Source organism: Comamonas sp. B-9, from assembly GCF_000410635.1.
Lineage (GTDB): Bacteria > Pseudomonadota > Gammaproteobacteria > Burkholderiales > Burkholderiaceae_C > Comamonas.
On the sequence record NZ_KE148532.1, the window covers coordinates 31,026 to 79,301 of the forward strand.

Annotated in this window: 49 protein-coding genes and 3 tRNA genes; 22 read left to right on the plus strand and 30 right to left on the minus strand. The window is 64.1% G+C overall.

The window, feature by feature from the left end; translation table 11 throughout:
* Window positions 1-290, minus strand: a 290-nt coding sequence (locus tag H928_RS33075; protein WP_239644898.1) for a DNA polymerase III subunit chi, incomplete at its 3' end; no start/stop codon positions are given.
* Between the two features lie 14 nt (window positions 291-304).
* Window positions 305-1,879, minus strand: coding sequence for a leucyl aminopeptidase (locus H928_RS0106870; protein ID WP_021025825.1), 1,575 nt, complete (start codon window positions 1,877-1,879; stop codon window positions 305-307).
* 23 nt (window positions 1,880-1,902) lie between these two features.
* Between H928_RS0106870 and lptF the strand changes: the two genes are divergently transcribed.
* A complete protein-coding gene (gene lptF / locus H928_RS0106875) occupies window positions 1,903-3,003 on the plus strand; it encodes an LPS export ABC transporter permease LptF (RefSeq protein ID WP_021025826.1) in 1,101 nt (366 codons plus the stop codon).
* On the plus strand, window positions 3,000-4,094 hold the full coding sequence (gene lptG, locus H928_RS0106880; protein ID WP_021025827.1) for an LPS export ABC transporter permease LptG: 1,095 nt from the start codon (window positions 3,000-3,002) through the stop codon (window positions 4,092-4,094). The genes lptF and lptG overlap by 4 nt, the downstream gene beginning before the upstream one ends.
* Window positions 4,095-4,205: 111 nt before the next feature.
* Here the strand turns inward: lptG and H928_RS26560 are convergent, their stop codons facing one another.
* Window positions 4,206-5,324, minus strand: a complete 1,119-nt coding sequence (locus H928_RS26560; protein ID WP_021025828.1) for an HPP family protein — start codon at window positions 5,322-5,324, stop codon at window positions 4,206-4,208.
* Window positions 5,325-5,632: 308 nt separating this feature from the next.
* Here H928_RS26560 and asd point away from each other — a divergent pair, with 308 nt between their 5' ends.
* Window positions 5,633-6,481, plus strand: a complete 849-nt coding sequence (asd, locus tag H928_RS0106890) for an archaetidylserine decarboxylase (RefSeq protein WP_027010641.1) — start codon at window positions 5,633-5,635, stop codon at window positions 6,479-6,481.
* Window positions 6,482-6,533: 52 nt separating this feature from the next.
* Here the strand turns inward: asd and H928_RS0106895 are convergent, their stop codons facing one another.
* Window positions 6,534-7,466 carry a pseudouridine synthase gene (locus tag H928_RS0106895; RefSeq protein ID WP_239644899.1) on the minus strand — a complete coding sequence of 311 codons (933 nt, stop codon included), beginning with the start codon at window positions 7,464-7,466 and terminating at the stop codon, window positions 6,534-6,536.
* A gap of 102 nt (window positions 7,467-7,568) precedes the next feature.
* On the opposite strand from H928_RS0106895, the gene H928_RS0106900 reads away from it, so the two are divergent.
* A complete protein-coding gene (locus tag H928_RS0106900) occupies window positions 7,569-8,837 on the plus strand; it encodes a cytosine permease (RefSeq protein WP_021025831.1) in 1,269 nt (422 codons plus the stop codon).
* Window positions 8,838-8,856: 19 nt separating this feature from the next.
* Here the strand turns inward: H928_RS0106900 and H928_RS26565 are convergent, their stop codons facing one another.
* Both H928_RS26565 and H928_RS0106910 read right to left on the minus strand, forming a co-directional pair.
* On the minus strand, window positions 8,857-10,206 hold the full coding sequence (locus tag H928_RS26565) for a 3-deoxy-D-manno-octulosonic acid transferase (RefSeq protein ID WP_021025832.1): 1,350 nt from the start codon (window positions 10,204-10,206) through the stop codon (window positions 8,857-8,859).
* A gap of 15 nt (window positions 10,207-10,221) precedes the next feature.
* Window positions 10,222-11,610: a phosphomannomutase/phosphoglucomutase gene (locus H928_RS0106910; protein ID WP_021025833.1), complete on the minus strand. Its 1,389-nt coding sequence runs from the start codon at window positions 11,608-11,610 to the stop codon at window positions 10,222-10,224.
* A gap of 298 nt (window positions 11,611-11,908) precedes the next feature.
* Here H928_RS0106910 and H928_RS0106915 point away from each other — a divergent pair, with 298 nt between their 5' ends.
* On the plus strand, window positions 11,909-12,859 hold the full coding sequence (locus H928_RS0106915; protein WP_021025834.1) for a DMT family transporter: 951 nt from the start codon (window positions 11,909-11,911) through the stop codon (window positions 12,857-12,859).
* Window positions 12,860-12,861: 2 nt separating this feature from the next.
* Here the strand turns inward: H928_RS0106915 and H928_RS32195 are convergent, their stop codons facing one another.
* Complete coding sequence (locus H928_RS32195; protein ID WP_158400492.1) at window positions 12,862-13,359, minus strand: Fur family transcriptional regulator; 498 nt, start codon at window positions 13,357-13,359, stop codon at window positions 12,862-12,864.
* Between the two features lie 76 nt (window positions 13,360-13,435).
* Window positions 13,436-13,987: a peptide-methionine (S)-S-oxide reductase MsrA gene (msrA, locus tag H928_RS0106925; protein WP_027010645.1), complete on the minus strand. Its 552-nt coding sequence runs from the start codon at window positions 13,985-13,987 to the stop codon at window positions 13,436-13,438.
* Between the two features lie 232 nt (window positions 13,988-14,219).
* On the opposite strand from msrA, the gene H928_RS0106930 reads away from it, so the two are divergent.
* The 6 genes from H928_RS0106930 to H928_RS26570 all read left to right on the plus strand — a co-directional run bounded on the left by H928_RS0106930 (window position 14,220) and on the right by H928_RS26570 (window position 21,909).
* Window positions 14,220-14,867, plus strand: a complete 648-nt coding sequence (locus tag H928_RS0106930) for a TetR/AcrR family transcriptional regulator (RefSeq protein WP_021025837.1) — start codon at window positions 14,220-14,222, stop codon at window positions 14,865-14,867.
* Window positions 14,864-16,078 (plus strand): efflux RND transporter periplasmic adaptor subunit, encoded by a 1,215-nt coding sequence (locus H928_RS0106935; RefSeq protein WP_021025838.1) that lies wholly within the window; start codon window positions 14,864-14,866, stop codon window positions 16,076-16,078. The genes H928_RS0106930 and H928_RS0106935 overlap by 4 nt, the downstream gene beginning before the upstream one ends.
* 3 nt (window positions 16,079-16,081) lie before the next feature.
* Window positions 16,082-19,246, plus strand: coding sequence for an efflux RND transporter permease subunit (locus H928_RS0106940; protein WP_021025839.1), 3,165 nt, complete (start codon window positions 16,082-16,084; stop codon window positions 19,244-19,246).
* 60 nt (window positions 19,247-19,306) lie between these two features.
* Complete coding sequence (locus H928_RS0106945; protein WP_021025840.1) at window positions 19,307-20,020, plus strand: protein-L-isoaspartate O-methyltransferase; 714 nt, start codon at window positions 19,307-19,309, stop codon at window positions 20,018-20,020.
* A gap of 53 nt (window positions 20,021-20,073) precedes the next feature.
* Window positions 20,074-20,409, plus strand: coding sequence for a rhodanese-like domain-containing protein (locus H928_RS0106950; protein WP_021025841.1), 336 nt, complete (start codon window positions 20,074-20,076; stop codon window positions 20,407-20,409).
* 81 nt (window positions 20,410-20,490) lie between these two features.
* Window positions 20,491-21,909 carry a TolC family outer membrane protein gene (locus H928_RS26570; protein WP_021025842.1) on the plus strand — a complete coding sequence of 473 codons (1,419 nt, stop codon included), beginning with the start codon at window positions 20,491-20,493 and terminating at the stop codon, window positions 21,907-21,909.
* Window positions 21,910-21,948: 39 nt separating this feature from the next.
* Here the strand turns inward: H928_RS26570 and H928_RS26575 are convergent, their stop codons facing one another.
* The 13 genes from H928_RS26575 to uvrB all read right to left on the minus strand — a co-directional run bounded on the left by H928_RS26575 (window position 21,949) and on the right by uvrB (window position 32,430).
* Entirely contained in the window at window positions 21,949-22,929 is a 981-nt protein-coding gene (locus H928_RS26575) for a hypothetical protein (RefSeq protein ID WP_052329807.1), read from the minus strand.
* A 372-nt stretch (window positions 22,930-23,301) separates the two neighbouring features.
* Window positions 23,302-23,376, minus strand: a tRNA-Val gene (locus H928_RS0106965).
* A 37-nt stretch (window positions 23,377-23,413) separates the two neighbouring features.
* A tRNA-Val gene (locus tag H928_RS0106970) sits at window positions 23,414-23,488 on the minus strand.
* A gap of 39 nt (window positions 23,489-23,527) precedes the next feature.
* Window positions 23,528-23,602, minus strand: a tRNA-Val gene (locus H928_RS0106975).
* 58 nt (window positions 23,603-23,660) lie between these two features.
* Window positions 23,661-24,377, minus strand: coding sequence for a DNA polymerase III subunit epsilon (gene dnaQ, locus H928_RS0106980; protein ID WP_021025844.1), 717 nt, complete (start codon window positions 24,375-24,377; stop codon window positions 23,661-23,663).
* Between the two features lie 71 nt (window positions 24,378-24,448).
* The gene (gene fdx / locus H928_RS0106985) at window positions 24,449-24,787 is read right to left on the minus strand and encodes an ISC system 2Fe-2S type ferredoxin (RefSeq protein WP_021025845.1); all 339 of its coding nucleotides are present in this window, start codon (window positions 24,785-24,787) and stop codon (window positions 24,449-24,451) included.
* Window positions 24,788-24,816: 29 nt separating this feature from the next.
* On the minus strand, window positions 24,817-26,682 hold the full coding sequence (hscA, locus tag H928_RS0106990; protein WP_021025846.1) for a Fe-S protein assembly chaperone HscA: 1,866 nt from the start codon (window positions 26,680-26,682) through the stop codon (window positions 24,817-24,819).
* A gap of 126 nt (window positions 26,683-26,808) precedes the next feature.
* Window positions 26,809-27,327 carry a Fe-S protein assembly co-chaperone HscB gene (gene hscB / locus H928_RS0106995; protein WP_027010646.1) on the minus strand — a complete coding sequence of 173 codons (519 nt, stop codon included), beginning with the start codon at window positions 27,325-27,327 and terminating at the stop codon, window positions 26,809-26,811.
* Window positions 27,328-27,442: 115 nt separating this feature from the next.
* The gene (gene iscA / locus H928_RS0107000) at window positions 27,443-27,766 is read right to left on the minus strand and encodes an iron-sulfur cluster assembly protein IscA (RefSeq protein WP_021025848.1); all 324 of its coding nucleotides are present in this window, start codon (window positions 27,764-27,766) and stop codon (window positions 27,443-27,445) included.
* 6 nt (window positions 27,767-27,772) lie between these two features.
* The gene (iscU, locus tag H928_RS0107005) at window positions 27,773-28,171 is read right to left on the minus strand and encodes a Fe-S cluster assembly scaffold IscU (protein WP_021025849.1); all 399 of its coding nucleotides are present in this window, start codon (window positions 28,169-28,171) and stop codon (window positions 27,773-27,775) included.
* 36 nt (window positions 28,172-28,207) lie between these two features.
* Window positions 28,208-29,428, minus strand: a complete 1,221-nt coding sequence (locus H928_RS0107010; RefSeq protein WP_021025850.1) for an IscS subfamily cysteine desulfurase — start codon at window positions 29,426-29,428, stop codon at window positions 28,208-28,210.
* Window positions 29,429-29,580: 152 nt separating this feature from the next.
* The gene (iscR, locus tag H928_RS0107015; protein WP_021025851.1) at window positions 29,581-30,117 is read right to left on the minus strand and encodes a Fe-S cluster assembly transcriptional regulator IscR; all 537 of its coding nucleotides are present in this window, start codon (window positions 30,115-30,117) and stop codon (window positions 29,581-29,583) included.
* Between the two features lie 219 nt (window positions 30,118-30,336).
* Entirely contained in the window at window positions 30,337-32,430 is a 2,094-nt protein-coding gene (gene uvrB, locus H928_RS0107020; RefSeq protein ID WP_021025852.1) for an excinuclease ABC subunit UvrB, read from the minus strand.
* Window positions 32,431-32,574: 144 nt separating this feature from the next.
* Between uvrB and H928_RS0107025 the strand changes: the two genes are divergently transcribed.
* The 4 genes from H928_RS0107025 to H928_RS0107040 all read left to right on the plus strand — a co-directional run bounded on the left by H928_RS0107025 (window position 32,575) and on the right by H928_RS0107040 (window position 35,632).
* A complete protein-coding gene (locus H928_RS0107025) occupies window positions 32,575-33,774 on the plus strand; it encodes an amino acid aminotransferase (protein WP_021025853.1) in 1,200 nt (399 codons plus the stop codon).
* Window positions 33,775-34,038: 264 nt separating this feature from the next.
* Window positions 34,039-34,284, plus strand: coding sequence for a GlsB/YeaQ/YmgE family stress response membrane protein (locus tag H928_RS0107030; protein WP_021025854.1), 246 nt, complete (start codon window positions 34,039-34,041; stop codon window positions 34,282-34,284).
* Between the two features lie 79 nt (window positions 34,285-34,363).
* Complete coding sequence (locus H928_RS26580; protein WP_021025855.1) at window positions 34,364-34,915, plus strand: hypothetical protein; 552 nt, start codon at window positions 34,364-34,366, stop codon at window positions 34,913-34,915.
* A gap of 114 nt (window positions 34,916-35,029) precedes the next feature.
* On the plus strand, window positions 35,030-35,632 hold the full coding sequence (locus tag H928_RS0107040) for an isochorismatase family protein (protein ID WP_021025856.1): 603 nt from the start codon (window positions 35,030-35,032) through the stop codon (window positions 35,630-35,632).
* A 221-nt stretch (window positions 35,633-35,853) separates the two neighbouring features.
* Here the strand turns inward: H928_RS0107040 and H928_RS26585 are convergent, their stop codons facing one another.
* Window positions 35,854-36,492 (minus strand): C40 family peptidase, encoded by a 639-nt coding sequence (locus tag H928_RS26585; RefSeq protein ID WP_021025857.1) that lies wholly within the window; start codon window positions 36,490-36,492, stop codon window positions 35,854-35,856.
* 499 nt (window positions 36,493-36,991) lie between these two features.
* On the opposite strand from H928_RS26585, the gene H928_RS33960 reads away from it, so the two are divergent.
* The 4 genes from H928_RS33960 to H928_RS0107065 are packed head-to-tail and all read left to right on the plus strand — an operon-like array spanning window position 36,992 to window position 39,027.
* Window positions 36,992-37,435, plus strand: coding sequence for a GFA family protein (locus tag H928_RS33960; protein ID WP_021025858.1), 444 nt, complete (start codon window positions 36,992-36,994; stop codon window positions 37,433-37,435).
* Window positions 37,436-37,464: 29 nt separating this feature from the next.
* The gene (locus H928_RS0107055) at window positions 37,465-37,854 is read left to right on the plus strand and encodes a hypothetical protein (protein WP_148293079.1); all 390 of its coding nucleotides are present in this window, start codon (window positions 37,465-37,467) and stop codon (window positions 37,852-37,854) included.
* A complete protein-coding gene (locus H928_RS0107060) occupies window positions 37,848-38,354 on the plus strand; it encodes a DUF523 domain-containing protein (RefSeq protein ID WP_021025860.1) in 507 nt (168 codons plus the stop codon). Before H928_RS0107055 ends, H928_RS0107060 begins: the two co-directional genes overlap by 7 nt.
* Window positions 38,344-39,027 (plus strand): DUF1294 domain-containing protein, encoded by a 684-nt coding sequence (locus H928_RS0107065; protein ID WP_021025861.1) that lies wholly within the window; start codon window positions 38,344-38,346, stop codon window positions 39,025-39,027. Before H928_RS0107060 ends, H928_RS0107065 begins: the two co-directional genes overlap by 11 nt.
* 10 nt (window positions 39,028-39,037) lie before the next feature.
* Here H928_RS0107065 and mnmH read toward each other — a convergent pair whose 3' ends face one another.
* The 6 genes from mnmH to H928_RS0107095 form a co-directional block, all read right to left on the minus strand.
* A complete protein-coding gene (gene mnmH / locus H928_RS0107070; RefSeq protein ID WP_021025862.1) occupies window positions 39,038-40,090 on the minus strand; it encodes a tRNA 2-selenouridine(34) synthase MnmH in 1,053 nt (350 codons plus the stop codon).
* A gap of 272 nt (window positions 40,091-40,362) precedes the next feature.
* Window positions 40,363-40,893, minus strand: a complete 531-nt coding sequence (locus H928_RS0107075; protein WP_027010647.1) for a GNAT family N-acetyltransferase — start codon at window positions 40,891-40,893, stop codon at window positions 40,363-40,365.
* Window positions 40,886-41,500, minus strand: a complete 615-nt coding sequence (locus tag H928_RS26595) for a helix-turn-helix domain-containing protein (RefSeq protein ID WP_021025864.1) — start codon at window positions 41,498-41,500, stop codon at window positions 40,886-40,888. Before H928_RS26595 ends, H928_RS0107075 begins: the two co-directional genes overlap by 8 nt.
* Before the next feature lie 108 nt (window positions 41,501-41,608).
* The gene (locus H928_RS0107085) at window positions 41,609-42,355 is read right to left on the minus strand and encodes an aldolase (RefSeq protein ID WP_043339142.1); all 747 of its coding nucleotides are present in this window, start codon (window positions 42,353-42,355) and stop codon (window positions 41,609-41,611) included.
* A gap of 164 nt (window positions 42,356-42,519) precedes the next feature.
* A complete protein-coding gene (locus tag H928_RS0107090) occupies window positions 42,520-43,158 on the minus strand; it encodes a 3-oxoacid CoA-transferase subunit B (protein ID WP_021025866.1) in 639 nt (212 codons plus the stop codon).
* 10 nt (window positions 43,159-43,168) lie between these two features.
* Window positions 43,169-43,870, minus strand: coding sequence for a CoA transferase subunit A (locus tag H928_RS0107095; protein ID WP_021025867.1), 702 nt, complete (start codon window positions 43,868-43,870; stop codon window positions 43,169-43,171).
* A gap of 91 nt (window positions 43,871-43,961) precedes the next feature.
* Between H928_RS0107095 and H928_RS26600 the strand changes: the two genes are divergently transcribed.
* Complete coding sequence (locus tag H928_RS26600) at window positions 43,962-44,552, plus strand: PAS and helix-turn-helix domain-containing protein (protein WP_021025868.1); 591 nt, start codon at window positions 43,962-43,964, stop codon at window positions 44,550-44,552.
* 43 nt (window positions 44,553-44,595) lie between these two features.
* Here H928_RS26600 and H928_RS0107105 read toward each other — a convergent pair whose 3' ends face one another.
* A complete protein-coding gene (locus tag H928_RS0107105) occupies window positions 44,596-45,876 on the minus strand; it encodes an NAD(P)/FAD-dependent oxidoreductase (RefSeq protein ID WP_021025869.1) in 1,281 nt (426 codons plus the stop codon).
* Window positions 45,877-45,993: 117 nt separating this feature from the next.
* On the opposite strand from H928_RS0107105, the gene H928_RS26605 reads away from it, so the two are divergent.
* Window positions 45,994-46,683: a DUF4336 domain-containing protein gene (locus H928_RS26605; protein ID WP_021025870.1), complete on the plus strand. Its 690-nt coding sequence runs from the start codon at window positions 45,994-45,996 to the stop codon at window positions 46,681-46,683.
* Window positions 46,684-46,695: 12 nt separating this feature from the next.
* On the opposite strand, the gene H928_RS0107115 is transcribed toward H928_RS26605, so the two are convergent.
* Window positions 46,696-47,121: an Lrp/AsnC family transcriptional regulator gene (locus tag H928_RS0107115; protein WP_027010648.1), complete on the minus strand. Its 426-nt coding sequence runs from the start codon at window positions 47,119-47,121 to the stop codon at window positions 46,696-46,698.
* A 163-nt stretch (window positions 47,122-47,284) separates the two neighbouring features.
* Here H928_RS0107115 and H928_RS0107120 point away from each other — a divergent pair.
* The coding region (locus tag H928_RS0107120) for an ornithine cyclodeaminase (protein WP_021025872.1) at window positions 47,285-48,276 on the plus strand (992 nt) is incomplete at its 3' end.

A 48,276-nucleotide genomic window follows, 5' to 3' on the forward strand; every position in this document is an offset into this window, starting at 1 on the left:
CCCAGGTTCAGCAGCACGCGGGCATGCGGCAGGGTGCCGGCCAGCTCGCTCAGCAGCACCGTGGGCGAGCGCTGCAGTACCTCTGGCGCTGCGTCCCCCCGGCAGTGGGCCAGAAACTGACTGGCACCGCCAAAGGACCACAGCGCCTCGTCGAGTTGGGCCACCATGGCCGGCTCGCCGAGCACCACCAGCGGAATATCCATGCGCTGGAGCTTGCGCGCCAGCTTGCAGGCATAGGCCAGCTTGCTGGGCGCGTTGAAGTGAAATGCTACCGTCGTGGAGGTCGTCATAAGGCAGGCTGTGCTTACTGGGCGTCCGCCTTGTCAGCGCCGTCCACATTGACTGCCGCCTTGCCGGGCTTGGCCGCTGCGGCAGGCTTGTCGGCCTTGCTGGCCTTGGCCGGCTTGACCGTATTGGCCTGCTCGGCAGGTGCTGCGCCTTGGGCGCTGCCAAGCAGGTACTGCAGCAGCAAGCCCACGGGGCGGCCGGTGGCGCCCTTCTTGGCGCCGCTGCGCCAGGCGGTGCCGGCGATATCCAGGTGCGCCCAGGCCATGCTGCCGACAAAGCGCTGCAGGAACTTGGCGGCCGTGATGGCGCCGGCCGGCCGGCCGCCGACATTGGCCACATCGGCAAAGTTGGTCTTCAGGCCTTCGGCGTATTCGTCATCGAGCGGCATGCGCCAGCAAGTGTCTTGCGCCTGCTCGCCAGCGGCTTGCAAGGCCTGGGCCAGCGCGTCGTTGTTCGAGAACAGGCCGCTGCGCTGCGCGCCCAGCGCAATCACGCAAGCACCGGTCAAGGTGGCGATATCGACCACGGCGCTGGGCGTGAAGCGCTCGGCATAGGTCAGCGCATCGCAGAGCACCAGGCGGCCTTCGGCGTCGGTGTTCAGGATCTCGATGGTCTGGCCGCTCATGCTGGTGACCACATCACCGGGCTTGACCGCGCCGCCATCGGGCATGTTTTCGCAGGCGGGGATCAGGCCGACCACATTGATCTCGGGCTTGAGCTCAGCCAGCGCACGGAAGGTGCCCAGCACACTGGCAGCGCCCCCCATGTCGTACTTCATCTCGTCCATGTCGCCCGCAGGCTTGATGGAGATGCCACCGGTATCAAAGGTGATGCCCTTGCCCACCAGCACCACCGGCTGGCTGTCCTTGTCGGCGCCGTGGTAGTGCAGCTCGATAAAGCGCAGCGGCTCCTTGGAGCCCTGGGCCACGGCGATGAAGGCGCCCATGCCCAGCTTGGCCACGTCTTCGGGCTTGTGGATCTTGCACTTGATGCGCTTGTGTTCTTCGGCCAGCGATTCGGCCGCATCGGCCAGCAGCTTGGGCGTGGCGTAGTTCGCAGGGCGGTTGGCCCATTCACGGGCAAAGTCCACGCCCTGGGCGGTGGCCTTGGCCACCTCAAAAGCGCGCTCCAGCTCTGGTGCATTGGGCGCGCCCAGCACCACGGACTTGAGCGCCACGGCCTTGGCCGATGGCTTGGTGGTGCGGTAGAGGTAGGCGCTGTCGGCCAGGCATTGCAGCAGCGCATGCAGGGAGGCGCCCGCCAGCGGCTGGGCGCTCACAACGGCTGCGCGCTCGATGCCCTCGCGCGTCAGCGGGCCCGAGACGGCCGCCAGCGCCTGGCGCACCGCCTGGGGCGAGCCATCGCCAATGCCCAGCAGCAACAAATGCCGGGCTTCGATGGCGGGCACCGCATACATGGCCAGCAACTTGCCGGTTTTTGCCTCAAAATCACCATTTTTCTGCGCGTGCGCAATCAGGGTGGACAATGCATCACTGGTTTTGGGCTGCTTGTCAGCCACCAAGACGACCAGCAGGTCGCCAGACTGCAATGCGGCCGAAGCCAAATCCAGAGTTTTGAGTTCAAAGTTCATAATCGGTGCTTTCCTTCTCGCCAATGTTATTCGATTCCTCGATCCGTAAAGAGCTATCCCGCAGCTTTGGTGCCACCTTGGTGGTGCTGGTGACTGTGGTGATGACGATGATGCTCATCAAAGTGCTGGGCCAGGCCTCGCGTGGCAGCGTCAACCCTTCCGATGTGTTGCTGGTGATGGGCTACACCGTGCTGGGCCAGCTGCCCACCATCCTGAGCCTCTGCCTTTTCATTGCGGTAGTGGCGACTTTGTCGCGCATGTACCGCGACAGTGAAATGGCCGTGTGGTTCAGCAGTGGTCAAAGTCTGCTGAGCTTTCTGCGCCCGCTGATGCGCTTTTCCTGGCCCATCATGGTCGTCATTGCCGTGCTGGCCTTGCTGGTATGGCCCTGGGCCAACCAGCAGATTGTGCAGCTTCGCGCGCAATATGAACAGCGCGGTGACGTCGACCGCATCGCACCGGGGGAATTCCAGGAGTCGTCCGACGGCTCGCGCGTGTTCTTCATCGACCGCGACCGCAACTCGGACCTGGAGGCGAGCAATGTCTTTATCGTGACCAACGAAGAGAAGAAAGACACCGTGACCAGCGCCAAGAGCGCCCACCTCGAAGTGCAGGAAAACGCCCGCGTTGCCGTGCTCAATGACGGCCAGCGCATCGAAAAAACCAAGGACAACCCCGGCCTGAAGGTCAGCGACTTCAAGGAATACGGCACCCGCATCGGCAGCGCCGCCACGATTGACCCCAACGACATGGGCGCGGTGAAGAACATCCCCACGCGCCAGCTGATGGCCAGTGCAGAGCCCCGCCTGCTGGGCGAGCTGGGTTACCGCCTGGGCCTGGCGATTGCCGCGATCAATTTTGTCGTGCTGGGCCTGGCCATGGCCAGCGTCAACCCGCGCGCAGGCCGCAGCAGCAGCCTGGTGTTCGCCCTGTTTGCCTTTATCGTCTATTACAACCTCATGACCTTTGCCCAGAACTGGGTGTCTTCGGGCAAAGCCTCGCTGCCGCTCTCCTTTGTTCTCATCCACGGCTTGACGGCGCTGCTTGCCTGGACCCTGCTGCTCAGCCGCAACCAGCAGTTCTCGCTGCTGCAATGGGTACGCCGCCAGGGGAGCCGCGCATGAAGACCTTTCGCAAAATGATCTACCGGGACATTGCCGTGACCGTCGGCTTTGTCACCCTTGCCTTTCTGGCGCTGTTCTTTTTCTTTGACCTGGTCGACGAGTTCCGCTGGATCGGCACCGGCACCTATGAGCTCAAGGATGCGCTGTTGAGCGTGGCGCTCAACATCCCCAACCATATCTATGAGCTGCTGCCCATCACCGTGCTGATCGGCACGATCTTTGTGATGGCGCGCATGGCGCAGACTTCCGAGTTCACTATTTTGCGCACCAGTGGCCTGGGCCCCTGGCAGGCGCTGGGCAGCCTGCTGAGCATTGGCCTGGCCTTTGTGGTGCTGACTTTTGCGATTGGCGACTATGTGGCGCCTGCCGGTGAGCAGGCCAGCCAGCTGGTGCGCGCGCAGCGCTTTGGCCAGCTGAGCACCGGCCGCACCGGCGCCTGGCTGCGCGAGAAGCGCGAGGACGGCATGGCCGCGATCAATGTGCGCGCCATCTCGCCCGAAGGCGATCTGCAGCGCGTGCGGGTCTACAACTTCGACGACCAGGGCCGCATCCAGATGCAGCTCACCGCCGCTGGCGGCAAATTTGGCAATGGCGTCTGGCACCTGCACCATATCCAGGAGCAGCGCTACTACCTGGGCGACCAGCGACAGGCGCGTGTCGAGGTCAAGAACCTGGAGACCCTGGACTGGCCGACTGCGGTGACCAGCAGCATGGTCGCTGCCGCCGTGCTCAAACCCGACCAGATGAGCACCTACGACCTATTCCTCTACGTGAGCCATTTGCAGGCCAATGGCCAAAGCGCACAGCGCTACGAGATCGAGCTGTGGCGCAAGGTGTTCTACCCCATCAGCTGCCTGGTGATGGTCGTGCTCGCTCTGCCCTTTGCCTACCTGCATTTCCGCTCGGGCGGCATCACCGGCTATGTGTTTGGCGGCGTGATGGCCGGTATCAGCTTCTTCCTGCTCAACAACGTGTTTGGCTTTGCCGGCAACCTGCAGAACTGGCACCCGATGCTGACCGCTGCGGCGCCGGGGCTGATCTACTCGCTGCTGTCGCTGGGCGCCTTCAGCTGGCTGGTGCTGCGAAGGTAGCGGGGCCACGCGCCCCGCTCCACACCCAGGACGGCTCTACGCATCCTGAAGCACAAAGCCCTGCTGTCGCAGGGCTTTGTTTTGGGCCATGCCCATCACCCAACGTTCGCCTCAGGTGTCTGCGTGCGGCAGCGACAGCGCCGCTGCCATCTCGCGCACCAGGTCAGTCTGGGAGATGATGCCCACCAGCTTGCCTTGCCGGTTGACAACGGGTACATGGTGCAGCTTGGCGCGCGAGAAGATCGCGATCAGGTCGACCAGGCGGTCATAGCTGCCCACCTTGGAGACCTCGGCCGTCATCAGCTCGCCCACCCGCTGGCCGGCGTCCTTCTTGCGCAGCACCCAGTGCTTGAGCTTGCTGCTGAGGGCAGCCGGGGTGGCGGTCAGCGCATGGTTGAGCAGATCGGTGGCGGTGATGATGCCCACCACCCGCTGCGCCTCATCGACCACCGGCAAGGCCTTGACCCCATGCTGCTGCATCAGGGCCCAGGCATCCTTGACGCTGCTCTGTGGCCGCGTCGCATGCACCGGATGGGACATCACATCCTCGCAGCGCACATTGCCCAAGGTACGCTTGAAGGCGGCCTGGCTTGCGCCTTGCAGCAGCGCTTCCAGATCGGCGCGGCTGACATCGAGCACGCCGTTGAAGCGCTCCAGCGCCTCATCGAGATCGCTGCCCTCGATGCGTGCGCTCGATTCGCGCGAGGCTTGCGCGGCCTGTGCCTTCTGGCTGTGCTGGGGTGCGGGGTAGCGCTTGCCGGTCATGCGGTTGTAGGCCGTGGCCAACAGCACCAGAACGACCAGGTTCAGCGCCACGGGGTTGAGCAGCACCGACACATCGTGCCAGCCCTGAATCGCCATCCACATGGCCAGCGCAGCGCCCGGTGGGTGCAGGCAGCGCAGCACCACCATCACCATGATGGCCAGGCCCACCGCGACGGCCGCTGCCAGCAGCGGATCGGGAAACACCAGCACGGCCACCCAGCCCGCCAGCGCCGACAGCATCGAGCCGCCGATCACCGGCCAGGGCTGGGCCATGGGGCTCGACGGCGTGCCGATCAGCAGCAAGGCACTGGCGCCCATCGCGGCAAACAGCCAGGGGCTGTGGTCATGCTGGCCCCAGGTCTGGCTGGCCATGCCCGTGAGCCACAGCACCACCATCGCGCCCACGACCATGCGCGCCAGCTCCAGCCCGTTGACATGCGCGGCCGACGGCAGAAAGTTGCGCAACCACAGCTGCAGCCGGGCGCGGCGGCTGACTGTGCCTGGCGCAGATGCTGGTTGGGACGGAGGACGTGCTGGAGACATGGCGAGACAGAAGGCGATATGAAAGCTGGAGGTCCGCCATCATAATCAGGCGCCGGACTACAAGCACAGCCGCCGCTGTCGCACCTGCTGGCAGCATCGGCATCCAAGCCCAGGCATTTGGCGACAAATTGTCAGCATATGGCCGACAAAAGCTGCATTTCACAACGCAATTTGTCATGGGTACGACACAGTGTCGATAGAATCGGCGGTTTACTGTAACGGCCCTGACCATGCGCGATCGAATTGCTGTTTTGCCCCAATACCTGCTGCCCAAGAAATGGATGACCGCGCTGGCCGGCACATTGGCATCGGCAGAGCTGGGCGGCGCAACCACCCGCTTTATCCGCTGGTTTGTTGGCAAGTACCAGGTCAACATGGATGAAGCGGCGCAGCCCGATATTGCGCAGTACAAGAGCTTCAACGACTTCTTCACCCGCGAGTTGCGCGCCGGCGTGCGCCCCATGGCCCAGGCCGACCTGGTCTGCCCCGTCGATGGCGCCATCAGCCAGTGCGGTGCGATTGCGCAGGACCAGATCTTCCAGGCCAAGGGCCATAGCTACAGCACCACCGCCTTGCTCGGCGGCGATGCGCAGCTGGCCGCGCAGTTCAACAACGGCCAGTTCGCCACCATCTACCTCAGCCCGCGCGACTACCACCGCATCCACATGCCGCTGCGCGCCAAGCTGCAAAAGATGGTCTATGTGCCTGGCGACCTGTTCTCCGTCAACCCGCTGACCGCGCGGGGCGTGCCCGGCCTGTTTGCCCGCAACGAGCGCGTGGTCTGCGTGTTTGAGTCGCGCATTGGCCCTGTCGTGATGGTGCTGGTGGGCGCGACCATTGTCGGCAGCATGTCCACCACCTGGCACGGCCAGGTAAACCCGCCCCGCTCGCGCAAGATACGCAGCTGGGACTACCAGACCCAGCCCATTGTGCTGGAGCAAGGCGATGAAATGGGCCGCTTTTTGCTGGGCTCGACCATCGTGCTGCTGCTGCCCGAAGGCAAAAGCGCCTTCAACGCCGACTGGGCCGCGGCCAAGCCGGTGCAACTGGGCGAGGCCATGGGGTCGTTCAGCCGCTAAGGCCAACTACCCTGCCCTCACCACAAGCCGCCGCTGGGCGGCTTGGTTGCTGCTAGTCAGCCAGGGGCAGCAACTGGCGCCGGCTGCAAAACATATGCGCCTGCCCCGTGACCGGATCGCTAAAGCGCAGCTCACACGCGAGCAGCTGCAAGGGCCGCGAGAAGTCGCCCTCGGGCGGGTCATTGACCTCCGGGTAGAAGGCATCGTTGCGGATCGGCAGCCCCAGCGCCGCCATGTGCACACGCAGCTGGTGGCGTTTGCCGCTGACGGGCTTCAAGGCATAACGCGCCCAGGCGCCCTGCTGCTCCAGCAGCGCCATATGGCTGTGGCTGTTGGGCTCGCCTGGCACCTCATGCATCAGAAAAAAACGCTGGCTCTCTTCCATGCGGCTGCGGTGCTCACGCGGAAACACCAGGTCCGCCCGCCAGGGCGCCACCGCCTCATAGCGCTTGTCCATCGCCCGGTCGCGGAACAAGGCCTGGTACTGGCCACGCGTGGCCGCATCCTTGGACAGCAGCAACAGGCCGGCGGTATCGCGGTCGATGCGGTGCAGCGGTGAGAGATGGGCATTGCCGGTCGCATTTTTCAGCCGCACCAGCAACGAGTTCTGCACATATTTGCCCGTCGGCAGCACCGGCAGAAAATGCGGCTTGTCCACCAGCAGCAGACGCTCGTCCTCGTACAGCACCTCGGCATCGAAAGGAATGGGCAGCTCCTGCTCGACCTTGCGCCAGTAGTACACCCGCATGCCGGGCACAAAGACCTGTGCCGGGCCCAAGGTCTGGCGCGCGCCATCGACCACATCGCCCGCCTGCAGGCGTTCGAGCCACTGCGCGGCGCTGACCAGCGGCAGGCGCTGGGCCAGAAAGTCCAGCAGCAGGCCCTCTCCGCGCGAGGGCAGCACCACGCAGCTGGGGCTCACGCCGTCGCGCATCCAGGTAGAAGGGTCCGTCTGTATCGTCATCTCGCAGGCGATTGTAGTCATCTCTTTAGGGGCATGAAGGCTGGGCACAATAGCCGCACTTGCAGGCGCCCGGACTGCCTTGCACTGCAACCTAACTACCAGCACTTCAAACAATAACAGGCCATGACCGCCAACGCTTCTTCCGCCTCCAACTTCGCCCTCCATCCCGTCGCTCAAGAGGAGCGTGTTTTCAACGGCTGGCATCTGGCCTCGCTGTGGTTCAGCTTAGGCGTGGGCCTGCTGGTGATGCAGGTGGGTGCCTATTTGATGCCAGCGCTGTCCACGCCCGAGGCCCTGATGGCCATTGTGGGCGGCTCGGTCGTGGGGGCGGGACTGCTCGCCTGGGTGGGCAAGATCGGCTGCGACACGGGGCTGTCCAGCGCCGGGCTGATCCACCATGTCTATGGCCGCCACTTTGCCAAGCTGCCGGTGCTGCTCAATATCGTGCAGCTGCTGGGCTGGGGCGCCTTTGAGCTGGTGGTGATGCGCGAATCGACCGTGGCCATTGGCCGCCAGGCCGGTGGCATGCAGGCCGCGTACTGGCCCTGGCTGGCCACCTTGCTCTGGGGTGGCCTGCTGGTGGCACTGATGACGGGCTCCATGGTGCGGCTGGTGCGCCAGCTGATCTCACGCGTCGCGCTGCCGCTGGTGGTGCTGTCGCTGCTGTGGCTGAGCTGGCAGTTTGTCGGCATGGCCTTGCAGCAAGGCCTGCCTGCGTTGTGGAGCCGGCCAGGAGCTGGCGGCATGGGCGTGATGCCCGCGCTCGACCTGGTGGTGGCCATGCCCATCTCCTGGCTGCCGCTGGTGGCCGACTATGCCCGCTACGGGCGCAATGGCCGCAGCGCCATGGCCGGCACCTGGATTGGTTTTGGCATTGCCAATATCTGGTGCTATGCACTGGGCGTGCTGGTGGCTCTGGTGCTGCCCAGCACCGACCTGGTCGCCGCCTTGCTGCTGGCCCAGGGCGGTTTGATCGCACTATCACTGGTGCTGCTGGACGAAGTGGACAATGCCTATGGCGATGCCTACTCGGGCGCGGTATCGGCCCACAGCCTGCTGCCGCGCTGGGGTGTGCGCGGCTGGGGCATTGCGATGGCGGTGTGCAGCACGGCGCTCGCCATGGTGCTGCCGATGCACAGCCTCGAGCCCTTTTTGCTGATCCTGAGTTCCGTCTTTGTGCCGCTGTTTGGCGTGATTTTGGGCCGGCTGTCCTGGGGCGGTTACCAGCCCGCCCGCACGCAGGCCGGCGTGCACCTGCTGCCGCTGGCCCTGTGGCTGGGCGGCATCGCGCTCTACCACGGCCTGGCCGCCTGGGCGCCGCAAGCGGGATCGGCCTTGCCAACCCTGGCGCTGAGCTTTGTGCTGGCCTTTGCCACCCGCCCCAAGGCATGAACGCCAGCCCGAAAAAGGTTTAGACGGAATCCTCGTCAAACAGCGAGGCCTCAAAGCTGGAATTGACAAAGCCGTCTGTTGACTCCAGCACCGCGGCCACCAGCTGCGCGGTGGTCTTCGCTGCGCCCCGGTGCGCCTGCGCAAACTGCAGTGCCGCGCGGCGCATGCAGCTGTGGCGGCTCGTATCACTGGCAATGGCCACGGCCTGCTGCAGGCCATCGTCCATGCCTGGCACGCGCAACCCGGCACCGGCCTGCACGCTGCTGTCCGCCGCCTGCGCAAAATTGAAGGTATGCGGCCCCATGACGACCGGGCAGCCGCAAGCGGCCGCCTCAATCAGGTTCTGGCCGCCCAGCGGCGCAAAGCTGCCACCCAGCAAGGCCACATCGGCCAGGCCGTAGTACAGCTGCATCTCGCCCATGCTGTCGCCCAGCCAGACATCGGCGGGCTCGGGCCCGCTCTGCCACTGGCTGCGCCGCGATACCTGCAAACCGGCACCCTGCAGCAGCTGCACAATCTCGTCAAAACGCTGCGGGTGGCGCGGCACCAGCAGCCATTGCACGCTTGCGGCGGCTTGCGGGTCGCTGCCGCGCAGCTGCGCCAGCGCCTCTAACCACAAGGCCTCTTCGCCCTCACGGCTGCTGGCCAGCATCACCACCGGTTTGCCCGCCGCCTGGTGCCAGGCCTGGCCCTGGGCCAGTTGCGCCGCATCGGGCTCGACATCGAATTTAAGATTGCCCAGCACCGCAGTCACCTCGGCGCCAGCGGCGCGCAGCCGGCCGGCATCGGCCTCGGTCTGCGCGATCACCGAGCGCAGGCTGCGGTAGGCCGGGCGTGCCAGCCAGGCCAGGCGCTGGGCGCCGCGCAGCGATTTCTCATTGAGCCGGGCATTGGCCAGCACCAGCGGTACATGTTCGCGCTGGCAGCCAGCGGCCAGCCCCGGCCACATCTCCGTCTCCATCAGGATGCCGATGGAGGGCCGGAAATGGCGCAAAAAGGCGCTGACACTGGCGCGGTCATCCCAGGGCTGCCAGACCTGGATGTCGCCGGGCAGCAGCAGCTTTTGCCCCTCTTCACGGCCCGTGGCCGTGCCATTGGTCAGCAGCAGGCGCAAGGCCGGTATCTGCAGCCGCAGCTCGCGCAGCAAGATGGCAGCAGCCCGCGTCTCGCCCAGCGATACCGCATGGATCCAGACCAGCGGCATCTCAGGCACGGCCTGGTAGCGCGGCAGGTCGCCGTAATCGCCAAAGCGCTGCTCCACCATCTGGGCGTAGCCGGGCTCCTGCACCGCGCGGCGCGCCAGCTTGCGCCGCACCAGCGGGCGGGCAAGCCTTGCGACCCAGCCGTAGAGCGTCAGGCTCAGACCCATGGATGCGGCCGCGCCTTAGTGCGACGCACTGCCAATGACGGCATCGGGCTTGACCTTGAGCAGCAGCGCCTTCATCTCGTTCTGGATGCGGTGCAGCGCTGCCTGGGTATGGCCTTCAAAGCGCAGCACCAGCACGGGCGTGGTGTTGCTGGCACGGATCAGGCCAAAACCATCGGGCCAGTCCACGCGCAGGCCATCAATGGTGTTGATCTGGGCCGGCGCGCTGAACACATCGGCCGCCATCTCCTGGAGCTGGGCGCTCAGCTTGTGCGGCTCGCCCTCCTGGCATTCCACATTGAGCTCAGGCGTGCTGTAGCTGCTGGGCAGCGCATGCAGCAGCGCGCAAGGGTTCTGGGCCTTGCTCAGAATCTCCAGCAGGCGGCAGCCGGCGTAGGTACCGTCATCAAAGCCGTACCAGCGCTCCTTGAAGAAGATATGGCCGCTCATCTCGCCGCCCAAGGGCGCATTGGTCTCGCGCATGCGCGCCTTGATGAGCGAATGCCCGGTCTTGTACATCACCGGTTTGCCGCCGGCTGCCTCAATGGCCGGCGCCAGGCGCTGCGAGCACTTGACGTCATAGACAATCTCACCACCGGGCACGCGCGAGAGCACGTCCTGGGCAAACAGCATCATCTGGCGGTCGGGGAAAATATTCTGCCCATCCTTGGTCACGATGCCCAGGCGGTCGCCATCGCCATCAAAGGCCAGGCCCAGTTCCGCATCACCGGTCTGCAGTGCCTCGATCAGGTCACGCAGGTTCTCGGGCTTGCTGGGGTCGGGATGGTGGTTGGGGAAGTTGCCATCGACCTCGGAGAACAGCTCGGTCACCTCGCAGCCCAGCGCGCGGAAGATGCCCGGCGCGGTGGCACCGGCAATGCCGTTGCCACTGTCCACGACGATCTTCATCGGGCGCGCCAGCTTGATGTCCGAGACGATGCGCTCGACATAGGCGGCCGTCACATCAGCCTGGCGCAGCTTGCCGCCACCCTGGAAGCGCCAGCATTCCTTCTCCATGATCTGGCGCAGTTTCTGGATCTCTTCGCCATAGATGGCGCGGCCGGCCAGCACCATTTTGAAGCCGTTGTAGTCCTTGGGGTTGTGGCTGCCGGTCACCTGGATGCCGCTGTGGCACAAGGTGCTGGCGGCAAAGTACAGCATCGGCGTGGTCACGCGCCCCACATCGATGACCTCGATACCGGCTTCCACCAGGCCTTGCATCAGCGCGCGGCTGAGCGCATCGCCTGACAGGCGTCCATCACGCCCCACGGCGACCACCAGCTCGCCAGCGGCAATCGCCTGCTGGCCAAAGGCCCGGCCCAGCTTCAGTGCCACGCTCTCGTTGAGCGTGCTCGGCACAACGCCGCGGATGTCATAGGCTTTGAAGATTGCAGAAGAAATCGGCACAGAACTCACCTTGTTGTTGGCGCAAAACAGGCATGAAAAACGGCCTCCATGAGAAGCCGCGCCTTTGCTGCGAGACAGCTATTGTAGGCACGCTCGAGGCGATGGCCGGCCAGTTGTCCATATGGCGACCAGGGCGCCGCGCTGCCAGACGCACAATGGGACCCAGCCAGACGCGGGTTTGCCGCGCCGACGCTGCGCTTTCACGGCTCCTTGCACGGCGCGCATCAATACACCGCAAGAATGTCACCAATGGCAAGCACGGTGCCCGCTAGCATGCTGTCTGCCCTTGCGAGATCCTATGCGCCCCACCCCCTCCTCTGCTGCTGCGTCTATCCCTAGCCCCGCCCTTGCCTCGGCTGCGCCGAGCGCCAGCCGCTGGCTACCCCCCTTTGTGCTGCTGGCGGTGCTCTGGGGCGCGTCCTTTCTGTTCATGCGCCTGGGCGCCTCGCAGTTTGGTGCCGTGCCCACGGCCGGCTTGCGCGTCATCCTGGCTGCGCTGTTTTTGCTACCGCTGATGCTGCTGCGCGGCGAATGGCCCGCGCTGCGCCAGCACTGGAAGCCGGTGCTGTTCTCGGGCATCATCAATTCGGCCATTCCTTTCTCGCTGTTCGCCTATGCCGTGGTCTATATGCCCACCGGCATGGCCTCGGTGCTCAATGCCTGCGCCCCCTTGTTTGGTGCCTTGGTGGCCTGGCTCTGGCTGGGCGACCGCATCACCGGCCTGCGCGTCACCGGCCTGTTGATTGGCTTTACGGGCGTGGCCCTGCTCGCGCTGCATGACAAGCCCGCCACCGCAGGCGCGGCCAGCTGGAGCGCCTATGCCGCGATCGCCGCCTGCCTCTGTGCATCGCTGAGCTATGGCGTGGCTGCCAGTTTTGCCAAGCGCTACCTGGTGGGCGTGCCGCCCTTGGCCACCGCCACCGGCAGCATGGTCGGTGCCAGCCTCTGCCTGCTGATCCCGACGATTGCGATGTGGCCCAGCCAGACGCCGTCCTGGGGCTCGTGGTTGGCTGTCGCGGCCCTGGCGCTGCTGTGCACCAGCGTGGCCTATATCCTGTATTTCCACATCATCCAGACAGCCGGCCCCAGCCGCGCGATTGCGGTCACCTTTTTGGCGCCGGTGTTTGCGCTGGTCTATGGCAACTGGTTTTTGGCAGAACCCATCACCGCCTGGATGTTGGGCTGCGGCGCCGTTGTGATTGGCGGCACCATGCTGTCAACGGGGCTGATTGGCCGCAAGCGGAGTTGAGATCAGGATTTTTTGGGGTCGTGCTTGCAGTCGGCGCACAGGCCCTGCAGGCGCAGCTCGGTCTGCTCCGGCGCCAGGCCCTGCTCCTGCAGCACCTGCAGGTACTGCGCCATCGCCTGGTTGACCTGGGCCGTGGCAGCGTCGCCGGCACGCTCCTCCAGGCTTTGCACCGAATGGCAGTCGGTGCATTCATAGCGCACCTGCAGAGGCTCCTGCGCGTCGGCGCGCAGCGCATAGCGCGTCAGGCGCTCGGCATCCACACTTTTGACCAGCTTGCCGGCAGCGGCCAGGCGGTCGAGCAGTCGGTAGCTGGTGACCCGGTTGACGTCGACGCCCATCTTCTGCAGCCGGGCCTGCACCTCGGCCACGGACCACTGCATGCCCGGCTGGCTGCCAACCAGGGCCAGCAAGGCCTTGGTGGCGCGCGTGGCACGCATGCCGGGCGGCAGGGACTGCACGCTCAAAGCGGCAGTGGCGGGGGATGGAGTGCGGGCGGACATCGGTGGCTGGGAGCAATGGCTTTGATGCAATTGTGTTGCATTATGCCCATCGCCCGCGCCCGGCCGCCAGGTGGCCCTACTTCAACCAGTCTGCAAAGCGGGTTTCCAGCTTGTCGACCTTGGGCGCCACCACATAGGTGCAATAGGGTTGGCGCGGGTTGTTGTCGAAATAGTCCTGGTGGTAGGCCTCGGCATTCCAGAAATGCTGCAGTGGCTCCACCTCGGTCACCACCGGCGCGCCCATCTGGCCGGAGGCATTGAGCTTGTCGACAAAGGCCTGGGCCTGGGCCAGCTGCTCGGGCGTGGTGGTGTAGATGCCGCTGCGGTACTGCGGGCCCACATCATTGCCCTGGCGGTTCAAGGTGGTGGGGTCATGCGTCGCAAAAAAGATGTGCAGCACCTTGTCCAGCGGCAGCACCTGCGGCTCGAAGCTCAGCTCCACGCATTCGGCATGCCCTGTCGTGCCCGTGCAGACCTGCTCGTACGTGGGATTGGCGATCTGGCCATTGGCATAGCCGCTGACGACCTTGACAACACCACGCACCCGCCCGAACACGGCCTCGGTGCACCAAAAACAACCACCGGCGAGATAGATTTTTTCCACGGGGGACTGGGCTTCATTTGACATCATGACTCCGGCAACAAAAGGGCCAAACATTCAGGGGCAAGCGCGCAAAAACTGCCGCTGGCTGGCTTCATTTTTAACAGAGAAAAAGACAGCCTTATGCCAATGCGTTCTCTATTTGTATCACCGCGTTGTGCTTGACTTGTCGCGGGCAGGCACCTACATTACTAACCCATTGGTCATTAACTGTTAGATTGCGCTGCCCACCGTGTCCACCCCGCCTCCCCCCCCTGCTTTGGCTACGCCTGCGCCCCGCCGCAGCCGCCGCAAAGAGGCCCGGCCCGGCGAGCTGCTGGATGCGGCGCTGGACCTGTTTGTCAGCAAAGGCTATTCGGCCACCAAGGTCGAAGAAGTGGCCCGGCAGGCCGGCGTCTCCAAGGGCACGCTGTTTTTGTATTTTCCGAGCAAACAAGAGCTGTTCCAGGCCGTGGTGCGCCATGTGCTCAGCAGCCGCTTTGCCGAGTGGGATCTGGAGCTCGACAGCTACCAGCATGACACTGCCACCCTGATCCACTACTGCTACGAGGTCTGGTGGCAGCGCATCGGCTCGACCAAGGCCTGCGGCCTGCCGCACCTGGTGATGGCCGAGGCGCATAACTTTCCCGAGATTGCGGCCTTCTACCGCCAGGAAGTGGTGCTGCCCGGCAACCGGCTGATCGAGCGCGTGCTGCGCCGGGGCATGGAGCGCGGTGAGCTCGCCCCGCTGGACCTGGACTATGGCGTGACCCTGGTGCTGGCCCCGCTGATCTTTTGCGCCAGCGTCAAAAGCACCGGCGGTTTTTGCCTGCCCAACCCGGATTTTGATGTGCCACGCTTTTTGCAGATGCAGGCCGATGCACTGATGCATGGCCTGGGCTGCCAACCCCGGGGTGGCGCAACATGAAGCGCGTACTGCCCTGGCTGGCCGCTGCCGTCGTCATCGCCCTGCTCGCCAGCGGGCTGTGGCGTGGCCTCAAAACCCAGCAGCAGCGCCAGCAAGCGCTCGCCCAGGCCGAGCAGGCCAAGGCACAGGCGGTCTACCAGCTGGCTGCCAGCGACGCGATCACCGTGGCGCCGCAGACCCTGGTGCTGAGCCTGCCCATCAGCGGCACGGTGCAGGCGGTGCACACCGCCATCATCAAGGCCCGCATTGCCGGCGAGCTGCAGCAGCTGCAACTGCGCGAGGGCGACGCGGTGCAGGCCGGCCAGGTCGTCGCGCGGGTGGACAGCACCGAGAGCCAGGCCCGCCTGACCCAGGCCCAGCAGCAGGCCGATGCGGCGCGCGCGCAGCAAGATATTCAGCAGCGCCAGTACGACAACAACCGCGCCTTGGCCAACCAGGGCTTTATCTCGGCCACGGCCTTGGAGTCGTCGCAGTCGCAATGGCAGGCCGCGCAGGCCAATTACCAGGCGGCACGCTCGGCCGCCGATGTGCTGCGCAAAAACCTGAGCGATACCGTGCTGCGCAGCCCCATCCAGGGCCAGGTGGCCCGCAAATGGGTGAGCAATGGCGAAAAGGTCGGGCCGGACGCCAACGTGCTGGAGATTGTCGACCTGCGTGAGCTGGAGCTGCAAGCCCAGATGCCGGCGGCCGATTCGCTGCAGCTGCGCCTGGGCCAGACGGCGCAGTTGCAGGTCGATGGCAGCGGCCAGACCGTCAGCGCAGAGGTGGTGCGCATCAACCCGCAGGCCGATGCCAACAGCCGCAGTGTGACGGTGTATTTGCGCATTGCACAGCCCGCGCTATCCGCAGGCGCTGCCGCACCGGCGCTGCGCCAGGGGCTGTACCTGCAGGGGCAACTGGCCACCGGCGAGCTGCAGACGCTTGCCGTGCCGCTGGCTGCCGTGCGCACCGACAAGCCCGAGCCCTATGTGCAGTTGCTGAGCCCAAACGCCGGATCGGGCGAACCAGGCGATACGCTGCGGGTACAGCACCAGCCCGTGGTGCTGGGCGCGCGCAGCCAACTCCAGGGCAAGACCTGGGTGGCCATCCGCCAGGGTCTGCAGGCTGGCCAGCGCATTCTCGGCGGCCAGGTTGGCCAGCTGCGCGAGGCCACGCCCGTCCGCTTGGCGCCCGAGGCCGCACCCGCCAAAGCCGCATCGCCCGCGTCCTGATCCATGTGGTTCACCCGCCTCAGCCTGAACAACCCGGTGCTGGCCACGATGATGATGGCCGCGCTGGTGGTGCTGGGCCTGTTCTCACTGCAGCGCCTCAAGGTCGACCAGTTCCCGAATATCGATTTCCCGGTGGTCGTCATCACGGTGGACTACCCCGGCGCCGCGCCGGAGATCGTCGAGAGCGAAGTCACCAAGAAGATCGAGGAAGCGGTCAACGCCGTGGCCGGCATCAGCGCCCTCACCTCGCGCAGCTACGAGGGCACGGCCGTCATCATCATGGAGTTCCAGATCTATGTGGACGGGCGCCGCGCGGCTGAGGATGTGCGCGAGAAGATCGCGGCCGTGCGCCCCTTGCTGCGCGACGAGGTCAAAGACCCGCGCGTGATCCGCTTTGACCCGGCAGACGCCGCCGTCTGGTCGCTGGCCCTGCTGCCTGACCCGAGCCGGGGCACGCCGCCCAGTGCGATTGCGATGACCTCCTGGGCCGACCAGGTGCTCAAGAAGCGCCTCGAGAATGTACGCGGCGTGGGGGCCGTGAGCCTGGTGGGCGGCACGCCGCGCGAGATCAATGTCTACCTGAACCCGCAGCAGATGGAGGCGCTGTCCATCTCGGCGAGCGAAGTGGCCGATGCCGTGCGCCGCGAGAACCAGGATCTGCCGCTGGGCTCGGTGCGCTCGCGCGAGCAGGACCGGCTGGTGCAGATCGACTCGCGCATGAAGCGGCCCGAGGACTTCAACCAGATCATCGTGGCCCGCCGCAATGGCGCGCCCATCTACCTGCACCAGGTAGCGCGCGTGCAGGATGGCGCGCAGGAGCTGAAGAACCTGGCCTTGTACAACGGCACGCGCACCCTGCTGCTGTCGATCCAGAAATCGCAGGAGGAAAACACCATCGAGGTGGTGGACGGCCTGCGCCGCGCAGTGGCCGAGATCACGCCCGAGCTGCCGCCGGGCCTGCGGCTGGAGCCGATTGCCGATGCCTCGCGCCCGATCCGCGTGGCCGTCGACAACGTGCGCCAGACCCTGGTCGAGGGGGCGGTGCTCACCGTGCTGATCGTGTTTCTGTTCCTGCACTCCTGGCGCTCGACGGTCATCACCGGCCTGACCCTGCCGATCTCCATCATCGGCACCTTCTTTTTCATGTATGCCTTTGGTTTCACCATCAATATGGTGACCCTGATGGCCTTGTCGCTGTGCGTGGGCCTGCTGATCGATGACGCCATCGTCGTGCGGGAGAACATCGTGCGCCACCTGCAGATGGGCAAATCGGCCTACCGCGCGGCGCTGGAAGGCACGCAGGAGATTGGCCTGGCCGTGCTGGCCACCACCTTGTCGATCGTCGCGGTGTTTCTGCCCATTGGTTTTATGGGCGGCATCATCGGCAAGTTCTTCCATGAGTTTGGCCTGACCATTGTGGTCGCCGTGCTGCTGTCGATGTTTGTCAGCTTTACCTTGGACCCGATGCTCTCCAGCGTCTGGCATGACCCCAGCGTGCACAAGGGCGGCAAGCCCGCACGCAACGGGCTTGCACGGGCGCTCGACCGGGCGCTGGCTGGCTTTGAGGCCGCCACCGAGCAGCTGAGCGCCGGCTACCAGCGCCTGCTGGCCTGGGCGCTGCGCCACCGCTTGACCAGCCTGCTGGTGGCGCTGGCGATCTTTATCCTCAGCCTGCTGCTGCTGCCGCTGCTGGGCACCGAGTTTGTGCCGCGCGCCGATTTTTCCGAGACCCAGATCCGCTTTAACGTGCCCGTGGGCGCTTCGGTGGAGGCGACCGAGGCGCGCGCCCGCCAGGTCGAGGACGTGGTGCGCCGCAACCCGGCCGTGCGCTACACGCTGACCACGATCAACACCGGCAATGCCAACGGCAAGAACTACGCCAGCATGTATGTGCGCCTGGTGGACCGCAGCCAACGCAGCCAGGATGTGCAGCAGATATCGGCCAGCCTGCGCGCGGAGCTCAACCGGATCGCCGGCATCCAGGTGACGCACGTGGGCCTGCTCGAAGCGGTGGGCGGCCAAAAGCAGGTGGAGTTCTCGCTGCAAGGCCCGGATCTGCAGGAGCTCGAACGTCTGGCACGCCAGGTGAGCGAGCGCCTGCAGCATATCCCCGGCTTGGTGGACCTCGACAGCAGCGTGCTGGAGCGCGAGCCCATCGTGCAGCTGCAGTTCAACCGCGATGCCGCATCCGACCTGGGCCTGCCGATGGGCCAGGTGGCGACAGCGCTGCGCACCCTGGTCGAAGGCGACACGGTGGGCAACTGGCGCGCGGGCGACAACCAGACCTATGACGTGCGGGTGCGCCTGGCGCCCGAGGCGCGCGAAAACCCGCAGATGCTGGCCCAACTGCCGCTGACGGCCATGGGCGCCAATGGCCAGCCCCATACGGTGCGCCTGAGCCAGCTGGCCACCTTGACCGAAACCACCGGCCCCAACCGCATCAACCGCCGGGCGATGAACCGCGAAGTCGCCTTCAATGCCAACGCCAACCAGCGCAGCGCCGGCGAAGTGGCCGCCGATATCCGCGCGGTGCTGGCGCAGACCACCTTCCCGCCCGGCTACCGCTATGAATTTGCCGGCAGCACCAAGAACATGCAGGAGTCCTTTGGCTACGCGCTGTCGGCACTGGCCTTGGCGGTGATCTTTATCTACATGATTCTGGCCAGCCAGTTCCGCAGCTTCTTGCAGCCGCTGGCGCTGATGACCTCGCTGCCACTGACCCTCATTGGCGTCGTGCTCACTTTGATGATGTTTGGCACCACCTTGTCGATGTTCTCCATCATCGGCGTCATCTTGCTGATGGGCCTGGTCACCAAGAATGCCATCTTGCTGGTGGACTTTGCGATACGCGCCCGCCAACCCCAGCCTGGCGAAGACGGCCAGATGGTGCCCGGCCTGCCCCGTGAGCAGGCACTGCTGCTGGCCGCCCAGGTGCGGCTGCGCCCCATCTTGATGACCACCCTGGCCATGGTGTTTGGCATGGTGCCGCTGGCCTTTGCGATGAGCGAAGGGGCTGAGCAGCGCGCGCCACTGGGCCAGGCGGTGATCGGCGGGGTGATCACCTCGTCGCTGTTGACCCTGGTGGTGGTGCCCGTGGTGTACTGCTACCTCGATGATTTTGCGAAATGGGCCGCCCAAAAGTGGCGGCGTCCCGCTATGGAACCCTAAGCGGCCTAAAATAAGGGGTTTTTTCTTGCCCCACCCCCAACAAGCCAACCGGAGTCTGCAATGAGTTTGCCACTGAACATGTCCCCCAGCACGGATGATAAATACCGCGCAGCACGCTACAACATGGTCGAGCAGCAGGTTCGCCCCTGGAGCCTGGGCGACGAACAGGTGCTGGCGCTGATCGGCACGCTGCGCCGTGAAGAATTTGTTCCCGATGGCCTGCAGGACATGGCGTTCATGGACATCCAGCTGCCACTGCTGGGCGATGACGGCGAAGAAGCCGTAGCCAATGGCCACTGCATGCTGCCTCCCCGCGTCGAAGCACGCGTGCTGCAGGATCTGAAGCTGCAAGCCCATGAAAACGTGCTGGAAATCGGCACCGGCTCGGGCTATATGGCTGCGCTCATGTCGCGCCTGGCCAAGCAGGTCACCTCGCTGGAGATCGAGCCTGCGCTGGTCGAGCTGGCCCGCGCCAACCTGCACCGCGCCCAGATCAAGAATGTCGATGTGGTGCTGGAAGACGGCTCCAACGCCCAGGCCATCGGCGGCAGCTATGACGTGATCGTGCTGAGCGGCTCGGTCTACGAAGTGCCAGCGGCACTGCTCGACAAGCTCAAGGAAGGCGGCCGTCTGATCGCTTTTGTGGGCACCGAGCCGATGATGCGCACCACCGTCTACACCCGCACGCAAGGCAAGCTGACGATCAGCCAGCCTTGGGACACCGTGGTGGCCCGCCTCAAGGGCTTTGCCGAGGCACCCCGCTTCAAGTTCTGATGACCCCCGCAGCGCGGCGGCCTGGGGGCCGGCTGCGCTGCAGAAAGTGATGTATGGAGCAAATCCGCCCCGCGCAACTCAATGAATGGCTGGCCCAGCACGCTGACCAGAACCCCCTGGTGCTGGATGTGCGCGAGCCCTGGGAGCTGCAGACTGCCTCGGTCAAGCCCGAAGGTTTTGAGCTGCTGAATATCCCGATGCAGCAGATTCCCGCGTCGCTCAACCTGCTCGATGAAGACCGCCCCATCGCCTGCCTCTGCCACCACGGCATGCGCAGCATGCAGGTTGCCGTGTTCCTGGAGCGCCAGGGCTACAGCCAGATCAGCAACCTGACCGGCGGCATCGACCTCTGGACGGCTGAGCGCGACCCCTCGGTGCCGCGCTACTGACCTGCGGCCCGCGCCGTTTGCGGCGCGGCATCGGGCCTCTGCCCTGGCCGCGCCTCCCCTTGTACCACCCCCTACTGCACCATGCGCCAAGCCCCTGCCCTGCCTCGTCTGAGAACAACCTGCGCCGCAGCTGCTGCGCTGCTGCTGGGCCTGGCCCAGTGGCCGGCCCAGGCCCAGAGCCTGATGCAGATGGTGGAGCAGGCCAGCGGCTATGACGCGCAGTGGCAATCGGCCCGCGCCAACCTGGATGCGGCCATTTCCCGGGGCGAGCAGGCACGCGCCGGTTTGCTGCCCCAGGTGGGCCTGCAGGCGCAGTCGCAGTACAGCCACACGGCCATCAACAACCCCGAGCTGCGCCTGAACGGCCCCGACCACCAGATCGGCATCACGGCCAGCCAGCCGCTCTACCGCCCGGCCAACCGCATTGCGCTGGAACAAGGCAAATTGGGCGGCGATATCGCCCGGCTGCAGCTCGATGCCGCGAGCCAGGATTTGCTGGTGCGGGTGGCCCAGGCCTACTTTGATGTGCTGGCCGCGCAGGACAGCATGGTGTTTGTGCAGGCCCAAAAGGCTGCCGTCAAAGAGCAGCTGGCCGCTGCCAAGCGCAACTTTGATGTGGGCACGGCCACCATCACCGATTCGCGCGAAGCCGAGGCCCGTTTTGACCTGGTGCGCGCGCAGGAGATCGCCGCCGAGAATGACCTGACCGTCAAACGCCTTGCGCTGGACAACGCCGTGGGCACACCCGGCAACCAGCCCTGGCCACTGAAGCAGCCGGTGCTGCTGCCGGCGACCACGCCCGACAATGTGCTGATGTGGGTGGACCAGGCCCAGAGCGAGCAACCCCAGATCCGCATTGCCCAGCTGGCTACCAACCATGCCCGGCTGGACACCAAGAAGGCCGAAACCGGCCACCTGCCCACCGTGGACCTGCAGGCCACCGTGGGCCGCCAGCTCTACCCCAAGGGCAGCATCACCATGCCCACCCATGGCTACAACGCCAACCAGGCGACCGTGGGTGTGGTGCTCAATGTGCCGCTGTTTGCCGGATTTTCCGTGCAGAACCGGGTCAAGGAAACGCTGGCACTGGAGAGCAAGGCCGAGGCCGACCTGGACAATGCCCGCCGCACCGTAGCGCAGAACGTGCGCAGCGCCTTCTTTGGCCTGCAGTCCAACGCCAGCCAGGTCAAGGCACTGGAAGCGGCCGAGGCATCGAGCCAGCTCGCGCTCGATGCCAACCTGACCGGCTACCAGGTGGGCGTGCGCATCAATATCGATGTGCTCAACGCCCAAAGCCAGCTCTACCAGACCAAGCGCGACCTGGCCCTTGCCCGCTACAACACCTTGCTCGGCCAGCTCAAGCTCAAGCAGGCGGCCGGCACCTTGGCGCTGAACGATATCGAGGTGCTGGACCGCAGCATGCTGACCAGCACGGCGCCCGCCGCCGCAGCTCCCGGCGCGTTGCCTGCGACCCAGTCCGCCCCCTCATCCGCACGCTAAAGCGCTCCACGCGCCTGGGCAGGGCCGCACAGCGCGCCATCAAGGCAGGCTGCCAAACAAGGCCGGCCGTGCTGCATCAGAGGGCAGCACGCAGGCGACATCATGGGCGCAGCCCGGCACGGTGGACAGCGGCTGCGGGCGCGCTGGCTGCAGCACCTGGGCCACATAGGCGGCATAGCCCTCTCCCCGCTGGCGGCGAAACGGCCCTTGCAGCATGGCGGCGCAGGATTTATCGAGCGCGCCATAGCTCGTGCCCTTGCCGGCATGGTTGTCGAGGGCGCCTTCCAGATAGTGAATATCCGCCTGGCGGTAGCGCTCGCGCGCCTGCGCAGCGGTGGGCCCCAGGCTGGACGGCAGCGCCTGCGTGCCGTATTTCCAGTCGTGGTAGCCCGGGCAGGATGCCACTTCAGGCAGTTGCATGCGGTAGTCGCAACCGCCATCGCTGCAGGCGGCCCAGTCCACGTCGCGGCCCGCGCGCTGGGGCTGCGGGCGCAGCGGATCGAAATACAGCCAGGTGCCGGGGTCAGCCACCACATAGCGCAGCGATACTCCGGCAGGCGCCGGCTGGGCAAAGCCGATGCTGCGCTGGAGCATCTGCCCACCGGCAGAAAAGCCCGCCAACGTGATGTGGTGCACGCTGGGCCAGCGCTGGTGGATATGGGCGACCAAGGCATCGAGCGCAGCAATCGCGTTGATCGGGGTCCTGCCAGCACCGGCCTGGGAGTTTTGCCCGGCCAGCCAGCTGCCGCAGGTCCACAGCGCATCACCCGGCTCCGGCGCAGGCGTGCCCTTGGTGCGGCAGCGCTCGGCCTTGTCGCTGGCCACCTGGTAGAGCGGCGCAATGACCAGGGTCTCGTCCAAGCGCCCTGCCCTGCGTGCGGCATCCAGCGCGGCATTGAAGCTGCGGTTGGCATCGCGCGGGTGCCCATGCATGATCAAGAGCGCCGTTTGCGGCCCGCCAGATCCATCGGCATTTTCGGCTTGCGGCGCTTGCGGCGCTTGCGAGGCATAGAAATGCATGCGCCCGGCCTGGCCTGGCAGCGCAAAGCCTTGGTAACAGGCGTCTGAAGCCTGTTCGGTACAGGTCTGTGGCGCCAATGCTGGGGTGGATGGCGGGCTTGAAGCTGCCCAGCCACTGCCAGCGAGCAAGGCGGCCAGGCCAACACCAAAAGCGAGTGTGCGAGCGGTCATAGCGGTACCGTGGTAGTCCCAAGACCTGCCATCCTAGGCCTTTGTGGCCCAGCGGTGCAGCACCGGGGCGGGATTTACCTGGCAGCGACAGGCCCGATACATGAACGGCGTGGTGGACTGCGCTGCAGCCTGCGCAGCGCATGCACAAGCGCGCAAAAAACAAAAAACCTCTTGAACAGAACATTCAAGAGGTTTGTTGTTTGGTGGGTGATACATGGATCGAACATGTGACCCCTGCCGTGTGAAGGCAGTGCTCTACCGCTGAGCTAATCACCCCAGGCACGCCCCAAAGAGGCCTACCGAATCTAAATTGTGGTGGGTGATACATGGATCGAACATGTGACCCCTGCCGTGTGAAGGCAGTGCTCTACCGCTGAGCTAATCACCCCAAGCATGCCCCAAGGGACATACCGCAACGACGATGAATTGGTGGGTGATACATGGATCGAACATGTGACCCCTGCCGTGTGAAGGCAGTGCTCTACCGCTGAGCTAATCACCCAAAATCTCTCGCCGTCAAGCCCTCTATTATGACAGCAAATGTTTGCTGGCTGTGAGAATTAGGCCAATTTTCTCCAAATAGTTTTGCCGCCGCTGGATTTGTCCAGCTGCGTCAGCACCTCGTCGTGGGCGGCCAGCTCCGCCTCCGACGGCAGGATCACGGGCAGATCGAACTGCGCAAAATCCACTTTCTTGACCACCATGGCCGCGTTGGACTTGTTGTTCGATGCCATGCTCTCAGACGAGAGCAGCTGTTCCTGCCCACGCGTCATGTTGATGTAGACGTCAGCGAGCAGCTCGGCATCGAGCAAAGCGCCGTGCAGGTCGCGGCCGGAATTGTCCACTTCCAGGCGGTCGCATAGCGCGTCGAGCGAGTTGCGCTTGCCCGGGAACATGTCGCGCGCCATCAAGAGCGAATCCAGCACACCGCTCACCATGCTGACCAGGGGCGGCATGCCCACCCGTTCGAACTCCTTGTTCAGGAAGCCCATGTCGAATGGCGCATTGTGGATGATCAGCTCGGCGCCTTCGAGGTAAGCCCGGATCTCTTCGGCTTTCTCGTGGAAACGCGGCTTGTCGGCCAGAAACTCGCTGGTGATGCCGTGCACGCGCAGCGCGTCCTCATGGCTTTCCCGGTCGGCATTGAAGTAGAGGTGCAGGTTATTGCCAGTGAGCTTGCGGTTGAGCAGCTCGACACAGCCGAGCTCAATGACACGGTCACCATCGACGACTGACAGACCCGTGGTTTCCGTATCCAGAACAATTTGGCGCGACATCTACAGCTTCCTCGACTCAAAACACCGATTGTAAAAGCCGCTCGCGCCCGCGCGCCCGGCCCAGCCCACGCTCAGTGGTTTTCCTTGGCGTGGTTGATCGAGTACTTGGGGATCTCCACGGTCACATCCTCGCGCGCCAAAATGGCCTGGCAGGACAGGCGCGACTGCGGCTCCAGACCCCAGGCGCGGTCGAGCAGATCGTCCTCTTCCTCCTCGGAAGGGTCCATGGAGTCGAAACCCTGGCGCACGATCACGTGGCAGGTGGTGCAGGCCCGGCTCATGTCGCAGGCGTGTTCGATGTTGATGCCATTGTCCAGCAGCGCCTCGCAGATCGACGTTCCGGTGGGCGCCTTGATCTCGGCGCCTTGGGGACAGTATTCGGCATGGGGCAGGATTTTGATGATAGGCATGGGAATGTGGTTCTTCTTGCTGTAGTCGGTTAAATGGATTGCACGTTCTTGCCGGCCAGGGCCTGGCGGATGCCACGGTTCATGCGCTCGGCGGCAAAGGCCTCGGTGCCCTTGGCCAGCGCATCGGTGCGGGCCTCGATCTCGGCGGCACTCTCGCTGCTGGACAGGGCCCGGCGCAGCTGGTCCATCAGCGCGTCGACCTGGCTACGCTCGGCGTCAGTCAGCAGGTCGCCATCGGCATCGAGTGCGCTTTGGGTGGCAATCAGCAGGCGGTCGCCATCCACGCGCGCTTCGACCAGCGCACGGGCCTGCATATCGGCCTGGGCGGTGCTGAAGCTGTCGCGCAGCATATGGGCAATCTGGTCGTCCGAGAGGCCGTACGAGGGCTTCACATCGATATGCGCCTCCACCCCGCTCACCAGCTCTTGCGCGCCCACGCTCAGCAGGCCATCGGCATCGATGGTGAAGGACACGCGGATGCGTGCAGCGCCCGCGGCCATCGGCGGGATGCCGCGCAGCTCAAAGCGCGCCAGGCTGCGGCAATCAGCCACCAGATCGCGCTCGCCCTGCACCACATGGATGGCCAAGGCCGTCTGGCCGTCCTTGTAGGTGGTGAAGTCCTGGCCGCGTGCGGTCGGAATGGTTTCGTTGCGGCTGACAATGCGCTCGACCAGGCCGCCCATGGTCTCGATGCCCAGCGACAGCGGGATCACATCGAGCAGCAGCAGGTCGCCATTGGTGTCGTTGCCGGCGAGCTGGTTGGCCTGGATGGCCGCACCCAGGGCCACGACCTCGTCGGGGTTCAGGTTGGTCAGTGGGGGCTTGCCAAAGAAGTTGCCGACTGCAGTCTGCACCTGGGGCATGCGCGTCGAGCCGCCCACCATCACCACGCCTTGCACCTCGTCCTTGGCCAGCTGGGCATCGGCCAGCGCGCGGCGCACGGCCGTCAGGGTGCGGGCCGTCAAGGCCTGCGTGGCCGCATCAAAATCGGCCCGACTCAGCGACAGCGCAATATCCTGGCCCGACAGCTGCGCGGAGAACGTCACCTGGTCGGCGTCGGTCAGCGCCTCTTTGGCGGCCTTGGCGGCCAGGCGCAATACCGCCTTGTCCTGCGCGCTCTGCACCGTGCCGCCGGTTTTCTCCAGCACCCACTGGCCCAGTGCGGCGTCATAGTCGTCACCGCCCAGCGCCGAGTCACCGCCGGTGGCGATGACTTCAAACACACCGCGCGTCAGGCGCAGCACGGAAATATCAAAGGTGCCGCCGCCCAGGTCGTAAACGGCGTAAATGCCTTCGGACGCATTATCGAGGCCATAGGCAATCGCTGCAGCAGTGGGCTCGTTGATCAGGCGCAGCAACTTGATGCCGGCGAGCTGGGCCGCATCCTTGGTGGCCTGGCGCTGTGCATCGTCAAAGTAGGCGGGCACGGTGATCACCGCGCCGTACAGGTCGTTGTCGAAGGTGTCTTCTGCGCGGTAGCGCAAGGTGGCCAGAATCTCGGCGCTGATCTCCACCGGGGTCTTGAGACCGGCTACGGTCTCGATGGCCACCATGCCACTGCCCTCGGGCTGCACCAGTGCATAGGCCAGCTGCTCGGGCGCATGGATATCGTCCAGGTTGCGGCCCATCAGGCGCTTGGCCGAGGCAATGGTGTTGGCGGAATCCACGCCGGGCTGGGCGAGCGCCGCATAGCCGATATCGCGCTTGCCATTGGCGTGGTAGTGCACCACCGATGGCAGCAGCACCCGGCCTTCATCATCCGGCAGGCATTCGGCCACCCCGTTGCGCACGGCAGCGACCAGCGAGTGCGTAGTGCCCAGATCAATGCCCACCGCAATACGGCGCTGGTGCGGATCAGGAGATTGGCCAGGTTCTGAAATTTGGAGCAGTGCCATGGATGCGATCTATCTTGTGTTCTCTTGCCTGCGGCCCGCGCGGGCGCACGGAGGCAGCGGTCTCAATGGGGGTGTCGCCAAGGCATGCTGTGCGGCCTGGTGGGCCGCCCTACCTTGGTCAAAAGCCTATTGTCCCAGTTGCTCGCGGCGGCGGTCGATGTCGCCGCTAAATCGCGCAACAAACATGAGGGCTCTCACCTGCTGGGCCGCTTGCGCATAGTCGCGCTCCACATCCAGCAGCTGCTGGCAGCGCGCCAGCATCGTGCGGCGCGCGCTGGCGACCTGGTCATCCAACGCATCAACGTCGGTCTGGCTCTGCGCGTCTTCCAGCGCCTCGCGCCACTCCATCTGCTCCATCAGAAAAGCGGTGGGCATGGCGGTGTTGTCCTCGGCGCGGATGGGCGCGTCATGCATCTCGCACAGGTAGGCAGCGCGCTTGAGCGGGTCCTTCAAGCGCTGGTAGGCCTCATTGATGCGCACCGACCACTGCATGGCCACGCGCTGGGCGGCAGCCCCTTGCGACGCAAAGCGGTCCGGATGGGCCTGCTTTTGCAAGGCCTTCCAGCGCTCAGCCAATTGCTGGGCATCTTGCGCAAACTGCAGCGGCACGGCGAACAGTTCAAAATCGTTGGATTGCAGATTCATCATGAAAAAACCGCCTGGCAAAAGCACAGGCGGTTTGCAGTTTTGGCATCAGCGATGCCGACAAACAAGGCCGGGTCAGCCCATGAAGGCCAACCGGGCGCCTGACCCCGAGGCCTCAGATTCTGAAGCTCTCGCCACAACCGCAGCGATCACGCTCATTAGGGTTGTGGAACTTGAAGCCCTCATTGAGGCCTTCGCGCACAAAGTCCAGCTCGGTGCCGTCGATGTAGGCCATGCTTTTGGGATCGACCAGCACCTTGACGCCATGGTCTTCGAACACCACGTCCTCAGGCGCTGCCTCGTCCACATACTCGAGCTTGTAGGCCAGGCCCGAGCAGCCGGTGGTCTTCACGCCCAGGCGCACACCCACGCCATGGCCGCGACGCGACAGGTAGCGGTTGATGTGGCGCGCAGCCGATTCAGAAAGCGTGACAGCCATGGCGTTTTAAGCCTCCGCCTTGGCAGTGTGCTTGGCCTTGTAGTCGTTGACCGCCGCCTTGATCGCGTCTTCAGCCAGGATCGAGCAGTGGATCTTCACCGGTGGCAACGCCAGCTCTTCAGCGATCTGCGCGTTCTTCAGCGCGGCGGCTTCGTCCAGGGTCTTGCCCTTGACCCATTCGGTCACCAGCGACGACGAGGCAATTGCCGAGCCGCAGCCGTAGGTCTTGAAGCGTGCGTCTTCGATCACGCCGGTGTCGGCATTGACCTTGATCTGCAGCTTCATCACGTCGCCACAAGCTGGAGCGCCGACCATGCCGGTGCCCACCGATTCATCACCCTTGTCGAACGAGCCCACGTTGCGGGGGTTCTCGTAATGATCAATCACTTTGTCGGAATATGCCATCTTGGTACCTCTTTACAGTTAGCGGCTGCGCCGGCTTTAGTGGGCAGCCCACTGGATGGTGCTCAGATCAACACCGTCTTTGTACATTTCCCACAGGGGGCTCAACTCGCGCAGCTTGGTCACGTTTTCACGGATCGATGCCACGGCGTAGTCGATGTCTTCATTCGTCGTGAAGCGGCCAAACGTCATGCGCAGGCTGCTGTGGGCGAGCTCATCGCTGCGGCCCAGCGCGCGCAGCACATAGCTGGGCTCCAGGCTGGCGGAGGTGCAGGCCGAACCCGAGGACACGGCCAGGCCCTTGATGCCCATGATCAGCGATTCGCCTTCGACGAAGTTGAAGCTGATGTTCAGGTTGTGCGGCACGCGGTGGTTCAGGTCACCGTTGACGAACACTTGTTCAATGTCCATCAGACCGTCGAGCATGCGCTGCTGCAGCGCCTTCGCATGGGCGTAGTCCTTGGCCATGTCTTCCTTGGCGATGCGGAAAGCCTCGCCCATACCGACGATCTGGTGCGTCGCCAGGGTGCCCGAACGCATGCCGCGCTCATGGCCACCGCCGTGCATCTGCGCTTCGATGCGCACACGGGGCTTGCGGCGCACGTACAGCGCGCCAATGCCCTTGGGACCATAGGTCTTGTGCGAGGCCAGGCTCATCAGGTCGACCTTCAGCGCGGTCACATCGATCTCGACCTTGCCGGTGGCTTGGGCCGCATCGACGTGGAAAATGATGCCCTTTTCGCGGCAGATGTTCCCGATGGTGTCGATGTCCTGGATCACGCCGGTTTCGTTGTTCACGAACATGACGCTGACCAGGATGGTGTCGGGGCGGATGGCCGCCTTGAACACGTCCAGATCCAGCAGACCGTCTTCCTTGACGTCCAGGTAGGTGACCTCGAAGCCTTCACGCTCCAGCGCACGCATCGTGTCCAGCACGGCCTTGTGCTCGGTCTTGACGGTGATCAGGTGCTTGCCCTTGCCCTTGTAGAACTGCGCAGCGCCCTTGAGCGCCAGGTTGTCCGACTCGGTGGCACCGCTGGTCCAGACGATTTCACGCGGATCGGCATTGATCAGCGCGGCGACTTGCGCACGGGCCTTTTCAACCGCCTCTTCCGCCGTCCAGCCCCAGGCATGGCTGCGCGATGCAGGGTTGCCGTAGTTCTCGGACAACCAGGGAATCATCGCTTCAACCACGCGGGGGTCCACGGGCGTGGTGGCGCCGTAATCAAGGTAAATAGGGAAGTGTGGGGTCGTGTCCATATCTGGCTCTACTGGCGCGTGCTGGTGGGCACCCGCAAAAACTCAAAACGCAATCATCGAATGAACTTGCCGCACCCGGTTCAGGGCGTAACAAGGCCTCCCGGCACTGCGAAGAGCACCGGGGGATGCGGCGACCAGCGCCGCATCAACAATCAGGATTTGGCAAACACATTGCCCAGTGCAAACACCGAGTTCGGTGCGGTGACACGGATGGGCTTGACAACCGGCGTGGTCGAGATAGCGCGGCGCACGATGGGCTTGTCTTCGATCTGGATGCCCTTGGCCAGTTGGTCATCGACCAGCTTTTGCAAGGTGACAGAATCGAGAAACTCCACCATGCGCTGGTTCAGCGATGCCCAGAGTTCGTGCGTCATGCAGCGACCGGCCTCACCCATACAGTTTTCCTTGCCGCCACACTGCGTGGCGTCAATAGGTTCATCTACCGAGACAATGATGTCGGCAACTGTGATCTCAGCGGCCTTGCGGGCCAGGGTGTAGCCGCCACCGGGGCCGCGGGTGGACTCCACCAGTTCATGGCGGCGCAGCTTGCCAAACAGCTGCTCCAGATACGACAGCGAGATCTGCTGACGCTGGCTGATCGCAGCCAAAGTTACCGGGCCATTGTTCTGGCGCAAAGCCAGATCAATCATTGCAGTCACTGCAAATCGGCCTTTGGTGGTGAGACGCATAATCGTTCCTTAGAGGTCAGGCTTGATAACCATAGACGCCCAATGCAAGCAAGCCACCCGCAATGACATCGTCGTAGCCTGTCGCTCCACCCTGCATGCAGGGTAGGTCCCATTCATCGATAGGCTTTTTTCTTGTTGTTGAGTAATTTGTGTCAGTATAGCACAATGCCCCCTGAATTCGCTCGGGTAAGCAAAGATTACTTACAGAAACTGACATCGCTAGAGGCTGCGGGTATTCCCTGCCTCTGGAGCGGCCCCGCCAAAAGCCCTTTGTTTCAAGATGGTTAATTGGTCGCGCGCCTGGGCTGCGGCCTCGAATTCGAGGTTGCGCGCCGCCTCCAGCATCTGCTTTTCCAGGCGCTTGATTTCCTTGGCAATCTCTTTCTCGGACATGTCCTCGACCTGGGCGCGGCTCATCGCCACCTGCTGGGCGCGGTCCATGTCGTCGCTGGCCTTGGTGCTGTAGACGCCATCGATCAAATCACGCACTTGCTTGACAATGCTGCGCGGCACGATGCCATGCTCCGCATTGAAGGCCATCTGCTTCTCGCGGCGGCGGCTGGTCTCGTCCATCGCCTTGCGCATCGAGTCGGTGATGCGATCGGCATACAAAATCGCCTTGCCATTCATGTTCCGTGCCGCACGGCCAATGGTCTGGATCAGGCTGCGCTCGGCACGCAGAAAGCCTTCCTTGTCGGCGTCCAGGATGGCCACCAGCGAGACCTCGGGGATATCGAGGCCTTCGCGCAGCAGGTTGATGCCCACCAGCACATCAAAGGTGCCCAGGCGCAGATCGCGGATGATCTCGACGCGCTCGACGGTCTCCACATCGGAGTGCAGGTAGCGCACCTTCACGCCGTTGTCGGTCAGGTACTCGGTCAGCTGCTCGGCCATGCGCTTGGTCAGCGTGGTAATCAGCACCCGCTCCTGCACCTTCACCCGGGCATGGATTTCCTGCAGCACATCGTCGACCTGGTGGGTCGCAGGGCGCACTTCCACCTCGGGATCGACCAGGCCGGTGGGCCGCACCACCTGCTCGACGATCTTGCCCGCATGGGTCTTCTCGTACTCGGCCGGTGTGGCCGAGACAAACACCACCTGGCGCATGCGCTGCTCGAACTCGCCAAACTTGAGCGGGCGGTTGTCCAAGGCGCTGGGCAGGCGAAAGCCATACTCGACCAGGGTGGTCTTGCGCGCCTTGTCGCCGTTGTACATGGCATTGAGCTGGCCGATCATCTGGTGGCTCTCGTCGAGAAACATCAGCGCGTCCTTGGGCATGTAGTCCGTCATCGTCGGCGGCGGATCGCCCGGCGCCGCGCCCGAGAGGTGGCGGCTGTAGTTCTCAATACCCTTGCAGTGCCCCACCTCGGTCAGCATCTCCAGGTCGAACCGGGTGCGCTGCTCCAGGCGCTGGGCTTCCACCAGCTTGCCCTCTCCCACCAGGTGCTTCAGGCGCAGCGCCAGCTCTTCCTTGATGGTCTCGACGGCCACCAGCACCTGGTCGCGCGGGGTCACATAGTGGCTGCTGGGGTAGATGGTGAAGCGCGGCACTTTCTGGCGCACGCGGCCGGTGAGCGGGTCAAACAGCTGCAGGCTCTCGACCTCGTCGTCAAACAGCTCGATACGCACCGCCATCTCGCTGTGCTCGGACGGAAACACATCGATGGTGTCGCCCCGCACGCGGAAGGTACCGCGCGAGAAATCTGCATCATTGCGCTTGTACTGCATGCGCACCAGCTGGCCAATCGCATCGCGCTGGCTCAGCTCATCGCCCACACGCAGGATGAAACGCATCTTGGTATAGGACTCGGGCGAGCCGATGCCGTAGATGGCCGAGACGGTGGCCACGACGATGGTGTCGCGGCGCTCGAGCACGCTCTTGGTGGCCGACAGCCGCATCTGCTCGATGTGCTCGTTGATGGCGCTGTCCTTTTCGATGAACAGGTCGCGCTGGGGTACATAGGCCTCGGGCTGGTAGTAGTCGTAGTAGCTGACGAAGTACTCCACCGCGTTCTTCGGAAAGAACTCGCGGAACTCGCTGTACAGCTGCGCGGCCAGCGTCTTGTTGGGCGCAAACACGATGGCCGGGCGCCCGGTGCGCGCGATCACATTGGCCATCGTGAAGGTCTTGCCCGAGCCCGTGACGCCCAGCAAGGTCTGAAAGGCCTCACCGTCATCAATGCCTTCCACCAGCGCATCGATGGCCGCCGGCTGGTCGCCCGCAGGCGGATACGGCTGGAACAAGGTGAAGGGCGAGCCCGGATATTGGATGAATTCCCCCTCACGGGGTGCCTCTGGAGTGACTTCGTGCATAGGTCGGGTATGCCACGCGCGAGCGGGCGTCGCTAGAATACGGGGTTAACCCCAAAGCGTACTGCAAAATTGCGGTGGAGGCGATGGCCTCTTGTTTGGCATTTGGGGGTACAAAGCCAGATTTCTACCTACCAAGGACTACACATGTCTCTTTTCTCTTCCGTCGAAATGGCCCCACGCGACCCCATCCTGGGTCTCAATGAGCAGTATGCCGCCGACACCAACCCGCAAAAAGTGAACCTGGGCGTGGGTGTGTATTTCGACGACAACGGCAAGCTGCCGCTGCTGCAGTGCGTGCAGGCCGCAGAGAAAGCCATGATGGACAAGCCCACGCCCCGTGGCTACCTGCCTATCGACGGTATCGCTGCCTATGACAACGCCGTCAAGGCCCTGGTGTTCGGCGCGGATTCCGAAGTCGTGGCTTCCGGCCGCGTGGCCACCGTGCAAGCCGTGGGCGGCACGGGCGGCCTGAAGATTGGTGCGGACTTCCTCAAGCGCCTGAACCCCCAAGCCAAGGTGCTGATCTCGGACCCCAGCTGGGAAAACCACCGCGCGATCTTCCAGAACGCCGGTTTTGAAGTGGCCAGCTACCGCTACTACGACGCGGCCAACCGCGCCATCGATTTCGACGGCATGATCGCCGACCTGAACGCAGCCGCCGCTGGCACCGTGGTGGTGCTGCACGCCTGCTGCCACAACCCCACCGGCTACGACATCAGCGCCGCCCAGTGGGACAAGGTCATCGAAGTCGTCAAGGCCAAGAACCTGGTCGCCTTCCTGGACATGGCCTACCAAGGCTTTGGCCACGGCATCGCCGAAGACGGCGCCGTGATCGGCAAGTTCATCGCTGCGGGCCTGAACATTTTTGTGTCCACCTCGTTCTCCAAGAGCTTCTCGCTCTACGGTGAGCGCGTGGGCGCGCTGTCCGTGGTTGCCACCGACAAGGAAGAAGCCAGCCGCGTGCTGAGCCAGCTCAAGGTCGTCATCCGCACCAACTACTCCAACCCACCAACCCACGGTGGTGCCGTGGTAGCCGCCGTGCTGAACAACCCCGAGCTGCGCGCGCTGTGGGAAAAGGAACTGGGCGAGATGCGCGTGCGCATCAAGGAAATGCGCCAGAAGCTGGTGGACGGCCTCAAGGCCGCTGGCGTGAAGCAAGACATGGGCTTCATCACCACCCAGATCGGCATGTTCTCGTACTCGGGTCTGAGCAAGGACCAGATGGTGCGCCTGCGCTCCGAGTTCGGCGTGTACGGCACGGACACCGGCCGCATGTGCGTGGCTGCGCTCAACAGCAAGAACATCGAGCACGTCTGCGCATCGATCGCCAAGGTCGTCGCTTAATTCTCTGACCGCCTTCCGGACTGGGCCCTTCGCGGCCCGGCCCGGCCAGGTCCGGCCAAAAGCAGCCCGCGCCGGCAACGGCACCGGCTGCTTTTTTCATACGCATGACAGCGCCAGTTCACCGTTGTTTATGACGTAAAGCCGCAGGATTTGAAGCCTTCTCCTACAAACAGCCTTAAAGTGCCTTGGTACGCTTCAGGGCGTATTGGCCAGGGCCGCCTCAACCCGAGGCACTGGCGTTCACAGCTCAACGGAGAACCAAGCATGTCCATCATTGGAACCATTTTCATCGGCCTGATTGTTGGCCTCATTGCACGCGCCATCAAGCCCGGGGACGACAAGATGGGCTGGATCATGACCATCCTGCTGGGCATTGCCGGCTCGCTGCTGGCCACCTACGCCGGCGTGGCGATGGGCTGGTACCAGGAAGGCCAGGCAGCAGGATGGATCGCCTCCATCGTCGGCGCCATCATCTTGCTGGTGCTCTACGGCCTGGTCCGCAAGCGCTAAGCACCCGGCAGCCTGCGCCAGCCGGGGTCACCCGCTGCCGCAGGTTTTTTTCCGCTTTTGACCTCACTTCCTGACCCCCATGAAACTTGGACGCAAGCCCCGCCCCCTCTCCGCACTGCAACTGGCCGCCCAGACCGGCAACCCTGCGCTGCTGGAGGCGGTTGAGCAGTCCCAAAAGCTGCTGCACCGCAAAGCCCTGATGGCCGCTCTGGCCAGCGCCACGCCGGTGCCCGGGCTCGACATGGCGGTGGATGCCGCCTTGCTGTCGCGGCTGATTCCGCAAATCAGCAATTACTTTGGCCTGAGCGACGAGCAGATTGCCCGCCTGACCCCTGCCAAGCGCGCCAAGGTGCAAAACACCGTCAACATGCTCGGCGGCGTGCTGGTGGGCAAGCTGATCACCAAGGATGTGATCATGCGCGGCGCCAAGGCGCTGGGCATGCGCCTGACGGTGCAGCAGGCCAGCAAATATGTGCCGATTGCCGGCCAGGCGGTATCGGCCGCCCTGGGCTACGCCACCTTGCGCTACCTGGGCGAGCAGCACCTGCGCGACTGCGTGCGCGTGGCGCATGAAGCGGGGATTGTGCTGCCGGTGGTCTATGCGCCTGCGCTGGACCAGGACAAGCGCTAAATCTGCGCCAGGCTGGCTCGGTGCTGCGCCGCGCGCCAGTGCATTTCTCCCTCCCCTCCCACGCCTGCGCCACGCCGCCACAGCAGCCGCTCGCCGCCACAGGTAAAATGCCGCATGCTTATAGATTTTGAAGAATCCCAGCTGGTGCTGGTTGACTACCAGGAAAAACTGATGCCCGCCATTTTTGATGGCGCGCAGGTGTTGAAGAACGCCACCCTCCTGGCCCAGGTAGCCCAGCAGCTGCAGGTGCCCGTGTTCGGCACCGAGCAAAACCCCAGCAAGCTCGGCCCCAATGCTGCGCAGCTGCGCGGCCTGTGCAACAAGACCTTGGCCAAGATGTTCTTCAGCGCCGTGCCAGAGGGCCTGAACGAATGGCTGCGCCCTCCTGCCAAACCCCAGGGCGGCAATGCCCGCAGCCTGCCCAAGCACCTGCAAAAGCCCCAGCAAGCCGCGCCTGAGCGCAACAGCATCATCATTGCCGGCTGCGAGGCCCATGTCTGCCTGCTGCAAACCGCGCTGGAGCTGCTCGAAGACGAGTTCGATGTCTGCGTGGTCACCGATGCCTGCAGCAGCCGCACCGAGCGCAACCGCGATGCCGCCTTTGACCGCCTGGCCGGCGCCGGCGCCGAGCTGGTCACCACCGAGATGGTCATCTTCGAATGGCTGCGCAGTTGCGAGCACGAAGACTTCCGCGAAATCTTGCAGATGGTCAAGTAAGCCTGCGCTGGAGCCCCCTCCAGCCAGTCGCCCACCCAGGCTGCCCCAGAGGCAGCCTTTTTTACGCCCCTACTCCGTGCCGTTTCTATATATAGAGGGGTGCAGGACTGAGGCCCTCCCCCCCACGACGCAGACCAGCCAACCGCACCGCGCAGGCCACAAAAAAGCTTCCCGAAGGAAGCTTGGTTCGTTTGCAGCGCCTGCTGCAGATGACTTGGCGCTCAGTTCACGCGCATATTGGCCTTGGACATCACGCGGCCGATCAGGTCCTGCGCTTCCGCACCATCGAGGTTGACCTGCTGCATCAGCTTGGTGCGCGCCTCGTCGCTCAGCTCCACACGGCGGGCGCCGTCAAAGCGCTTTTCCCAGTAGGCAATATCCATGCTCTCGACCCGAACGGTCTTGCCGGTGCGGGGTGAGTGGATGAACTTGCCATCCCCCATATAGATCCCCACATGGCTGAAAGCCCGGCGCATGGTGTTGAAGAACACCAGATCACCGGGCTTGAGCTCCGCTTTTTCAATCTTGTCGGTCGCAGCCGCCTGCTCTTCTGCGCGGCGCGGCAGGATCTTGCCCCAGCTCTCCGCATACACAGCGCGTACCAGACCACTGCAGTCAAAACCCGTCTCTGCGCTGTTACCGCCACGGCGGTAAGGCACACCAATGAGGCTCAGCGCATTGCTGATCAGCACATTGGCCTGGTCCTTGACCTGGTGATGCACCGAATCGAGCTTGGACAGACTGCTTTGGCCAATGCCCAGCAGCAAATCCAGATCGGATGGCTTGTGTTCGCTCTCGGGGGCGGCATGTGCGCTGACAGACGCGGCGACGATGAGGGTGCAAATCCATTTCGGTGACATAGCGGGCGACTTTAGCACGGTTTATTTTGAAGACAATTCATAAATATGTAACAAAATCCAAACCAGTTATTCCCCAAATTACCGGGGTTTTCCCGTGGAATTTTGTGAAATTATGCATGAGCTTTGGCTTAACTACTCCATAACCAATTGTTTTTATTGATTTTCCGCAATTCATCAAGCTTTCACACAGAACCCTTGGTTGTTTCTATATGCAACCATAGTTACTACGCCAAAGACTGTAAAGATATTCCTACAGGCCTGCCTGCTCAGCGCCCGCTTTCGCTTGTTGACAGTTATGCAAGACTCATGCCACCCAGGCGCACACGGGGGAGCTGTGATGCAGTACAGCGACAGCTCCCCTCGCCCACTTCCTTCCAGGTCCTGCCCATGCTCATCCACGGCACATGCCATTGCCAGGCGGTTCGCTTTACCGCCTTGATCGACCCCAGCCAGGGATGCTCTGCAAAACCCTCGCCAAGCGGGATGGGCGCGGATCGCGATGAGCCGCAAGGCGTCTTTTGCAGCCAAGAGCGAGCTATTGGCAAGGAAGACAACGCAGCGGATCGCCCGAGCCTGCGTTCAGACCACGGCAGGGAGTTTTGCAGAGGATCCCTGGGTCAGCGTATACCATTGCAGCGACTGCCAGGTGCTCTCGGGCGCACCGATGCGGGCGATTGCCAAAGCCGCGATCACCGATTTCTCGCTGCAAGGCGCCGTACAGACCTATACCAAGACCGCGCAAAGCGGCCAGCGCCGCGACCAGGTCTTCTGCCCGGTTTACGCAACGCCGCTGTATGGCTGCGCCGCACAGAACCCGGAGTTCGTGGTCATCCGCCTGGGCTGCGTGGAAGAGTGCGCGCAGCTGCCGCCACAGCGGCAGATCTGGACCGCATCAGCGATGCCCTGGCTGGCTGATTGCGTGGCGCCATCCGGGGCTGCATGATCGCAGCCTGGGTCTGCGACAATCGCCAAATGCCTCGCCAGTTTGAATTTGCCGACTCCGAAATCAGCCGCATCCACCCCACTGCGGAAGGCTGCAGCATCGAATTCTCAGCCGCGCTGATCAGCGAGCGCCAAGGGAGCGAGACCCAGCGCCGCTACAGCAATGGCCTACGCCTGGTGCTGACCCCCTGCCCGCCCACACTCGCACACGAAACGCAAGCCTTTGGCTTGCTGGCCGGCGGCTGGCTGCAGTTGGGCCAGCAACGGCTCAGCACGCTGCCAGTGCCCAGCGATTACCAGGCAGAGGCGCTCAGCCTGCAGCTGCAATTTGCCAATGGTCTGCAATTGCAGCTGAGCGGCAGCAGCCTGCGCTGCGAGGCCAGCGCGCAGGCCCAGCAGGTGGAGCTGCTGGCATGCTGAGGCGCGCGCTCCCCAAGGTGCTGGTCAGCGGCTGCCTGCTCGGTCAGCCCGTGCGCTATGACGGCAGCCACAAATGGGCGCAGCATGCGGTGCTTGACCGCTGGCTGGCGCAGCAGCAGGTGGTGAGCCTCTGCCCCGAGATGGCGGCTGGCCTGCCCACGCCCCGCTTGCCCGCCGAAATCGTTGGCGGCACCAGCATCGCGGTGTTGCGCCATGCCGCCCAGGTGCGCGACAGCGCGGGCAACGATGTGACCGACGCCTTTGTCCATGGCGCGCACCTGGCGCTGCAACTGGTGAAGCGCCATGGCATCCGCGTGGCGGTGCTCAAGGAGTTCAGCCCGACCTGCGGCTCCAGCCAGGTCTATGACGGGCAGTTTGCCGGCCGCACCGTGCCCGGCGAAGGCCTGGCCTGCAGCCTGCTGCGCCAGGCGGGTGTTGCCGTTTTCAGCGAGAACCAATGGGAAGAAGCCGCTGCGCAGCTGGAGGCCTATGCTGCTTGAAGGCACCCTGCAATCCTGGAACGATGAGCGCGGCTTTGGCTTTATCGCCCCCGATGGCGGCGGCCCCCAGGTGTTTGTGCATATCTCCGCCTTCCAAAACCCTGCCGCCCGGCCCCAAGCCCGCCAGCGGCTGAGCTATGTGCTGGACAAGCCCGCAGGCGACAAACCCCGGGCCAGCCGCGCCCGCGTGCTGGGCGCCAGCACACCGGGTGCATCAGCATCGCAGTCACCACATGCCACTCGCCCACGGGCCGCAGCGACGCGCCCTCAGCGCCAGGCTGCCAGCACCGCCAGATCAGGCCCATCCGGCGGCGCAGCCCTGCTGTTCATCCCCGCATTGGCCGCTCTGCTGCTTCTACTGGGCCTGAGCTTTGGCTCCACCTGGCGCGCTGCAGGCTGGTATCTGCTGGCTTCGCTGGTCACCTTTGCCTGGTATGCCTGGGACAAGGCTGCCGCGCAGCAAGGGCATTGGCGCACCCCGGAGAAGCACTTGTGGCTGCTGGGTTTGCTGGGCGGCTGGCCGGGCGCCTTGCTGGCCCAGCGCTGGCTGCGCCACAAATCCAGCAAGCGGGATTTTCTGCAGGTGTTCTGGCTGACGGTGCTGCTCAACCTGGTGGCGCTGTGCCTGCTGTTTTCGCCACTGGGCCAGCGGCTGGGGCTGCCAACGTTCTAAAGCCGCAGGCCTAAACAGCCAGCTGCCGGATCTGCGCGGCCAACTCGCCAATGCGCGCATCCGACAGGTCATCGGTCTGCAGGCTCTGGCGCGCGGCCCAGCGGGCAAAATTGCGCGCCTGGCTGCGCTCGTAATGCGGGTCGTAGTGCAGGTCCATCAACTCGGCAAACAGCGGCGCGAGCTCGCCTTGCGCTGCCCAGCCTTGCCAGCGACCCACGACTTCCTTGCCTTGCAGCTCCTTGAGGTAACCGAGCTTGGTGGCCAGCACACCGGCATCGGCACCCAGGTAGGCATAGTCGCGCAGCAAATAGGCCAGGCGGGCTTGTGCGGATGCCTGCACCTCAATGACCGGCGCTTGGCGCATATGCTCGACCAGGGCCATCGGCACGGAAATGCGGCCAATCTTGGCGCTTTCGCCTTCGATAAACACCGGGCGCTCCAGATCGAACTGGCCGATCTGCGTGGCCAGCAAGGTCTCAAAGTGCTTCTGGCTCGGCTGCTCCACGCCAGGCAGCTGGCCCAGCAGCGAGCCCTTGTGGCTGGCATAGCCTTCCAGGTCAATCACCTGCGCGCCCTGCTCGGCCAGCGCATGCAGCACCCGGGTCTTGGCGCTGCCGGTAGCGCCGCAGAGCACCTGCAGGCGCAGGCGCGGCACCAGTGACTCCAACCGCTCGATCACATGGCCACGAAAGCCCTTGTAGCCGCCGGCCAGCTGCTGCGCATCCCAGCCCACCAGGCGCAGCCAGGTCACCATCGATCCGCTGCGCAGGCCACCGCGCCAGCAATAGACCAGCGGCTTCCAGTTCGCGGGCCGGTCGTGGAAGGTATCGTGCAGGTGGCGGGCCAGATTGGCGCTCACATAGGCAGCGCCCAGGCGCTTGGCCTCAAACGGACTGACTTGCTTGTAGATGGTGCCGATCTGGGCGCGTTCTTCGTTGCTGAGCACCGGGCAGTTGATCGCTCCAGGAATGCGGTCCAGCGCGAATTCGGCAGGGGAGCGGGCGTCGACAATGGTGTCGAACTTGTGGATGTCGCTGATGCGAACAGGCTGGCGATGGGACATAAGGCAGATGCTGGCAGCGATGTGCCAGTCCAAGGATCAGGGCAAGTGCCGCGGGCAACCCAGAGGTTGCGCGGCCACTGCGCAGAGTGATCGAGCCTCGATACAGCCATCGCAAGCCGGTGCGGTCGATTGACCAGCGCCGGGCCTGCGCTGCGCGAAAAAAGTGATTATCCCATGGCCGCGTGGGCTGCTGTGGGTGGCGCACGGCTAGTGGTGCACGGCCAGTGGCGCGCGGCGAGTGGCGCACGGCCAGCAGTGCGCGCCCAGCAGCCTCAGCCGTCTACCGGATTCGCCGGTGTTTGCAGCAGCAATTGGTACAAGGCGAGGTCCAGCCAACGCCCAAATTTAAAGCCCACCTGGGGCATCAGGCCGACGGACTTGAAACCCAGCCGCTCATGCAAGGCGATCGAGCCGGCGTTGTCCGCATCGATCGCGCCCACCAGTGCATGCACATCCTGCTTGCGCGCCTCGTCGATGATGGCCTCCATCAGCTGCAGGCCCAGGCCCTGGCCGCGCTGGTCGGCGCGTACATAGACTGAATGCTCCATCGTGTACTTGTAGGCCGGATAGGCGCGGAAGGCGCCATAGCTGGCAAAGCCCAACAGCTCGCCGGCGGCATCCTCAACACCAATCACCGGGTAGCCGCCCTTGAGCTTGGCGTCAAACCAGCTACGCATATTGCCCGCATTGCGGGGCTGGTAGTCATACAGCGCCGTGCTGTTGACGATGGCGTCGTTCAGAATCGCCAAAATTGCCGGCGCATGCCGGTCGTGGGTGCAGCGCACCCAGTGTCTCTCAGTCATCCATCTCTCCAGGAAAAACCACAGGCAAGGCCGGCAGGCTATCGCCCAGCGCCGCCAGCGCCAGCAAATAGCGGGCGGGCTCGGGGCTGGGGTTGCTAAATACCAGGGTTTGGTCGAGCACCATGGCCAGGCAGTCTCCCGCCTGCAAATGCCAGCTTTGCATGCCCAGGCTCAGCTGCAGCTCGCCTTGCAGCAGCCACAGCTGCTGGTGCAAGGGCTGGCTGCGCAGGCCATTGTCAAAGGCCACGCGCTGGCCGGGCGGGAACACCACCTCCACCATCTCAAACGGCGCAGGAAACCCCACCGGGCTCAGCTGCCGGCGCTCATAGCCGATCGCAGGGTCGCGCCAGCGCGGCTGGGCAGCTGCGCGCGCCAAGGGCTGCGGCGCCTGCGCCTGGCGCTCATCGGCAAAGAGTGCTGCCAGCGGCACCTGCAAGGCCTGGGCCAGCTTGCCCAGCACTGCGGCGGTGGCGCTGGTCTGCCCGCGCTCGATCAAAGAAATCATCGACCGGCTGACACCGCTGCGCTGCGCCAGCACCTCCAAGGTGTGGCCGCGCTGTTTGCGCAGGGCACGCACCTTGGCAGAGAGCAATTCGTCAACCGTCATTCATCCACTTTAACAGAAATTAATTCCTGTATATTGGATTTTCAACATACGCGCACTTCCTGTCGGATGGCAAGCGGCGCGAATCTCAAGAGAAATATGCAGGGAATATCAGGGGATCTGGCGGCGCAGCGCCTCAAAGAACAGCGTCGACTGCAGGCGCTCGCCATTGGCCTGTTCGGCCACACGTGCGGCCAGCGACGGATCGCAGGGCGCGAGTGGCACACCGGTCGATTGCGCCAGCACCTGGGCCTGGCAGGCGCGTTCCAGGTAGTAGAGGTCGTCAAAGGCATAGTCCATGCGCTCGCCGCAGACGATGATGCCGTGGTTGCCCAAAAAGCTGATGTCCGCGCCCTGCATGGCCTGCGCAATGCGCGCGCCTTCGCTGTCGTCCAGTGCAAAGCCGTTGTACTGCGCATCGATGGCCAGGCGGCCATGGAAGCGCATGGCGTTCTGGCTCAGGGTGGTGTCCAGCGCGCGCTGCGTGGTCAGGGTCAAGGCGGTGGCATAGGGCATGTGGGTGTGCAGCACACAGGTCTTGCGTGCAATGCGGTGCACGGCAGCATGGATGAACATTGCGGTCGGCTCAACCACATGGCCGCCAGCGACCACGCTGCCCTGGGCATCGACCATCACCACATCATCCGCATGGATCTCGCTCCACATCAGGCCGCGCGGGTTCAGCAGAAAATGCTGGCCATCGGGCAGCGCCATGCTGAAATGGTTGCACACGCCCTCCCCCAGGCCAAAGTGCGCAGAGGCCCGCAAGGCCAGCGCCATGTCTTCGCGCATGCGCAGCACATCGGGGCGGATAAACAAAGGGTGGGAGAGATCGGCAGGCGCGAAGGGAGCGTTCATGGGGCTGAAGATTCTTTGCAGAGATGTGCGCAGTATGTCGTCTGCGCTCTGGACCGGCAATGGGGAAAGCGACAGCCGCTGCCCGCCCATGAAAAAAGCCCGCCATCGGTCGATGGGCGGGCCCGCTCGTGCTGCGCCAGCCCGCAAGGGCTGGGCGGCTGCGCTTACTGGATCAGGCTGACGCCGGTCTTGGACTGCACATCGTCAAAGCTGACTTCGGGAGCCAGCTCGACCACCTTCAGGCCTTCGGGCACCACATCGAACACACCCAGGTCGGTGATGATGCGGTCCACCACGCCCACGCCGGTCAGCGGCAGGGTGCAGTCCTTCAGGATCTTCAGGTCGGTGGTGCCGTCCTTCTTCTTGGCTACGTGTTCCATCAGCACGATGACGCGCTTGACGCCGGCGACCAGGTCCATCGCGCCGCCCATGCCCTTGACCATCTTGCCTGGAATCATCCAGTTGGCCAGGTCACCCTTTTCAGACACCTGCATGGCGCCCAGGATGGACAGGTTGATCTTGCCGCCACGGATCATCGCAAAGGACTGGTCCGAGCTAAAGATGGACGAGCCGGCAATCGTCGTCACCGTCTGCTTGCCGGCATTGATCAGGTCGGCGTCGATGGCTTCTTCCGTTGGGAAGGGGCCGATGCCCAGCATGCCGTTTTCCGATTGCAGCCACACTTCCTTGTCACCGGTGTGGTTGGCCACCAAGGTAGGAATGCCGATACCGAGGTTCACATAGAAGCCGTCTTCCAGCTCTTGCGCCGCACGTGCGGCCATTTGGTCTTGGGTCCAAGGCATGACTGGCTCCTTAGTGCTTTTCGGTAATGGTGCGCTTTTCGATGCGCTTCTCGGGAGTGGCGTTGAGCACCAAGCGGTGCACATAGATGCCCGGCAGATGGATCTCGTCGGGCTTCAGGGCACCGACTTCAACAATCTCCTCGACCTCGACGATGCAGACTTTGCCGCAGGTCGCTGCTGCCGGGTTGAAGTTGCGTGCCGTCAGGCGGAACTGCAGGTTGCCGCTCTTGTCCGCGCGCCAGGCCTTGACCAGCGATACGTCCGCGACGATGGAGCGCTCCATCACATAGGTCTCGCCATCAAACTCGCGCAGCTCCTTGCCCTCGGCCACTTGCGTGCCCACACCGGTCTTGGTGAAGAAGGCGGGGATGCCGGCGCCGCCAGCGCGCATCTTCTCGGCCAGGGTGCCCTGGGGGGTGAACTCCAGCTCCAGCTCGCCGGCCAGGTACTGGCGCTCGAACTCCTTGTTCTCGCCCACATAGGACGCGATCATCTTCTTGATCTGGCGCGTCTCCAGCAGCTTGCCCAGGCCAAAACCGTCCACACCGGCATTGTTCGATGCCACCGTCAGGTCCTTCACACCGCTGTCGCGCAGCGCTTCGATCAAGGCCTCGGGAATCCCGCAAAGGCCAAAGCCGCCCACGGCCATTAACTGCTTGTCTGCCACCACGCCTTTGAGCGCGTCCGCAGCACTGGGGTAGATCTTATTCACACTTGTCTCCTGATAAGAAGGGCTTGTTTCGCCAATCAAGCATACTACGTATTAGGATACGTAGTATTTCGTAAAGGGGACAATTTTTGCCATGGCAGTGACACCACTCGACTACCGACAAGCCTTCGAAATGGCGCCTGTGGGCCTGGTGGTGTCCCACCGGCGGGTCATGATCGACTGCAATGAGCAGGTCTGCGACATGTTCCGCACCTCGCGCGAGCTGATGATGGGCCAGTCCTTCCAGATCCTCTACCCCAGTGCCGACGAGTTCGAGCGCCTGGGCCGGCGCATCGCCCCCATCATGGGCGCGCACGGCCTGTACTCGGACAACCGCATCATGAAGCGCGCCAATGGCGAGATGTTCTGGTGCCATGTGATGGGCCGCGCCTTCAACCGCGAGGACCCGCATGAAGGCGGCGTCTGGAGCTTTGAGGACCTGAGCGCGCTGCGCCCGGTGCGTGCCGAGCTCACTGCCCGCGAACGCGAGGTGGCCGCCCATCTGCTCGAAGGCATGACCAGCAAGGAGATTGGCCGGGGCCTGGGTATCAGCCACCGCACGGTCGAAATCTACCGCACCCGGCTGATGCGCAAATACGGCGCCGATTCATCGGCCGAGCTGGTGCAAAAGCTGCTGGCTGGCGGCAGCTCGCTCGATATCGTCCTGGGGCCGGACGATATCTGAACGCCACGCAAAAAACTGCCTGGACCTGCCAGGCAGTTGCGCATCAGTGCAGCTTCATGCGGCCCGATACGCGTTGCTGCAGCAAACGGGCCAACGCCAGCACCGCCGTCTTGCCGGTGCCCAATATGGCGCGGTGGTGCATCAGGTGCAGGGACATATACATCCACTTGGCAATGAGGCCCTGCACAAAGAAGTTCTTGCCCGAGAGCCCGCCCATCAGATTGCCCACGCCCTTGTTGTCGCCCAGCGAGACCAGCGAGCCAAAGTCCTGGTAGACAAACACTTCGTTGAACGAGCGCTCCTTGAGCGCTGCAAACAGCAGCTTGCACAAATAGCTGCCCTGCTGGTGCGCCGCCTGCGCACGGGCCGGCACGGTCTTGCCTTCGGTCCAGGTGGCAGCGGCGCAGTCACCCATCGCATAGATGCGGCTGGCACTGGTGCGCAGGGGGTCATCGACGACAAACTGGTTGATACGGTTGACCTCCAGCCCCAGGCGGGCATTGCTGTCGGCTGCCTTGATGCCCGCGGCCCAGACGATCAGATCGGCCGGCACCTCGCCGTTGGAGGTGATCACCTGGCCCTGCGCCAGCGACTGCACGCGCGTGCCGGTCATTACCCGCACGCCCTTGCGCTCCAGCGCCACACGGGCCTGCTCCGAGATACGGGGCGGCAGCCCGCCCAGAATCCGCTCGCCGCCTTCTATCAGGCTGATATCGAGCCTAAAGCGCTGGCTGTCCGACAGGCTCTCGAGCAGCATCTGGTGCGCCTCGATCAACTCGGCCGACAGCTCCACGCCGGTGGCACCGGCGCCCACAATGGCAACGCCCAGTGAACGCGGCTCGGCATAGGAGGCATGGGCACAGGCACCGAGCCAGTCGGCATGGAAGCGCTGCGCATCACGCACGCTCTCGAGCAAATAGGCATGTTCGATACCCGGGGTGCCAAAAGAATTGGAGCCGCTGCCCATCGCCAGCACCAAATGCTGGTAACTGATGACGCGCTCGGGCACCACCTGCTTGCCTGCGTCGTTGATCACCGGTGCCAGCACAATGCTTTGCTTGGCGGCATCGAGCCCCATGCATTCGCCCATCGCAAAACTGAAATGGTTGCGGCGCGCCAGCACGGTGTAGGACAGGCCTTCCTGGTGCGCATCGAGCGTGCCAGCCGCCACTTCGTGCAAGGTGGGCTTCCAGATGTGGAAAGGCATCTTGTCCACCAGCAAGACGCGCTCGCGCCCTTCGCGCGCGCCCAGTTTGCGCCCCAGTTGTGCGGCCAGTTCCAGTCCACCTGCACCGCCGCCCACAATCACCACGTCATAGTGCATGTACGATTCCTCAAAAGATGGCTGCCATTGTTGACCATTGCCAGATTTTCTGCACCTGCGCGCCCGGATTCACAATGAAAATCCAAGGCATTCCCCTCCACTGCAACCAGGCCCACCATGCTTGAACGGATCACCGACGACCTCTGGAGCGCCACCCAACAGATCAGCGTGCACGGCCTGCCGGTACGCACGCGCATGACCGTTGTGCGCCTGCCCGGTGGCGCGCTGTGGCTGCATTCGCCCATTGCGCCCACGCCCACGCTGCGCGCAGCCTTGGATGCACTGGGCGATGTGCGCTGGATCGTTGCGCCCAACCGCATGCACCACCTGTTTGCCGGTGCATGGCAGGCGCATTACCCGCACGCAGCGCTGTGGGGGGCGCCGGGCCTGGCGGCCAAACGTCCCGACCTTCCCCAGCTGCACAGCCTGGACCAGGCATTGCCCGCAGCCTGGCAGCCCGCTTTGCAGATGCAGGCGTTTGCGGGCCTGCCCATCCTGAATGAATGCGTCTGGCTGCACCAGCCCAGCGCCAGCCTGATCGTGACCGATGTGCTGCAGTACTACCCGCAGGATCTGTCGCTGTCGGCGCGCCTGTTCAACAGCCTCAATGGCACGCGCAGCCGCCTGGCCATGCCGCGCGCGCTGCGCTTCGCAATCCGCGACCGGGTCGCTGCCAGCGCGGCCGCTACCCGCATCTGCGCCTGGCCGGTGCAGCGCCTGGTGCTGGCCCATGACGCACTCATCACTGAAGACGCTCAGCAGCAACTGCAGCAGGCGCTGGCATTTTTGCTGAGCGACAAGCCCTGAACAGAGGATCGCTCAGGACACCCGAAAACTCTCTAGGTGGATGCTGGTCTCGCTGTTGCTGATGCCCTTGATCAGCCGAATGCGTTCGAGCACCTGGGACAGCGCCTCCAGGCTGGCCACCTGCAGCTCGGCGAGCAGATCCCAGCGGCCATTGGTGCTGTGCAGCGCCGCCACGCCGGGCTCGCCGAGCAAGGACGCCATCACGCGCCGCGTGTCATTGCCGGTGATCTCGATGCTCATCCAGGCGCGCAGCACGTCGGGCTGCACATCGGGGCGCAGGCGCACGCTGTAGCCCACGATCAGGCCGTCTCGCTCCAGGCGGTCCATGCGGTTGGTGACGGTGCCGCGCGACACCCCCAGCTTGCCCGCCAAGGTGGCCACGCTCTCGCGCGAATTCTGGCGCAGCAGGCTGATCAAGGCTTGGTCAATATTATCGATATGCACAATGAGGCCTGACTAATTGCTCTAAATCCTGTCATTTTCTACCATTTTTCGCACTTTGCTTTATGGCCACTTGGACAGACACTGGTTGCAGACGCTGCGGCACCGCCTTGGGGCTTGCGCAGCGGGCAGCGATAACGACAAACCAGGAGCCATCACCATGACAACCCACCCAGGCCAAGTTGACTTTCTCAGCACCGATGCCGCTGCCGCGCTGGTGCAGCGCGTGGGGCTGATCGAACTGCTGCGCGGCTTGGTCAGCGCGCTGGAGCAGGATTTCTCGCGCTGGCAGGATTTTGACAAGACAGCGCGCCTGGCCCAGCACACCCCAGACGGCGTCATGGAGCTGATGCCGGTGGCCGATGCCAGCCACTTCGCGTTCAAGTATGTCAACGGCCACCCCAAGAATCCGCAGCTGGGCATTCCGTCGATCATGGCCTTTGGCGCGCTGATGCGGGCCGACACCGGCGCGCCCATTTTGCTCAGCGAACTGACTTTGACGACCGCCTTGCGCACTGCCGCCACCTCGGTAATGGCCGCCAAGCTGCTGGCGCGGCGCAGCAGCCGAACCATGGCGCTGATCGGCAATGGCTCGCAGAGCGAATTCCAGGCGCTGGCCTTTGTGGGCCTGCTGGGCATCCAGTGCCTGCGCCTGTTTGACATTGACCCTGCCGCCACCGACAAGCTCATCCACAACCTCAGGACGCAAATCCCCGGCGTGCAGCTGCAGCGCTGCAAGAGCGCGGCCGAGGCGGTGCAAGGGGCCGACATCGTCACCACGGTCACGGCCGACAAGGCCAATGCGACCATCGTCAGCCGTGCGATGGTGCAGCCCGGCATGCACCTGAATGCGGTGGGGGGCGACTGCCCCGGCAAGACCGAGCTCGATGCCGCGATCCTGCCCGACGCCAAGGTCTTCGTTGAATTTGCGCCGCAAAGCCGTATCGAAGGCGAGATCCAGCATATGCCCGAGGACTTTGCCGTGACCGAGCTGTGGCAGGTACTGCGCGGCGAGCAAGCGGGCCGCCAGCGCGATGACGAAATAACGGTGTTCGACTCGGTCGGCTTTGCGCTGGAGGACTACACCGCGCTGCGCTATATGCATGCGCTGGCCCGTGAGCACCAGCTGTTGCAACCGCTGGCACTGCTGCC

Bases quoted from the DNA above. Each gene is read 5' to 3' on its own strand.
- H928_RS0106870 (WP_021025825.1), bottom strand. From the start codon at position 1,879: ATGAACTTTGAACTCAAAACTCTGGATTTGGCTTCGGCCGCATTGCAG.
- lptF (WP_021025826.1), top strand. From the start codon at position 1,903: ATGTTATTCGATTCCTCGATCCGTAAAGAGCTATCCCGCAGCTTTGGT.
- lptG (WP_021025827.1), top strand. From the start codon at position 3,000: ATGAAGACCTTTCGCAAAATGATCTACCGGGACATTGCCGTGACCGTC.
- asd (WP_027010641.1), top strand. From the start codon at position 5,633: ATGCGCGATCGAATTGCTGTTTTGCCCCAATACCTGCTGCCCAAGAAA.
- H928_RS0106895 (WP_239644899.1), bottom strand. From the start codon at position 7,466: ATGACTACAATCGCCTGCGAGATGACGATACAGACGGACCCTTCTACC.
- H928_RS0106900 (WP_021025831.1), top strand. From the start codon at position 7,569: ATGACCGCCAACGCTTCTTCCGCCTCCAACTTCGCCCTCCATCCCGTC.
- H928_RS26565 (WP_021025832.1), bottom strand. From the start codon at position 10,206: ATGGGTCTGAGCCTGACGCTCTACGGCTGGGTCGCAAGGCTTGCCCGC.
- H928_RS0106915 (WP_021025834.1), top strand. From the start codon at position 11,909: ATGCGCCCCACCCCCTCCTCTGCTGCTGCGTCTATCCCTAGCCCCGCC.
- H928_RS32195 (WP_158400492.1), bottom strand. From the start codon at position 13,359: ATGTCCGCCCGCACTCCATCCCCCGCCACTGCCGCTTTGAGCGTGCAG.
- msrA (WP_027010645.1), bottom strand. From the start codon at position 13,987: ATGTCAAATGAAGCCCAGTCCCCCGTGGAAAAAATCTATCTCGCCGGT.
- H928_RS0106935 (WP_021025838.1), top strand. From the start codon at position 14,864: ATGAAGCGCGTACTGCCCTGGCTGGCCGCTGCCGTCGTCATCGCCCTG.
- H928_RS0106940 (WP_021025839.1), top strand. From the start codon at position 16,082: ATGTGGTTCACCCGCCTCAGCCTGAACAACCCGGTGCTGGCCACGATG.
- H928_RS0106945 (WP_021025840.1), top strand. From the start codon at position 19,307: ATGAGTTTGCCACTGAACATGTCCCCCAGCACGGATGATAAATACCGC.
- H928_RS0106950 (WP_021025841.1), top strand. From the start codon at position 20,074: ATGGAGCAAATCCGCCCCGCGCAACTCAATGAATGGCTGGCCCAGCAC.
- H928_RS26570 (WP_021025842.1), top strand. From the start codon at position 20,491: ATGCGCCAAGCCCCTGCCCTGCCTCGTCTGAGAACAACCTGCGCCGCA.
- H928_RS26575 (WP_052329807.1), bottom strand. From the start codon at position 22,929: ATGCATTTCTATGCCTCGCAAGCGCCGCAAGCGCCGCAAGCCGAAAAT.
- dnaQ (WP_021025844.1), bottom strand. From the start codon at position 24,377: ATGTCGCGCCAAATTGTTCTGGATACGGAAACCACGGGTCTGTCAGTC.
- fdx (WP_021025845.1), bottom strand. From the start codon at position 24,787: ATGCCTATCATCAAAATCCTGCCCCATGCCGAATACTGTCCCCAAGGC.
- hscA (WP_021025846.1), bottom strand. From the start codon at position 26,682: ATGGCACTGCTCCAAATTTCAGAACCTGGCCAATCTCCTGATCCGCAC.
- hscB (WP_027010646.1), bottom strand. From the start codon at position 27,327: ATGAATCTGCAATCCAACGATTTTGAACTGTTCGCCGTGCCGCTGCAG.
- iscA (WP_021025848.1), bottom strand. From the start codon at position 27,766: ATGGCTGTCACGCTTTCTGAATCGGCTGCGCGCCACATCAACCGCTAC.
- iscU (WP_021025849.1), bottom strand. From the start codon at position 28,171: ATGGCATATTCCGACAAAGTGATTGATCATTACGAGAACCCCCGCAAC.
- H928_RS0107010 (WP_021025850.1), bottom strand. From the start codon at position 29,428: ATGGACACGACCCCACACTTCCCTATTTACCTTGATTACGGCGCCACC.
- iscR (WP_021025851.1), bottom strand. From the start codon at position 30,117: ATGCGTCTCACCACCAAAGGCCGATTTGCAGTGACTGCAATGATTGAT.
- uvrB (WP_021025852.1), bottom strand. From the start codon at position 32,430: ATGCACGAAGTCACTCCAGAGGCACCCCGTGAGGGGGAATTCATCCAA.
- H928_RS0107025 (WP_021025853.1), top strand. From the start codon at position 32,575: ATGTCTCTTTTCTCTTCCGTCGAAATGGCCCCACGCGACCCCATCCTG.
- H928_RS0107030 (WP_021025854.1), top strand. From the start codon at position 34,039: ATGTCCATCATTGGAACCATTTTCATCGGCCTGATTGTTGGCCTCATT.
- H928_RS26580 (WP_021025855.1), top strand. From the start codon at position 34,364: ATGAAACTTGGACGCAAGCCCCGCCCCCTCTCCGCACTGCAACTGGCC.
- H928_RS0107040 (WP_021025856.1), top strand. From the start codon at position 35,030: ATGCTTATAGATTTTGAAGAATCCCAGCTGGTGCTGGTTGACTACCAG.
- H928_RS26585 (WP_021025857.1), bottom strand. From the start codon at position 36,492: ATGTCACCGAAATGGATTTGCACCCTCATCGTCGCCGCGTCTGTCAGC.
- H928_RS33960 (WP_021025858.1), top strand. From the start codon at position 36,992: ATGAGCCGCAAGGCGTCTTTTGCAGCCAAGAGCGAGCTATTGGCAAGG.
- H928_RS0107055 (WP_148293079.1), top strand. From the start codon at position 37,465: ATGCCTCGCCAGTTTGAATTTGCCGACTCCGAAATCAGCCGCATCCAC.
- H928_RS0107060 (WP_021025860.1), top strand. From the start codon at position 37,848: ATGCTGAGGCGCGCGCTCCCCAAGGTGCTGGTCAGCGGCTGCCTGCTC.
- H928_RS0107065 (WP_021025861.1), top strand. From the start codon at position 38,344: ATGCTGCTTGAAGGCACCCTGCAATCCTGGAACGATGAGCGCGGCTTT.
- mnmH (WP_021025862.1), bottom strand. From the start codon at position 40,090: ATGTCCCATCGCCAGCCTGTTCGCATCAGCGACATCCACAAGTTCGAC.
- H928_RS0107075 (WP_027010647.1), bottom strand. From the start codon at position 40,893: ATGACTGAGAGACACTGGGTGCGCTGCACCCACGACCGGCATGCGCCG.
- H928_RS26595 (WP_021025864.1), bottom strand. From the start codon at position 41,500: ATGACGGTTGACGAATTGCTCTCTGCCAAGGTGCGTGCCCTGCGCAAA.
- H928_RS0107085 (WP_043339142.1), bottom strand. From the start codon at position 42,355: ATGAACGCTCCCTTCGCGCCTGCCGATCTCTCCCACCCTTTGTTTATC.
- H928_RS0107090 (WP_021025866.1), bottom strand. From the start codon at position 43,158: ATGCCTTGGACCCAAGACCAAATGGCCGCACGTGCGGCGCAAGAGCTG.
- H928_RS26600 (WP_021025868.1), top strand. From the start codon at position 43,962: ATGGCAGTGACACCACTCGACTACCGACAAGCCTTCGAAATGGCGCCT.
- H928_RS0107105 (WP_021025869.1), bottom strand. From the start codon at position 45,876: ATGCACTATGACGTGGTGATTGTGGGCGGCGGTGCAGGTGGACTGGAA.
- H928_RS26605 (WP_021025870.1), top strand. From the start codon at position 45,994: ATGCTTGAACGGATCACCGACGACCTCTGGAGCGCCACCCAACAGATC.